The organism is Pseudomonas khavaziana (assembly GCF_036704165.1).
In the GTDB taxonomy this organism is placed as follows: domain Bacteria; phylum Pseudomonadota; class Gammaproteobacteria; order Pseudomonadales; family Pseudomonadaceae; genus Aquipseudomonas; species Aquipseudomonas khavaziana.
This window is the reverse complement of record NZ_CP129946.1, coordinates 284,966-342,636: the sequence shown is the minus strand read 5'-3', so window position 1 is coordinate 342,636 and position 57,671 is coordinate 284,966. Positions and strand designations below refer to the sequence as shown.

The 57,671-nt window shown below is 58.6% G+C and carries 48 protein-coding genes, 2 tRNA genes, 4 rRNA genes and 1 pseudogene; 32 read left to right on the top strand and 23 right to left on the bottom strand.

Going from position 1 to position 57,671, the window contains the following annotated elements:
* Positions 1-231 precede the first annotated feature (231 nt).
* The 8 genes from rrf (QYQ93_RS01550) to QYQ93_RS01515 form a co-directional block, all read right to left on the bottom strand.
* Positions 232-347, bottom strand: a 5S ribosomal RNA gene (gene rrf / locus QYQ93_RS01550).
* 109 nt (positions 348-456) lie between these two features.
* Positions 457-572: ribosomal RNA gene (rrf, locus tag QYQ93_RS01545) — 5S ribosomal RNA — on the bottom strand.
* A gap of 157 nt (positions 573-729) precedes the next feature.
* Positions 730-3,621, bottom strand: a 23S ribosomal RNA gene (locus tag QYQ93_RS01540).
* 247 nt (positions 3,622-3,868) lie between these two features.
* A tRNA-Ala gene (locus QYQ93_RS01535) sits at positions 3,869-3,944 on the bottom strand.
* A gap of 30 nt (positions 3,945-3,974) precedes the next feature.
* Positions 3,975-4,051, bottom strand: a tRNA-Ile gene (locus tag QYQ93_RS01530).
* Positions 4,052-4,134: 83 nt separating this feature from the next.
* Positions 4,135-5,671: ribosomal RNA gene (locus tag QYQ93_RS01525) — 16S ribosomal RNA — on the bottom strand.
* The 16S, 23S and 5S rRNA genes sit together here with 2 tRNA genes alongside, the layout of an rRNA operon.
* 578 nt (positions 5,672-6,249) lie before the next feature.
* Positions 6,250-7,470, bottom strand: a complete 1,221-nt coding sequence (locus QYQ93_RS01520) for a CaiB/BaiF CoA transferase family protein (protein WP_043048376.1) — start codon at positions 7,468-7,470, stop codon at positions 6,250-6,252.
* Between the two features lie 13 nt (positions 7,471-7,483).
* The gene (locus QYQ93_RS01515; RefSeq protein ID WP_003187423.1) at positions 7,484-8,665 is read right to left on the bottom strand and encodes an acyl-CoA dehydrogenase; all 1,182 of its coding nucleotides are present in this window, start codon (positions 8,663-8,665) and stop codon (positions 7,484-7,486) included.
* 157 nt (positions 8,666-8,822) lie between these two features.
* On the opposite strand from QYQ93_RS01515, the gene QYQ93_RS01510 reads away from it, so the two are divergent.
* From QYQ93_RS01510 to QYQ93_RS01420, 19 genes are all read left to right on the top strand, one after another.
* Positions 8,823-9,722, top strand: a complete 900-nt coding sequence (locus tag QYQ93_RS01510; RefSeq protein ID WP_217880612.1) for a LysR family transcriptional regulator — start codon at positions 8,823-8,825, stop codon at positions 9,720-9,722.
* A 453-nt stretch (positions 9,723-10,175) separates the two neighbouring features.
* On the top strand, positions 10,176-11,297 hold the full coding sequence (locus QYQ93_RS01505; protein ID WP_338476130.1) for a Re/Si-specific NAD(P)(+) transhydrogenase subunit alpha: 1,122 nt from the start codon (positions 10,176-10,178) through the stop codon (positions 11,295-11,297).
* A gap of 15 nt (positions 11,298-11,312) precedes the next feature.
* Positions 11,313-11,636: an NAD(P) transhydrogenase subunit alpha gene (locus QYQ93_RS01500; RefSeq protein WP_005783507.1), complete on the top strand. Its 324-nt coding sequence runs from the start codon at positions 11,313-11,315 to the stop codon at positions 11,634-11,636.
* The gene (locus QYQ93_RS01495) at positions 11,636-13,072 is read left to right on the top strand and encodes an NAD(P)(+) transhydrogenase (Re/Si-specific) subunit beta (protein WP_043048371.1); all 1,437 of its coding nucleotides are present in this window, start codon (positions 11,636-11,638) and stop codon (positions 13,070-13,072) included. Before QYQ93_RS01500 ends, QYQ93_RS01495 begins: the two co-directional genes overlap by 1 nt.
* Positions 13,073-13,306: 234 nt before the next feature.
* A complete protein-coding gene (locus QYQ93_RS01490) occupies positions 13,307-14,800 on the top strand; it encodes an acetyl-CoA hydrolase/transferase family protein (protein WP_043048369.1) in 1,494 nt (497 codons plus the stop codon).
* Positions 14,801-15,118: 318 nt separating this feature from the next.
* Positions 15,119-15,334: a DUF1127 domain-containing protein gene (locus QYQ93_RS01485; protein WP_043048367.1), complete on the top strand. Its 216-nt coding sequence runs from the start codon at positions 15,119-15,121 to the stop codon at positions 15,332-15,334.
* Positions 15,335-15,662: 328 nt separating this feature from the next.
* The gene (locus QYQ93_RS01480) at positions 15,663-15,983 is read left to right on the top strand and encodes a DUF2388 domain-containing protein (RefSeq protein ID WP_338476128.1); all 321 of its coding nucleotides are present in this window, start codon (positions 15,663-15,665) and stop codon (positions 15,981-15,983) included.
* 106 nt (positions 15,984-16,089) lie between these two features.
* A complete protein-coding gene (locus QYQ93_RS01475; RefSeq protein ID WP_043048365.1) occupies positions 16,090-16,398 on the top strand; it encodes a DUF2388 domain-containing protein in 309 nt (102 codons plus the stop codon).
* A 26-nt stretch (positions 16,399-16,424) separates the two neighbouring features.
* Positions 16,425-16,745, top strand: a complete 321-nt coding sequence (locus tag QYQ93_RS01470) for a DUF2388 domain-containing protein (RefSeq protein WP_043048363.1) — start codon at positions 16,425-16,427, stop codon at positions 16,743-16,745.
* Positions 16,742-18,703 carry a DUF4105 domain-containing protein gene (locus tag QYQ93_RS01465; protein WP_043048362.1) on the top strand — a complete coding sequence of 654 codons (1,962 nt, stop codon included), beginning with the start codon at positions 16,742-16,744 and terminating at the stop codon, positions 18,701-18,703. Before QYQ93_RS01470 ends, QYQ93_RS01465 begins: the two co-directional genes overlap by 4 nt.
* A gap of 369 nt (positions 18,704-19,072) precedes the next feature.
* On the top strand, positions 19,073-20,380 hold the full coding sequence (locus QYQ93_RS01460) for a CitMHS family transporter (RefSeq protein ID WP_003187405.1): 1,308 nt from the start codon (positions 19,073-19,075) through the stop codon (positions 20,378-20,380).
* Positions 20,381-20,448: 68 nt separating this feature from the next.
* On the top strand, positions 20,449-21,216 hold the full coding sequence (locus QYQ93_RS01455; protein WP_043048361.1) for a TerC family protein: 768 nt from the start codon (positions 20,449-20,451) through the stop codon (positions 21,214-21,216).
* A 241-nt stretch (positions 21,217-21,457) separates the two neighbouring features.
* Complete coding sequence (locus QYQ93_RS01450; protein WP_043048360.1) at positions 21,458-23,116, top strand: Na/Pi cotransporter family protein; 1,659 nt, start codon at positions 21,458-21,460, stop codon at positions 23,114-23,116.
* 58 nt (positions 23,117-23,174) lie between these two features.
* On the top strand, positions 23,175-24,560 hold the full coding sequence (locus QYQ93_RS01445) for a M16 family metallopeptidase (protein WP_043048358.1): 1,386 nt from the start codon (positions 23,175-23,177) through the stop codon (positions 24,558-24,560).
* A gap of 68 nt (positions 24,561-24,628) precedes the next feature.
* The gene (locus tag QYQ93_RS01440; RefSeq protein ID WP_043048357.1) at positions 24,629-25,660 is read left to right on the top strand and encodes a DUF5924 family protein; all 1,032 of its coding nucleotides are present in this window, start codon (positions 24,629-24,631) and stop codon (positions 25,658-25,660) included.
* 54 nt (positions 25,661-25,714) lie between these two features.
* On the top strand, positions 25,715-26,863 hold the full coding sequence (locus QYQ93_RS01435) for an ABC transporter permease (protein WP_338476125.1): 1,149 nt from the start codon (positions 25,715-25,717) through the stop codon (positions 26,861-26,863).
* Positions 26,860-27,663, top strand: a complete 804-nt coding sequence (locus tag QYQ93_RS01430) for an ABC transporter ATP-binding protein (protein ID WP_014716351.1) — start codon at positions 26,860-26,862, stop codon at positions 27,661-27,663. Before QYQ93_RS01435 ends, QYQ93_RS01430 begins: the two co-directional genes overlap by 4 nt.
* 1 nt (position 27,664) lies before the next feature.
* On the top strand, positions 27,665-28,603 hold the full coding sequence (locus tag QYQ93_RS01425) for an MlaD family protein (RefSeq protein ID WP_043048354.1): 939 nt from the start codon (positions 27,665-27,667) through the stop codon (positions 28,601-28,603).
* On the top strand, positions 28,600-29,211 hold the full coding sequence (locus QYQ93_RS01420) for an ABC-type transport auxiliary lipoprotein family protein (protein WP_043048352.1): 612 nt from the start codon (positions 28,600-28,602) through the stop codon (positions 29,209-29,211). The genes QYQ93_RS01425 and QYQ93_RS01420 overlap by 4 nt, the downstream gene beginning before the upstream one ends.
* Positions 29,212-29,303: 92 nt before the next feature.
* On the opposite strand, the gene QYQ93_RS01415 is transcribed toward QYQ93_RS01420, so the two are convergent.
* Together QYQ93_RS01415 and gltP are read right to left on the bottom strand one after the other, a co-directional pair.
* Complete coding sequence (locus tag QYQ93_RS01415) at positions 29,304-30,533, bottom strand: nucleoside recognition domain-containing protein (RefSeq protein ID WP_043048350.1); 1,230 nt, start codon at positions 30,531-30,533, stop codon at positions 29,304-29,306.
* A gap of 98 nt (positions 30,534-30,631) precedes the next feature.
* On the bottom strand, positions 30,632-31,963 hold the full coding sequence (gltP, locus tag QYQ93_RS01410; protein WP_043048349.1) for a glutamate/aspartate:proton symporter GltP: 1,332 nt from the start codon (positions 31,961-31,963) through the stop codon (positions 30,632-30,634).
* Between the two features lie 203 nt (positions 31,964-32,166).
* On the opposite strand from gltP, the gene QYQ93_RS01405 reads away from it, so the two are divergent.
* Complete coding sequence (locus QYQ93_RS01405; RefSeq protein WP_338476124.1) at positions 32,167-32,319, top strand: hypothetical protein; 153 nt, start codon at positions 32,167-32,169, stop codon at positions 32,317-32,319.
* A 360-nt stretch (positions 32,320-32,679) separates the two neighbouring features.
* Here QYQ93_RS01405 and QYQ93_RS01400 read toward each other — a convergent pair whose 3' ends face one another.
* From QYQ93_RS01400 to QYQ93_RS01390, 3 genes are all read right to left on the bottom strand, one after another.
* Positions 32,680-33,147: an inhibitor of vertebrate lysozyme family protein gene (locus QYQ93_RS01400; protein WP_043048347.1), complete on the bottom strand. Its 468-nt coding sequence runs from the start codon at positions 33,145-33,147 to the stop codon at positions 32,680-32,682.
* Between the two features lie 2 nt (positions 33,148-33,149).
* The gene (locus QYQ93_RS01395; protein WP_003187386.1) at positions 33,150-33,314 is read right to left on the bottom strand and encodes a DUF1328 domain-containing protein; all 165 of its coding nucleotides are present in this window, start codon (positions 33,312-33,314) and stop codon (positions 33,150-33,152) included.
* A 78-nt stretch (positions 33,315-33,392) separates the two neighbouring features.
* Complete coding sequence (locus tag QYQ93_RS01390; protein WP_043048346.1) at positions 33,393-33,677, bottom strand: hypothetical protein; 285 nt, start codon at positions 33,675-33,677, stop codon at positions 33,393-33,395.
* Between the two features lie 391 nt (positions 33,678-34,068).
* Between QYQ93_RS01390 and algB the strand changes: the two genes are divergently transcribed.
* Both algB and QYQ93_RS01380 read left to right on the top strand, forming a co-directional pair.
* On the top strand, positions 34,069-35,415 hold the full coding sequence (gene algB, locus QYQ93_RS01385) for a sigma-54-dependent response regulator transcription factor AlgB (protein WP_043048344.1): 1,347 nt from the start codon (positions 34,069-34,071) through the stop codon (positions 35,413-35,415).
* A 10-nt stretch (positions 35,416-35,425) separates the two neighbouring features.
* The gene (locus QYQ93_RS01380) at positions 35,426-37,213 is read left to right on the top strand and encodes a KinB sensor domain-containing domain (protein WP_043048342.1); all 1,788 of its coding nucleotides are present in this window, start codon (positions 35,426-35,428) and stop codon (positions 37,211-37,213) included.
* 94 nt (positions 37,214-37,307) lie between these two features.
* On the opposite strand, the gene QYQ93_RS01375 is transcribed toward QYQ93_RS01380, so the two are convergent.
* The 6 genes and pseudogenes from QYQ93_RS01375 to QYQ93_RS28465 all read right to left on the bottom strand — a co-directional run.
* Positions 37,308-38,084 carry an N-acetylmuramoyl-L-alanine amidase gene (locus QYQ93_RS01375; RefSeq protein WP_338476123.1) on the bottom strand — a complete coding sequence of 259 codons (777 nt, stop codon included), beginning with the start codon at positions 38,082-38,084 and terminating at the stop codon, positions 37,308-37,310.
* An 88-nt stretch (positions 38,085-38,172) separates the two neighbouring features.
* Positions 38,173-40,233, bottom strand: a complete 2,061-nt coding sequence (locus tag QYQ93_RS01370; protein WP_338476122.1) for a diguanylate cyclase — start codon at positions 40,231-40,233, stop codon at positions 38,173-38,175.
* Positions 40,230-41,108 carry an endonuclease/exonuclease/phosphatase family protein gene (locus QYQ93_RS01365; protein WP_043048339.1) on the bottom strand — a complete coding sequence of 293 codons (879 nt, stop codon included), beginning with the start codon at positions 41,106-41,108 and terminating at the stop codon, positions 40,230-40,232. Before QYQ93_RS01365 ends, QYQ93_RS01370 begins: the two co-directional genes overlap by 4 nt.
* Positions 41,109-41,118: 10 nt before the next feature.
* Entirely contained in the window at positions 41,119-41,754 is a 636-nt protein-coding gene (gene dsbA, locus QYQ93_RS01360; RefSeq protein ID WP_043048338.1) for a thiol:disulfide interchange protein DsbA, read from the bottom strand.
* A gap of 168 nt (positions 41,755-41,922) precedes the next feature.
* On the bottom strand, positions 41,923-42,549 hold the full coding sequence (locus QYQ93_RS01355; protein WP_043048337.1) for a c-type cytochrome: 627 nt from the start codon (positions 42,547-42,549) through the stop codon (positions 41,923-41,925).
* Between the two features lie 33 nt (positions 42,550-42,582).
* A pseudogene (locus tag QYQ93_RS28465) lies at positions 42,583-42,690 on the bottom strand (cytochrome c5 family protein); the annotation flags it as partial.
* A 305-nt stretch (positions 42,691-42,995) separates the two neighbouring features.
* Here QYQ93_RS28465 and yihA point away from each other — a divergent pair.
* Positions 42,996-43,637: a ribosome biogenesis GTP-binding protein YihA/YsxC gene (gene yihA / locus QYQ93_RS01345; protein ID WP_043048336.1), complete on the top strand. Its 642-nt coding sequence runs from the start codon at positions 42,996-42,998 to the stop codon at positions 43,635-43,637.
* 268 nt (positions 43,638-43,905) lie between these two features.
* Here the strand turns inward: yihA and polA are convergent, their stop codons facing one another.
* Complete coding sequence (polA, locus tag QYQ93_RS01340) at positions 43,906-46,701, bottom strand: DNA polymerase I (RefSeq protein WP_043048335.1); 2,796 nt, start codon at positions 46,699-46,701, stop codon at positions 43,906-43,908.
* A 74-nt stretch (positions 46,702-46,775) separates the two neighbouring features.
* Between polA and QYQ93_RS01335 the strand changes: the two genes are divergently transcribed.
* Both QYQ93_RS01335 and QYQ93_RS01330 read left to right on the top strand, forming a co-directional pair.
* On the top strand, positions 46,776-47,066 hold the full coding sequence (locus QYQ93_RS01335; RefSeq protein ID WP_016978788.1) for a DUF2782 domain-containing protein: 291 nt from the start codon (positions 46,776-46,778) through the stop codon (positions 47,064-47,066).
* Between the two features lie 55 nt (positions 47,067-47,121).
* Positions 47,122-48,075, top strand: coding sequence for a homoserine kinase (locus QYQ93_RS01330; RefSeq protein ID WP_043048332.1), 954 nt, complete (start codon positions 47,122-47,124; stop codon positions 48,073-48,075).
* Between the two features lie 165 nt (positions 48,076-48,240).
* Here QYQ93_RS01330 and QYQ93_RS01325 read toward each other — a convergent pair whose 3' ends face one another.
* Complete coding sequence (locus QYQ93_RS01325) at positions 48,241-49,170, bottom strand: zinc ABC transporter substrate-binding protein (RefSeq protein ID WP_217880982.1); 930 nt, start codon at positions 49,168-49,170, stop codon at positions 48,241-48,243.
* A 58-nt stretch (positions 49,171-49,228) separates the two neighbouring features.
* Here QYQ93_RS01325 and zur point away from each other — a divergent pair, with 58 nt between their 5' ends.
* Genes zur through QYQ93_RS01305 form a run of 4 tightly spaced genes read left to right on the top strand, consistent with a single transcriptional unit; the run spans position 49,229 to position 52,019 of the window.
* A complete protein-coding gene (zur, locus tag QYQ93_RS01320; protein ID WP_043048330.1) occupies positions 49,229-49,711 on the top strand; it encodes a zinc uptake transcriptional repressor Zur in 483 nt (160 codons plus the stop codon).
* Complete coding sequence (gene znuC / locus QYQ93_RS01315) at positions 49,711-50,481, top strand: zinc ABC transporter ATP-binding protein ZnuC (protein WP_043048328.1); 771 nt, start codon at positions 49,711-49,713, stop codon at positions 50,479-50,481. Before zur ends, znuC begins: the two co-directional genes overlap by 1 nt.
* Positions 50,474-51,262: a zinc ABC transporter permease subunit ZnuB gene (znuB, locus tag QYQ93_RS01310; RefSeq protein ID WP_043048326.1), complete on the top strand. Its 789-nt coding sequence runs from the start codon at positions 50,474-50,476 to the stop codon at positions 51,260-51,262. The genes znuC and znuB overlap by 8 nt, the downstream gene beginning before the upstream one ends.
* A gap of 37 nt (positions 51,263-51,299) precedes the next feature.
* Positions 51,300-52,019, top strand: coding sequence for a PA5502 family lipoprotein (locus QYQ93_RS01305; protein WP_043048324.1), 720 nt, complete (start codon positions 51,300-51,302; stop codon positions 52,017-52,019).
* A gap of 99 nt (positions 52,020-52,118) precedes the next feature.
* On the opposite strand, the gene katE is transcribed toward QYQ93_RS01305, so the two are convergent.
* Entirely contained in the window at positions 52,119-54,260 is a 2,142-nt protein-coding gene (katE, locus tag QYQ93_RS01300) for a catalase HPII (protein WP_043048323.1), read from the bottom strand.
* A 265-nt stretch (positions 54,261-54,525) separates the two neighbouring features.
* Here katE and QYQ93_RS01295 point away from each other — a divergent pair, with 265 nt between their 5' ends.
* From QYQ93_RS01295 to QYQ93_RS01285, 3 genes are read left to right on the top strand one after another with little or no spacing between them, the layout of a single operon-like run.
* On the top strand, positions 54,526-55,533 hold the full coding sequence (locus QYQ93_RS01295) for a methionine ABC transporter ATP-binding protein (protein ID WP_043048321.1): 1,008 nt from the start codon (positions 54,526-54,528) through the stop codon (positions 55,531-55,533).
* A complete protein-coding gene (locus QYQ93_RS01290; RefSeq protein ID WP_003187354.1) occupies positions 55,533-56,207 on the top strand; it encodes a methionine ABC transporter permease in 675 nt (224 codons plus the stop codon). Before QYQ93_RS01295 ends, QYQ93_RS01290 begins: the two co-directional genes overlap by 1 nt.
* 51 nt (positions 56,208-56,258) lie before the next feature.
* Positions 56,259-57,029: a MetQ/NlpA family ABC transporter substrate-binding protein gene (locus QYQ93_RS01285; RefSeq protein ID WP_043048319.1), complete on the top strand. Its 771-nt coding sequence runs from the start codon at positions 56,259-56,261 to the stop codon at positions 57,027-57,029.
* Positions 57,030-57,176: 147 nt separating this feature from the next.
* Here QYQ93_RS01285 and QYQ93_RS01280 read toward each other — a convergent pair whose 3' ends face one another.
* The gene (locus QYQ93_RS01280) at positions 57,177-57,533 is read right to left on the bottom strand and encodes a Bro-N domain-containing protein (protein WP_338476120.1); all 357 of its coding nucleotides are present in this window, start codon (positions 57,531-57,533) and stop codon (positions 57,177-57,179) included.
* Positions 57,534-57,671 lie beyond the last annotated feature (138 nt).

Sequence of the window (57,671 nt, the reverse complement as noted above, 5' to 3'; positions counted from 1 at the left end):
TGGAACATTCCATGTAACGGGATAGGCGGGCTCTACGGTCGCTCTATTTCGGTGCACGCATGGCTCGTCAGGGTTTCGGCCAACCTTCGACAAATCTTAGGAATTTGTGAGAAGCATCTTCTTTTAGCGTAGGAAACCGACAGACGGCTGGTTAGAGGAATTGTTTGTTTTGGGTCGCCCTAAACGACAAAACCCCTGTCTGCGTTAGCAGACAGGGGCTTCGGAATTCAATCTTGACGATGACCTACTCTCACATGGGGAAACCCCACACTACCATCGGCGATGCATCGTTTCACTGCTGAGTTCGGGATGGGATCAGGTGGTTCCAATGCTCTATGGTCGTCAAGAAATTCTGTGTACCAGGTCATTGCGTTAGCAACGTGCCGGTGAAATTCATGAGTTTCTATATAAACAAAACCCCTGTCTGCGTTAGCAAACAGGGGTTCTGGAATTTAATCTTGACGATGACCTACTCTCACATGGGGAAACCCCACACTACCATCGGCGATGCATCGTTTCACTACTGAGTTCGGGATGGGATCAGGTGGTTCCAATGCTCTATGGTCGTCAAGAAATTCGGGTACTGAGTCGTGACCAGTTGGCCTCGCTTCAGCAAATTGGGTATGTGACAGCTGTCGGTGTTTTGTGAGCATCGAACTTTCGGTTCATTGCGTCTTCACACACCGCAATCTGATGCTCGTTAGAGTAGTCAAATTGCTTGGGTGTTATATGGTCAAGCCTCACGGGCAATTAGTATTGGTTAGCTCAACGCCTCACAGCGCTTACACACCCAACCTATCAACGTCGTAGTCTTCGACGGCCCTTCAGGGGACTCAAGGTCCCAGTGAGATCTCATCTTGAGGCTAGTTTCCCGCTTAGATGCTTTCAGCGGTTATCTATTCCGAACATAGCTACCCGGCAATGCCACTGGCGTGACAACCGGAACACCAGAGGTTCGTCCACTCCGGTCCTCTCGTACTAGGAGCAGCCCCTCTCAAATCTCAAACGTCCACGGCAGATAGGGACCGAACTGTCTCACGACGTTCTAAACCCAGCTCGCGTACCACTTTAAATGGCGAACAGCCATACCCTTGGGACCGGCTTCAGCCCCAGGATGTGATGAGCCGACATCGAGGTGCCAAACACCGCCGTCGATATGAACTCTTGGGCGGTATCAGCCTGTTATCCCCGGAGTACCTTTTATCCGTTGAGCGATGGCCCTTCCATACAGAACCACCGGATCACTAAGACCTACTTTCGTACCTGCTCGACGTGTCTGTCTCGCAGTCAAGCGCGCTTTTGCCTTTATACTCTACGACCGATTTCCGACCGGTCTGAGCGCACCTTCGTACTCCTCCGTTACTCTTTAGGAGGAGACCGCCCCAGTCAAACTACCCACCATACACTGTCCTCGATCCGGATAACGGACCTGAGTTAGAACCTCAAAGTTGCCAGGGTGGTATTTCAAGGTTGGCTCCACGCAGACTGGCGTCCACGCTTCAAAGCCTCCCACCTATCCTACACAAGCAAATTCAAAGTCCAGTGCAAAGCTATAGTAAAGGTTCACGGGGTCTTTCCGTCTAGCCGCGGATACACTGCATCTTCACAGCGATTTCAATTTCACTGAGTCTCGGGTGGAGACAGCGCCGCCATCGTTACGCCATTCGTGCAGGTCGGAACTTACCCGACAAGGAATTTCGCTACCTTAGGACCGTTATAGTTACGGCCGCCGTTTACCGGGGCTTCGATCAAGAGCTTCGCGTTAGCTAACCCCATCAATTAACCTTCCGGCACCGGGCAGGCGTCACACCCTATACGTCCACTTTCGTGTTTGCAGAGTGCTGTGTTTTTAATAAACAGTCGCAGCGGCCTGGTATCTTCGACCGGCATGAGCTTACGGAGCAAGTCCTTCACCCTCACCGGCGCACCTTCTCCCGAAGTTACGGTGCCATTTTGCCTAGTTCCTTCACCCGAGTTCTCTCAAGCGCCTTGGTATTCTCTACCCAACCACCTGTGTCGGTTTGGGGTACGGTTCCTGGTTACCTGAAGCTTAGAAGCTTTTCTTGGAAGCATGGCATCAACCACTTCGTCATCTAAAAGATGACTCGTCATCAGCTCTCGGCCTTAGAATCCCGGATTTACCTAAGATTCCAGCCTACCACCTTAAACTTGGACAACCAACGCCAAGCTGGCCTAGCCTTCTCCGTCCCTCCATCGCAATAACCAGAAGTACAGGAATATTAACCTGTTTTCCATCGACTACGCTTTTCAGCCTCGCCTTAGGGACCGACTAACCCTGCGTCGATTAACGTTGCGCAGGAAACCTTGGTCTTTCGGCGTGGGTGTTTTTCACACCCATTGTCGTTACTCATGTCAGCATTCGCACTTCTGATACCTCCAGCAAGCTTCTCAACTCACCTTCACAGGCTTACAGAACGCTCCTCTACCGCATCACTTACGTGATACCCGTAGCTTCGGTGTATGGTTTGAGCCCCGTTACATCTTCCGCGCAGGCCGACTCGACTAGTGAGCTATTACGCTTTCTTTAAAGGGTGGCTGCTTCTAAGCCAACCTCCTAGCTGTCTAAGCCTTCCCACATCGTTTCCCACTTAACCATAACTTTGGGACCTTAGCTGACGGTCTGGGTTGTTTCCCTTTTCACGACGGACGTTAGCACCCGCCGTGTGTCTCCCATGCTCGGCACTTGTAGGTATTCGGAGTTTGCATCGGTTTGGTAAGTCGGGATGACCCCCTAGCCGAAACAGTGCTCTACCCCCTACAGTGATACATGAGGCGCTACCTAAATAGCTTTCGAGGAGAACCAGCTATCTCCGAGCTTGATTAGCCTTTCACTCCGATCCACAGGTCATCCGCTAACTTTTCAACGGTAGTCGGTTCGGTCCTCCAGTTAGTGTTACCCAACCTTCAACCTGCCCATGGATAGATCGCCCGGTTTCGGGTCTATTCCCAGCGACTAGACGCCCTATTAAGACTCGCTTTCGCTACGCCTCCCCTATTCGGTTAAGCTCGCCACTGAAAATAAGTCGCTGACCCATTATACAAAAGGTACGCAGTCACCCAACAAAGTGGGCTCCCACTGCTTGTACGCATACGGTTTCAGGATCTATTTCACTCCCCTCTCCGGGGTTCTTTTCGCCTTTCCCTCACGGTACTAGTTCACTATCGGTCAGTCAGTAGTATTTAGCCTTGGAGGATGGTCCCCCCATATTCAGACAAAGTTTCTCGTGCTCCGTCCTACTCGATTTCATGACTAAGAGATTTTCGCGTACAGGGCTATCACCCACTATGGCCGCACTTTCCAGAGCGTTCCGCTAATCTCAAAGCCACTTAAGGGCTAGTCCCCGTTCGCTCGCCACTACTAAGGGAATCTCGGTTGATTTCTTTTCCTCAGGGTACTTAGATGTTTCAGTTCCCCTGGTTCGCCTCTTGCACCTATGTATTCAGTACAAGATAACCATCTTATGATGGCTGGGTTCCCCCATTCAGACATCTCCGGATCAAAGTCTGTTTGCCGACTCCCCGAAGCTTTTCGCAGGCTACCACGTCTTTCATCGCCTCTGACTGCCAAGGCATCCACCGTATGCGCTTCTTCACTTGACCATATAACCCCAAGCAATCTGGTTATACTGTGAAGACAACATTCGCCGAAAATTCGAATTTCTCAATTAAGAGAACTCACAAATTTTACCTTAGCCTGATCCGTTACCAGTGAAAGTAACGTTCAGTCTATCTTTCTATCACATACCCAAATTTTTAAAGAACGATCTAATCAAAGACTAGAAATCAACATTCACCATCACACTGATGGAATGCTCATTTCTAAGCTTTATACAAACAGAAGCAGTAGTGGTGGAGCCAAACGGGATCGAACCGTTGACCTCCTGCGTGCAAGGCAGGCGCTCTCCCAGCTGAGCTATGGCCCCGTATTTCTACAGGCGTTTCCCACACAAAATTGGTGGGTCTGGGCAGATTCGAACTGCCGACCTCACCCTTATCAGGGGTGCGCTCTAACCAACTGAGCTACAGACCCAATTTCGGGCTGCTTCTTTATCGTCTTCTTCAATGAATCAAGCAATTCGTGTGGGAACTTATGGAGCAGCTGATGTCGTCGATTAAGGAGGTGATCCAGCCGCAGGTTCCCCTACGGCTACCTTGTTACGACTTCACCCCAGTCATGAATCACACCGTGGTAACCGTCCTCCCGAAGGTTAGACTAGCTACTTCTGGTGCAACCCACTCCCATGGTGTGACGGGCGGTGTGTACAAGGCCCGGGAACGTATTCACCGCGACATTCTGATTCGCGATTACTAGCGATTCCGACTTCACGCAGTCGAGTTGCAGACTGCGATCCGGACTACGATCGGTTTTCTGGGATTAGCTCCACCTCGCGGCTTGGCAACCCTCTGTACCGACCATTGTAGCACGTGTGTAGCCCAGGCCGTAAGGGCCATGATGACTTGACGTCATCCCCACCTTCCTCCGGTTTGTCACCGGCAGTCTCCTTAGAGTGCCCACCATAACGTGCTGGTAACTAAGGACAAGGGTTGCGCTCGTTACGGGACTTAACCCAACATCTCACGACACGAGCTGACGACAGCCATGCAGCACCTGTCTCAATGTTCCCGAAGGCACCAATCTATCTCTAGAAAGTTCATTGGATGTCAAGGCCTGGTAAGGTTCTTCGCGTTGCTTCGAATTAAACCACATGCTCCACCGCTTGTGCGGGCCCCCGTCAATTCATTTGAGTTTTAACCTTGCGGCCGTACTCCCCAGGCGGTCAACTTAATGCGTTAGCTGCGCCACTAAGAGCTCAAGGCTCCCAACGGCTAGTTGACATCGTTTACGGCGTGGACTACCAGGGTATCTAATCCTGTTTGCTCCCCACGCTTTCGCACCTCAGTGTCAGTATCAGTCCAGGTGGTCGCCTTCGCCACTGGTGTTCCTTCCTATATCTACGCATTTCACCGCTACACAGGAAATTCCACCACCCTCTACCATACTCTAGTCAGTCAGTTTTGAATGCAGTTCCCAGGTTGAGCCCGGGGATTTCACATCCAACTTAACAAACCACCTACGCGCGCTTTACGCCCAGTAATTCCGATTAACGCTTGCACCCTCTGTATTACCGCGGCTGCTGGCACAGAGTTAGCCGGTGCTTATTCTGTCGGTAACGTCAAAATTGCAGAGTATTAATCTACAACCCTTCCTCCCAACTTAAAGTGCTTTACAATCCGAAGACCTTCTTCACACACGCGGCATGGCTGGATCAGGCTTTCGCCCATTGTCCAATATTCCCCACTGCTGCCTCCCGTAGGAGTCTGGACCGTGTCTCAGTTCCAGTGTGACTGATCATCCTCTCAGACCAGTTACGGATCGTCGCCTTGGTGAGCCATTACCCCACCAACTAGCTAATCCGACCTAGGCTCATCTGATAGCGCAAGGCCCGAAGGTCCCCTGCTTTCTCCCGTAGGACGTATGCGGTATTAGCGTCCGTTTCCGAACGTTATCCCCCACTACCAGGCAGATTCCTAGGCATTACTCACCCGTCCGCCGCTCTCAAGAGAAGCAAGCTTCTCTCTACCGCTCGACTTGCATGTGTTAGGCCTGCCGCCAGCGTTCAATCTGAGCCATGATCAAACTCTTCAGTTCAAACATCTTTGGGTTTTTAAGAAACCCTAAACTTGGCTCAGCAATCGTTGGTTACATCTTTGATTTCTCGCGGAGTAACTTGTGATGCTGATAATCTTGTTGACTATCAGTCTGACCCCACAAGCACCCACACGAATTGCTTGATTCAGTTGTTAAAGAGCGGTTGGTTAAGAGCTTTCGTCTCAACCGAGGCGCGCATTCTACAGCAGCCTCATTTGCTGTCAAGTGATTATTTTCAGAAGCTTTCGAAGATTTCTTCAACAACTTCAACCACTTGCGCTTAAGATCTCTCCGAAGCGGGAGGCGAATTCTACAGCGTTACACGCTGCTGTCAACACCTCTTTTTCAACTTCCTTTTGGCTTCGATGAACTGAAGCAACTTGCTGCCGAAAACTTCATAACTCTTTGTTTACCAAGGAGTTTTCCGTTTCGACTGCGCCGGAAGTGGGGCGAATTATAGGCTCCCAGAATCTGCCGTCAACAGTTAATTTTGCCTTTCTATCAATAAGTTAGGATTGATTAAAAAACGAGCACACTCTAGAAGAACATTCTTTGTACTTCTATATAGAAGGAATCACTCAGATAACACCGGTCGCCTTCAACGCAGCCACGTTAGCTGCACTCAACCCCAGAACCCCCTGTAACACTTGAAGCGTATGCTCCCCCAATAAAGGAGGCGCGCTACGGTACTCCACAGGCGTCTTGGACAACCGTATGGGGCTGGCAACCTGAGGCACCATCCCCGCCAGCGCATGAGGCAGCTCCATTGCCAAGCCCCGCGCCTTGACCTGAGGATCAGCGAATACCTGCGCCAGATCATTGATCGGTCCGCACGGCACGCCCACTCGCTCCAACCCTGCCACCCATTCAGCAGTCGTCTTGAAGACCGTAGCCTGGCGGATCAATGGAATAAGCACCGCTCGATTGGCCACTCGAACCTTGTTGGTGGAGAAACGCGGGTCATCCGCCCACTGTGGCTGCCCAGCGACTTCGGCGAATTTACGGAATTGGCTGTCATTACCCACGGTAAGAATGAAATCCCCATCGGCTGTGGGAAAGTCCTGATAGGGCACTATATTAGGATGGGCGTTCCCCAGGCGCTTCGGCGATGCTCCGGTTGTGAGGTAATTCATCGCCTGGTTAGCGAGGCAAGCCACCTGCACATCCAGCAGCGCCATATCGATATGCTGCCCACCACCATCGTGATCGCGATGCGCCAGCGCCGCCAGGATCGCCACGGTCGAATAAAGCCCTGTCAGGATGTCCGTCAGCGCAACACCAACCTTGACCGGCCCGGCACCCTCATCCCCCTCAGGCCTGCCCGTCAAACTCATGAGTCCACCCAGCCCCTGGATCATGAAGTCGTAGCCGGCACGCGCTGCATAGGGCCCCGTCTGGCCAAACCCCGTGATTGAGCAATAGATCAGCTCCGGGTTGGCCTCCTTGAGCGATTCATAATCCAGGCCATAGGCTGCAAGCCCCCCGACCTTGAAGTTCTCGATCAAGATGTCCGACTTGGCAGCCAGATCGCGCACCAACTTTTGCCCCTCCGGTCGTGTAAAGTCGATAGTCACCGACTCTTTATTGCGGTTAGCCGAAAGGTAATACGCTGCCTCACTGGTGTTCTCGCCATCAGCATCTTTCAGGAAGGGCGGCCCCCAGGCACGCGTGTCATCACCACTGCCCGGCCTTTCGACCTTGATCACCTCGGCCCCAAGGTCTGCAAGGATCTGCCCGGACCAGGGGCCCGCCAGTACTCGCGATAAATCCAGTACCCGCAGATGCGAAAGCGCGCCCATGCCCATGCTCCTATTAATAGAACGCCTGAAGACCGGTTTGCGCACGCCCCAGAATCAAGGCATGCACGTCATGGGTCCCCTCGTAGGTATTGACCACCTCCAGGTTGACCAGGTGGCGCGCCACTCCGAACTCATCGGAAATGCCGTTGCCACCCAGCATGTCCCGGGCCATGCGTGCGATGTCCAGGGACTTGCCACACGAGTTACGCTTCATGATTGAGGTAATTTCAACCGCCGCCGTACCTTCGTCTTTCATTCGGCCCAGACGCAGGCAACCTTGAAGAGCCAGGGTGATCTCGGTCTGCATATCGGCCAGCTTCTTCTGGATCAACTGCGTGGCGGCTAATGGCCGACCAAACTGCTGACGATCAAGGGTGTACTGACGCGCCGTGTGCCAGCAGAATTCCGCAGCCCCCAGCGCCCCCCAGGAAATCCCGTACCGTGCCGAATTAAGACAAGTAAAAGGACCTTTCAACCCACGCACGTCCGGGAAGATGTTCTCTTCTGGCACGAATACGTTATCCATGACGATTTCACCGGTGATGGAGGCGCGTAGGCCGACCTTGCCGTGAATCGCCGGTGCACTCAGGCCTTTCCAACCCTTCTCCAGGACGAAGCCACGGATATCGCCGGCATCATCTTTACCCCACACCACAAACACATCCGCGATCGGACTGTTGGTAATCCACATCTTCGCGCCGGTCAGGCTATAGCCGCCATCCACTTTGCGCGCCCGGGTAATCATCGCGCCCGGATCGGAGCCGTGGTTAGGTTCGGTCAGACCAAAACAGCCGATCCATTCGCCAGAAGCAAGCTTAGGCAGGTACTTCTGTTTCTGCGCCTCAGTGCCAAATTCATTGATCGGCACCATGACCAGTGACGACTGCACGCTCATCATCGAGCGATAGCCAGAGTCGACACGCTCCACTTCACGCGCAATCAACCCATAGCTGACGTAGTTCAAGCCACTGCCGCCGTACTGCTCGGGAATCATCGCGCCCAGCAAACCGGTTTCCCCCATCTCGCGGAAGATCGCCGGGTCAGTCTTTTCATGACGGAAGGCTTCAAGCACACGCGGGGCCAACTTGTCCTGAGCAAATTGCTCAGCGCTGTCGCGCACCATGCGCTCTTCTTCGGTGAGCTGTTGATCCAGCAGCAGTGGATCGATCCAGTTGAAGCTTGCCTTGCCAGCCATGAATAAGTCCTCGCGCAAAACATCAGAAGTCGTGGATGCAGACTAGGCCGGGTCGGCCTACAGGGCAAACGAGGTTTGCGCATAGGCTTGTGCTAATTTGTCACTTCGTAACACTCAACCAGGCCAGAAACGCGCTTTATCTGTGAGGGCAATGTACATGCGCAGAAAGATTCCCAGCACCACCGCGCTGATAAGCTTTGAAGCAGCAGCCCGTCACGAGAGCTTTACCAAGGCGGCGCAGGAGCTTTCGATCACTCAGGGCGCCATTTGCCGGCAGATTGCCAGCCTTGAGGAGTTTTTAAGTGTCGAACTGTTTCGCCGCTCACGGCGCGGTGTGAAATTGACGGAGGCAGGGCTGTCTTATAGCCGCAGAGTGGCAACACAGCTAGACGCCGTAGAGCGAGACACCTTATCCGTCATGGGCCAGCAAGGGGCCAATGTCATCGAACTGGCAGTGGTGCCGACTTTCGGTACGCAATGGCTGATCCCGCGCCTCAAAGACTTTCAACGTCAGCACCCGGAAGTAACGGTCAACCTGACCAATCGCACGCGCCCCTTCCTCTTCGCCGACACAGAGTTCGACGCTGCGATCTACTTCGGCGATGCCGATTGGTCCGGTACAGAGTCCCATAGACTGATGGGCGAAAACCCCTTGCCGGTGTGTAGCCCACGCCTACTCGGCGGCCGTACGCATTTCACTCCCCAAGAGGTCGCCGAACTGCCGCTACTGCAACAGACCACGCGTCCTTATGCCTGGCGCCAATGGTTCAACGCCCAGCAACTGAACATTCCTCGCGACATGACAGGCCCCAGATACGAGCTATTCTCGATGTTGTCCCAAGCAGCCATGCATGACATGGGCATTGCGCTGATTCCTCCCTTTTTCATCCAGCGGGAGCTGAAGGAGCAGCAACTGGTCATCGCCAGTACCGAAGCGCTGAACAGCGAAAAGGCTTATTACCTGATGATTCCCGACAAGAAGGTCGAATCAGCCTCATTACACGCTTTCAGGGATTGGCTGATCGACCAATCACAGCGCTACAGTCCCAGCACTTGAACGAAACAATTCAAATTATTGACCCTGTAGTCAGATTATTTTCAATCCTACAGATATAAATATATGTCGCATTTGAGCAGACTGTACCCATTTGCTTAAAATACGGCTCCAAGCCATGATTTTCATGGCTTTGAGCGACACTAACCAGCCAATAACCGACTATTCACGCCAAAGATGGAAAAATCAGCTAAAAACAGCTACGGCCCTTTAATTACTTGTATTTAATGAGGTTATTCCATGGCATTGCGACAATCAGTCACAGGGTGACTTGTAGTTAATTTTTCGTCACCCGTCATAATCCCTTGAAGGCCGTAAAGTTCGCCTGCAAAATGCCGCGCCCCGCTGTCATTTCAGCGGGATCGTGCTGATCGGCCGCCCCAGATGCGCCACTCGCGGTGCACTGGCCTTTTTACAAAAAGATCAAAAGCAAAAAGATCATGCAGGAGATTTGACGTGCACATTGGTGTTCTTCTCGAAACCCAGACCGGTGAAACGCGGGTGGCTGCCACCCCGGAAACCATCAAGAAGCTGATCGGCCAGGGCCATCAGGTCACTGTGCAAAGCGGCGCCGGCATTAACGCCAGCATCGTCGACAGTGCCTATGAAACGGCAGGCGCAACCATTGGCGGCGCCAACGATGTATTTGGCGCCGAGCTGATACTCAAGGTGGTTGCCCCCAGCGACAGCGAACTGGCGCTGATTAAAAGTGGCACCGTGTTGGTGGGCATGCTCAATCCGTTCAGCAACGAAATCATCGCCAAGCTCGCAGAGCGCGGCATCACCGCCTTCGCCCTCGAAGCCGCGCCGCGCACTTCACGGGCCCAAAGTCTTGACGTGCTGTCGTCGCAAGCCAACATCGCCGGTTACAAGGCCGTGTTGCTGGCCGCTCATCACTACCCGCGCTTCATGCCGATGCTGATGACCGCCGCCGGCACTGTAAAAGCTGCGCGCGTGTTGATCCTCGGCGCCGGTGTTGCGGGGCTGCAGGCCATCGCCACGGCGAAACGCCTGGGTGCGGTGATCGAGGCGTCCGACGTACGCCCGGCGGTTAAAGAGCAGATCGAATCCCTCGGCGCGAAATTTGTCGACGTACCTTACGAAACCGATGAAGAGCGTGAATGCGCTGTCGGTGTCGGTGGTTACGCACGCCCGATGCCGACCAGCTGGATGCAGCGCCAGGCCCTGGCCGTACACGAGCGCGCCAAGCAGGCCGACATCGTTATCACCACAGCGTTGATCCCAGGCCGAAAGGCTCCAACCCTGCTGAGCGCCGATACCGTGGCGCAAATGAAGCCCGGTTCGGTAGTCATCGACCTCGCCGCTGCCCAAGGCGGCAACTGCCCGCTGACAGTCGCCGACCAAGTGGTGGTGGAAAACGGCGTGATCATCTGCGGCCCGACCAACCTGGCGGGCGCTGTCGCCGCCGACGCGTCGGCCTTGTATGCACGCAACCTGCTGGACTTCCTTAAGCTGGTCTTTACCAAGGAAGGGCAGTTTGAAATCAACCTCGAAGACGACATCGTCGCCGCGTGCCTGATGTGCCGCGACGGCCAAGTCATCCGCAAAAACGCCTAAGCAGGGATTCAGACGATGGAAGAGCTTATCTCCCCCGGTATCTACAACCTGATCATCTTTGTGCTGGCGATTTATGTCGGTTATCACGTGGTCTGGAACGTAACACCCGCGCTGCACACGCCTTTGATGGCAGTGACAAACGCAATTTCCGCAATCGTGATTGTGGGCGCCATGCTGGCCGCCGCACTCACCGTGACGCCGCTGGGCAAGACCATGGGCACCCTGGCGGTAGCCTTGGCGGCGGTTAACGTATTCGGTGGTTTCCTTGTTACGCGTAGGATGCTTGAGATGTTCAAGAAGAAAGCGCCCAAAGCTGTGAAAGAAGAGGTGCAGAAGTAATGAGCATGAATCTGGTGACGACGCTCTACCTGATCGCGTCGATCTGTTTCATCCAGGCCCTCAAGGGTCTCTCGCATCCGACCACTTCGCGGCGCGGCAACCTGTTCGGCATGCTCGGCATGGCGCTGGCGGTACTCACCACCGTCGGCCTCATCTATAAGCTGGGGGCTGAACTGGCGACTGCCGGTATCGGCTACGTAATCGTCGGCCTGCTGGTTGGCGGTACCGCCGGCTCGATCATGGCCAAGCGCGTAGAAATGACCAAGATGCCGGAGCTGGTGGCGTTCATGCACAGCATGATCGGCCTGGCCGCGGTGTTTATCGCGATTGCTGCGGTGGTCGAGCCGCAATCCCTGGGCATCGTCAAGCACCTGGGCGACTCGATCCCTGCCGGTAACCGCCTGGAGCTGTTCCTCGGTGCCGCCATCGGTGCTATCACCTTCTCCGGTTCGGTGATCGCGTTCGGTAAGCTGTCGGGCAAGTACAAGTTCCGTCTGTTCCAAGGCGCACCAGTACAGTTCGGCGGGCAACATAAACTCAACCTGGTGCTCGGCCTGGCAACCCTTGGCCTGGGCCTGGCGTTCATGTTCACCGGCAACCTCACCGCCTTCGCGCTGATGCTGGTCCTGGCCTTCGTGCTGGGTGTGCTGATCATCATCCCGATTGGTGGCGCTGATATGCCGGTGGTGGTGTCGATGCTTAACAGCTATTCCGGCTGGGCAGCGGCGGGCATTGGCTTCTCGCTGAACAACTCGATGCTGATCATCGCCGGCTCCTTGGTGGGCTCCAGCGGCGCAATCCTGTCGTACATCATGTGCAAGGCGATGAACCGCTCCTTCTTCAATGTGTTGCTGGGCGGTTTCGGCAATACAGCGGATGCCGGCGCGGCAGCCGGCTCCAAGGAAGCGCGTCCGGTGAAGTCCGGTTCGGCCGACGACGCCACCTTCCTGCTGACCAATGCCGACACGGTGATCATCGTGCCGGGCTATGGCTTGGCAGTCGCACGGGCCCAACACGCGCTAAAAGAGCTGACCGAAAAGCTCACTCACCGCGGGGTCACTGTGAAGTACGCGATTCACCCCGTGGCGGGCCGTATGCCTGGGCATATGAACGTACTGCTGGCCGAGGCAGAAGTGCCTTACGACCAGGTGTTCGAGATGGAAGACATCAACTCCGAGTTCGGCCAGGCCGACGTGGTGCTGGTGCTGGGCGCCAACGATGTGGTCAACCCGGCTGCGAAGAACGATCCGAACTCGCCGATTGCCGGCATGCCGATCCTCGAAGCGTTCAAGGCCAAGACCATCATCGTTAACAAGCGCTCGATGGCCAGCGGTTACGCGGGCCTGGATAACGAGTTGTTCTATCTGGACAAGACCATGATGGTCTTCGGCGATGCCAAGAAGGTCATCGAAGACATGGTCAAGGCCGTCGAATAACACTGCGCCAGCGCAATACTCCAAACCCTGGCCTCACGTAGGCTGGGGTTTTTTCGTTCCCATGCTCAGCGTGGGAATGCAGTCAGGGATGCTCCGCGTCCCGCTTTGCACATTCACCTGAAACCCGACCAAAGGCTCTAAATCGCTATCTGGCATTCGACCATGGTAGCGGGCCGAAACTTTTTGAAATCACTACACTGCCCACCTTGCTTCCGCAGCCTGAGATAACAATTCATGTACCGTGATCGTATCCGCTTGCCTTCGTTGTTGAACAAGGTCATGAGCGCGGCAGAAGCCGCCGCACTGATCGAGGACGGCATGACCGTCGGCATGAGCGGCTTCACCCGCGCGGGTGAAGCCAAGGCCGTCCCCCACGCCCTGGCCGAACGCGCCAAGACTTCGCCTCTGAAAATCACCCTGATGACCGGCGCCAGCCTGGGCAATGACCTGGACAAGCAACTGACCGAAGCCGGCGTGCTGTCGCGACGCATGCCATTCCAGGTCGACAGCACCCTGCGCAAGGCGATCAACGCCGGCGAAGTCATGTTTATCGACCAACACCTGTCGGAAACCGTCGAGCAGCTGCGCAACAACCAGCTCAAACTGCCGGACATTGCGGTGATTGAAGCCGTCGCGATCACTGAGCAAGGGCACATCGTGCCCACCACCTCCGTAGGCAACTCGGCCAGTTTCGCGATTTTTGCCAAGCAGGTAATCGTCGAGATCAACCTGGCGCACAACCCGAACCTGGAAGGGTTGCATGACATCTATATCCCGACCTACCGGCCAACCCGTACGCCGATCCCGTTGGTGAAGGTCGACGACCGCATTGGCAGCACCGCAATTCCGATCCCGCCGGAGAAGATCGTCGCCATCGTGATCACCAACCAGGCCGACTCCGCCTCCACGGTCACGCCGCCTGACAGCGACACTCAAGGCATTGCCAACCATCTGATCAACTTCCTCAAGCAAGAAGTGGACGCCGGGCGCATGACCAACAAGCTCGGCCCGCTGCAGGCGGGGATCGGCAACATTGCCAACGCGGTGATGTGCGGCTTGATCGACTCGCCGTTCGAAGACCTGACCATGTACTCAGAAGTGCTGCAGGATTCCACGTTCGACCTGATCGACGCGGGCAAGCTGAGCTTCGCCTCCGGCAGTTCGATCACCCTGTCAGAGCGACGCAACGCCGACGTGTTCGGCAACCTGGAGCACTACAAGGACAAACTGGTGCTGCGCCCGCAGGAAATCTCCAACCACCCTGAAGTGGTGCGGCGACTGGGCATCATCGGTATCAACACCGCGCTGGAGTTCGATATCTACGGCAACGTCAATTCCACGCATGTGTGCGGCACGCGAATGATGAATGGCATTGGCGGCTCCGGTGACTTCGCACGCAACGCGCACCTGGCGATCTTCGTCACAAAATCGATTGCCAAGGGCGGCGCGATTTCCAGCGTGGTACCAATGGTCAGTCATGTGGACCACACCGAGCATGACGTAGACATTCTCGTCACCGAGGTGGGCCTCGCCGATCTGCGTGGCTTGGCACCACGGGAGCGCGCCCGCGTGATCATCGACAACTGTGTGCATCCGGCCTACCGCGACGCGCTCAATACCTACTTTGAGGCCGCGTGCGCCATCGGCGGGCACACGCCGCACATCCTGCGTGAAGCCCTCAGTTGGCACATCAGCCTTGAAGAGACCGGTCATATGCTCAAGGCTTGATCGATACAGATCCGGGCTGATGCAAATACAGTTTCATCAGCTCGGAGATCCAACCGACGCCCTCGTGAAAAACTGTACTACTGTACTGGTCAATTCCTACTGAAATATCCCACGTCCTTCCTCAAAAACACCCATTTCGCACTCTTAAGGTGCAGACAGGTACAGTTGCCCCATTTTCGTACCGTACAGCCTGATTAAACAGTTAACTGGCCTCTCACAATACAAGTGAACTGTATCTAGAGAGTCTTGCGCCGGAGGAGGATCATTGGCATCAGTTAAACCACTACCTAATCCCGCCACAAGCGGAAGGATGTCATCATGGAACGTACACTCAGTTCCGAACTGTTCTTCGAAGATAAAGCTGTAAACACCAACGCTTCCCTGCCTTTGCGCGTTCTCGCCAACCTGATGTTGTGGCAGCGCCGCATCTCCAGCCGCCACCAGTTGGCTCGCCTGGATTCGCGTCTGCTGGCTGACGCCGGTATCAGCGAAGCTCAACGCTACGAAGAGCTGAGCAAGCCGTTCTGGCGCTAATTGGCGCCCGCTGGCCCTGACCCGCCGGGTCCACTGCCAGCACCCAGATTTATGAAACAAAGCCCGCCCCGGGTAACCGGAGGCGGGCTTTGTTGTTTCTGCGATAGGGGCTTGAAACCGCGGGATTTCCGTTTAACTGTACAGTTTTATAAATACAAAAAATGACAAGTACAGTTAATTGCAGGCTTCCGAATAGACAATCGCGAGACTAATATCCACTCACCACGTGGCGAACCTTGTAGAGCGTGCGTCTGATGCTCAACAGTCCCAGTCCGTTTCGCAGTGGCCGCTTCGCGCCACCTTATTATTCGTCTACAGGAGTTTCCCCATGTCCCGTCTTCGCCTGCTGTGCACTGCCGCTGTGTTGACCCTGGCTGCCAATGCCAACGCGAGCAGCTTTATCATGACCACCGACTCGATCGTGGGCGCACTTAAAGCCACCTCCGACGCCAGTTCCGATGCAACCTCTTCCCTGCGCGACAACAAGGTCGTTCAGGCCGCCCGTGACGATGCTGCGAGCTTTGTCGCCAGCGAAGGCGCCATCCGTGGCGTGAAGCTGGAAAGCGCCCTCGCACAGATTCGCCAACAAGCGCCGCAACTGAACACCGCAACCGATGCACAGCTGGCGCAGGCCATCCTGGCGATCTGATCCACGGCAACCAGAAGGGAGCGCCAGCCGCTCCCGGATGCCTGTGCACTGGCTCTCGCCCGGGCATTGCGCTAGCCTTGGCGCTCGCTTTCAGTTGTCGAGTCCCATGGCTTTTTCATACCGCCTGTTGATTGTCCCTATATTGTTTTGCGCCTGCTGGTCACCCTTGGCTTCGGCCCTTGATGTCTCCACCCAGAGCACCGTTGTCAGTGTGTACGCCACCAGCAAGGTGACCTCTGCACCGTTCGACAACAAGTTGGTCGTGGCTGCCAAGGATGATGCTGCCGCTTTCATTGCCACTGCCGGCCAATGGCGGGGCGCACGCCTGGAGTCCGCACTGGATTATCTGCGCCGCACCCAACCAAAACTTCATGCAAGCGACCTTGAACTGGCGCAAGCAATTCTCGTCCAATAATCATCTTTGTATTTGGAGTCACCGCAATGCGTAGCCCGTTGATCGTCGCCGCCCTCGGCCTGCTGTTTTTGGCCGATGTCGCCCAGGCGCAAACCTTGAAGGCCACCAGTAACATCGTCGTGCGTGCTTCGGCGCGCACTATTGATTTCACCTCGGACACCACCACCTCCATCCGCGATTCCAAAATCGTGCGTGAAGCCCACGATGATGCCGCCAGTTTCGTCGCCACCAATGGCGAGATTCGCGGTGCGCAGCTCGAGGCTGCGTTCGACACCCTACGCACCCGCGTACCGCAAGCCCGTGACGCCAGTGACCAGACCCTCGCCGAAGCTATTCTCGCTCTGTGAGGCGTATCAAAGCCTGGCTCCTGGCCGGGGCTGTGCTGCTGTGTGCAACTACAGCCCAGGCCAGCCTGCAATTGCGGCTCAAGACCGATGGCTTGAGCCCGGCTGAACAGCAGGCCAGCCAGGCATTGCTCGATGATGCAATGCGCGCCTTGCCGCCACGCTTCATCGAGCAGTTGGATCGCCGCATCGATGTCGGCTGGACCGACAAGATGCCAGCAAACGCTTACGGCCAAGCCTCTCTTGTGTCCGAACTGGACTTGAACCAAAACCTGCTCGCCAGCCTGACCGACGGCAGCGCCGCCACCCAGAAAACCAATCGCCCCCACGGCACCGTGCGCCGGGAAATGCTAGCCACAGTGCTGCATGAACTGACCCACATCTATGACCGTGCGCGCCTGTGGCCCAAAGATGAACGCGCCCTGATCCAACGCTGCAGCCGCCAGAACAACATCACCGGCTTGATCGGTTTGCCCGACCAATGCCGTGGCCAGAACGACCGTCGCTTTACCCTAAGTGACGATCCGCGCCTGCTGGACCTCGCCGGCTGGCCGCAATACGTCGGCCGCCGCGGCGAACGCGAACAGCACAATAATCAGGTGGTGCGCAGCCCGGATATCTACGAAACCACCAGCCCGTTGGAGTTCGTGGCGGTCAACATCGAGTATTTCCTCCTCGACCCCAGCTACGCCTGCCGACGCCCCGCGCTGTTCCGCTATTACAAGGAACATTTCGGCTGGGCACCACCCGTGCAGGACGCCTGTGCCACGACCTATCCGTTCCTGAACGCCGGCAACGATTTCGCCAAGACGCCCCTGGGCCAGATTGACCCGGAACGGGTGTATGAAATCGATTACCTGCTCGCCGAGGCCAACCAGAATCTGGTCAGCCGCTGGGGCCATAGCATGCTCCGCCTGGTGATTTGCGCCCCAGGTCGCCCGCGTGGCCCGGATTGTCGGCTGGACCTGGACCGACACCTGGTGTTGTCCTACCGCGCCTTCGTCGGTGACGTGCAGTTGTCGAGCTGGGATGGCCTGGTCGGCAAGTACCCGTCGCGGCTGTTCGTACTGCCGCTGGCCCAGGTCATCGACGAATACACCAAGACCGAACTACGTGGCCTGGCGTCGGTGCCGCTGAAGCTCAACCGCCAGGAAATCAACGACACCGTCGAACATGCCGCTGAAATGCACTGGAGCTATGACGGCAACTACTTCTTCATCTCCAACAACTGTGCGGTGGAGAGCCTGAAGCTGTTACGCAGTGGCAGCGCCAACCCGCAATTGACCGGCCTGGACAACATCACCCCCAACGGCTTGCTCGAAGTCCTCAGCGCGCGCGGCCTGGCCGACACCAGCGTGTTGAATGACAAACGCGAGGCACTGCGTCTGGGCTATCACTTCGACTCGTTCCGCGAGCGTTACCAGGCCATGTTCGATGTGCTGCGCAAGCGCCTGCCGATCAAGCAGACCCAGGTCGAAGACTGGTTGGCCCTGGATGCACAAGCGCGTCGCCAGTGGTTCAGCCAGGCCGACCTGCGCACCAGCGCCGCGCTGCTGCTGCTGGAGCAGGCCAGCTATCGCAGGCAGCTGATGCTCGCCCAGGATGAAGTCAAACAGCGCTACCTCAATGCTCGCGAGCTGAAAAACGGCGGAATGGAAAAAGCCAACAATACGTTGCAACAAATCCTCGCCAATAGTGGCTTCCTGAGTCGCCCGGCCGAGCTGCTGGACAGCGGTGGCTATGGCCTGCCGCAGCCTTCGGAAGCCAAGCGCCTGGAATCGGAAAGCGCCGAGCGCCAGAAGCAACTGCAATCGTTGACCGGCGAGCTGGATAAAGAGGTGAGGGCGCTGCTCGATCCGTCCCGCGCTGCCGAGATTGCCGCCAGTGAAGCCAACCTCAAGCAGCTGGGCGAGCATCTGCGTGCGCTGCATAAAGCGGCTGGTGGCCTGGAACTGCCCTAAAGACTTAGCGGTACACACAATCAAATTGTGGGAGGGGGCTTGCTCCCGATAGCCTTGGTTCAGTCAATATCTTCAGTGACTGATACACCGCTATCGGGAGCAAGCCCCCTCCCACATTTTTATCTGCATAAGTCTCATGACCGTGCGTCCCGTCTTTTCCCGGCGAAAGCTGGCTGAAAGCTTCCCCGTCTAGGATCGCCCTCACTGCCGGCAACAGACCGGCTGTTAACAACAACAATGGTGATTCCCGATGTCCGCTCGTACCCGCCTGTTCGCACCCACTCCACCCGTACGCCTCGTGCCTTTCGTTCTGCGCTGACCCTCGATCGGTCTGCCATTCCCTAGCCGCGCTACGCCTGGAGTATCCCTATGCTGACTTTCCTTGGCTTTGCCATGGTCATCACGTTCATGTTCCTGATCATGACCAAGCGCCTGTCCGCGCTGATCGCCCTGATCATCGTGCCCATCCTGTTCGCGTTGTTCGGCGGTTTCGCGCCGAAGATCGGCCCGATGATGCTCGAAGGCATCACCAAGCTCGCGCCGACCGGCGTGATGCTGATGTTCGCCATCCTCTACTTTGCCTTGATGATCGATTCCGGCCTGTTCGACCCGGCCGTGCGCAAGATCCTGAAGATGGTCAAGGGCGACCCGCTGAAGGTCTCGGTCGGCACCGCCGTTCTGGCCTTGGTGGTATCCCTGGACGGTGATGGCGCCACTACCTACATGATCTGCGTCGCCGCCATGCTGCCGCTGTACCAGCGCATCGGCATGAGCCCGCGGATCATGGCCGGCCTGATCATTCTCGCCGGTGGCGTGATGAACATGACCCCTTGGGGTGGCCCGACGGCCCGCGCTGCCAGTGCGTTGCATGTGGACCCTTCGGACATCTTCGTGCCGATGATCCCGGCCATGGCCGCCGGCGTCGTGGCGATCCTGGTGATTGCCTACATGTACGGCAAGCGCGAGCGTGCGCGCCTGGGTGAACTGCACCTGCAAGGCGACGAGATCGACCACAGCGAAATCAGCGTGTCGCAGTTCCCTGACGCTCGCCGCCCGAAGTTGATCTGGTTCAACGGCGCCCTGACCCTGGCGCTGATGTGCACCCTGATCGCCGGCCTGTTGCCGCTGCCAGTGCTGTTCATGGTGGCGTTCAGTATCGCGATGATCGTCAACTACCCGTGCCTGCAACAGCAGAAAGACCGCGTCGCGGCCCACGCGGGCAGCGTATTGGCGGTGGTGGGGCTGATCTTCGCCGCCGGCATTTTCACCGGCATCCTGTCGGGCACCGGCATGGTCGACGCCATGTCCAAGAGTCTGCTGGCGGTCATCCCCGAGGCCATGGGCCCGTACCTGGCGGTGATCACCGCGCTGGTAAGCATGCCGTTCACCTTCTTCATGTCCAACGATGCGTTCTACTACGGCGTGCTGCCGGTACTGGCCGAAGCCGCCAGCCACTACGGTATCACCGCCGTGGAAATGGCCCGTGCGTCGATTGTCGGGCAACCGGTACACTTGCTCAGCCCACTGGTACCCTCGACTTACCTGCTGGTGGCCCTGGCGGGTATAGAGTTCGGCGACCATCAACGCTTCACCCTCAAGTGGGCAGTACTGGTGTGCCTGTGCATAATGTTCGCCGCACTGCTGATGGGGATTTTTCCGCTGTTCAGCACTCTATAATCGTACCGACTCACTCACCGCGCGGCGCTGCAGCTGGCGCGGTATAACATTTGCTCAAAGGAATACACATGGAATGGCTGACCAATCCGGAAATCTGGATTGCCTTCTTCACCCTGACGGCCCTCGAGATCGTCCTGGGCATCGATAACATCATCATGATTTCGATCCTGGTCAGCCGCATGCCCAAGCACATGCAGGCCCGCACCCGGATCTTCGGCCTGGCCCTGGCCATGGTCACCCGCATCCTGTTGCTGCTGTCGATCACCTGGGTCATGCAACTGACCGCCGACCTGTTCGTGGTGTTTGGCCAGGGCATTTCGGGCCGTGACCTGATCCTGTTCTTCGGCGGTCTGTTCCTGCTGTGGAAAAGCTCCCAGGAGATGTACCACGCCCTGGAAGGCGAAGATGAAACCCACGACGAGCCCAAGGGCGCCGGTGGCAAGTTCATCTACACCATCATCCAAATCGCCATCATCGACATCGTGTTCTCCCTGGACTCAGTGATTACCGCAGTCGGTATGGTTTCCCACGTACCGGTCATGGTTGCCGCGATCATCGTTGCGGTATTGGTGATGATGCTGGCCGCCGGCACCATCAGCGAATTCATCGACAAGCACCCGTCGCTGAAAATGCTGGCGCTGTCGTTCCTGCTGGTGGTGGGTACCGTACTGATCGCGGAATCCTTCGATGTGCACGTGCCAAAAGGCTACGTCTACTTCGCCATGGCGTTCTCCCTGGCAGTGGAAGCGGTGAACATCAAGATGCGCACCGCCATGGCCAAAAAGAAAAAACAGCAGGATCCGGTGAAACTGCGCAAGGACATGCCGGGTCAATAAACCCGTACCCGCGATTTCATGCCCCTGTAGGAGCGAGCTTGCTCGCGAAGAACCCAAGGACACCGCGTACATCCAAACAGTCCGCGATTTCGTTGACGTTTTTCGCGAGCAAGCTCGCTCCTACATATGCGATGCTGGCGCAGAGCCCATTCGCCAACTACAGCTTAATTACAAGACGTAGAGCGGCACACGGCAACTTTCCTTCGCTCCTGCTGGAGCGCACCCACACGGGGGGCCGAGCATGCTGACCTTGCTCAATCTGCTTTCCGCCGTGACCCTGCTTATCTGGGGCACGCATATCGTCCGTACCGGCATCCTGCGGGTCTACGGCTCCAATTTGCGCCAAGTCATCGGGCAGAACATGTCCAAGCGCTGGCTGGCCTTTGTCGCCGGTATCGCGGTGACAGCCATGGTGCAAAGCAGTAACGCTACCGCGATGCTGGTGACGTCCTTTGTCGGCCAAGGGCTGATGAGCCTCACGCCGGCCTTGGCCACCATGCTTGGCGCCGACGTCGGTACTGCGTTGATGGCCCGGGTGCTGACTTTCGACTTGTCCTGGCTGTCGCCGCTGCTGATCTTCCTCGGGGTGATTTTCTTCCTGTCGCGCAAACAGACGCGCGCCGGGCAACTGGGCCGGGTCGGCATCGGTTTGGGACTGATCATCCTCGCGCTGCAATTGATCGTCGAAGCCGCCGGGCCGATTACCCATGCCCAGGGTGTCAAAGTCATCTTCGCCTCGCTGACCGGCGATATCTTGCTGGACGCCCTGGTCGGCGCGCTGTTCGCCATGATTTCCTACTCCAGCCTTGCAGCTGTGCTGCTCACGGCAACCCTGGCCGGCGCCGGCGTGATCGGGTTGCATGTGGCTATCGGCCTGGTGATCGGCGCCAACATCGGCAGCGGCGTGCTGGCCTTTCTCAGCACCAGCATGCAGAACACTGCCGGGCGCCAAGTGGCCCTGGGCAGCCTGTTGTACAAATTGATCGGCCTGTTGCTGATCATTCCTGTGCTTGACCCACTCGTCCTCTGGATGGACGGCCTGGACTACAGCGCCCAAGGCATGGTCATCACCTTCCACCTGCTCTACAACGTCACGCGCTGCTTGATTCTGCTGCCCACCATTGGCCCTATGGCGCGGCTGTGTGCCTGGCTGCTGCCCGAGCGCGAAGAAACCAATGGCAAGGCCAAACCACGCCACCTCGACCTGGCCGCGCTCACCACGCCGAGCCTGGCCCTGGCCAACGCCGCGCGAGAAACCCTACGCCTGGGCGACCTGATCGACAATATGCTCACTTCGATGCAAGAGGTCCTGCGCGGCAACCAAACCGCAATTACTCAGGAGATGCGCAGCCTCAGCGATGACGTCGAAGCGCTCTACAGCGCGATCAAACTTTACTTGGCGCAAATGCCCCGTGAAGACCTTAGCGAACACGACAACCGCCGTTGGGCAGAAATCATCGAGCTGTCGATCAACCTGAAACTGGCGGGTGACCTGATCGAGCGCATGCTGCGTAAAGTCCAGCAGCAGAAAACCTCGCAACGCCGGCAATTTTCCGAAGTGGGCCTGGAAGAACTCAGCGGTTTGCACAGCCAGCTGATTTCCAACCTGCGTCTGGGGCTCTCGGTATTCCTCAGTGGCGACCCGGAAAGCGCCCGCCAATTGCTGCGTGAAAAGCGCCGCTTTCGCGCCCAGGAACGTCGCCTCGCCCACGCCCACGTCAGCCGCCTGCAACGCAAGATCGTGCAGAGCCTGGAGACCAGCTCACTGCATCTGGAGCTGATTGCCGACATGAAACGCTTGAATTCGTTATTTTGTAGCAGCGCTTACGTAGTGTTGGAAACATCCGACACTGGCGCACTCTCCACCGAAGATATTGCCGACATCACCCATTCGCCCTGAACGTACGACGGCGTGTGAAGTCAGTTAACAATGGACCTCATTCGCCAGGAAGCTTGTTATGCGTCGCCTGTTACTCGCCTGCCTGCTTATAGGCTCGGCACATACCTTTGCCTTTGACCGCCTGCAAGTCGAGGGCTACACCTTGCCCAACGGCCTGCAACTGCTGCTCAAGCCGGGTACCGAACGCGGGCACGTAGCGATTCGCCTGGTGGTAGGCGTGGGGCTGGATGACTTCGGTTGCGAAGACAAGGAGTTGCCGCACTTGCTTGAACACCTGTTGTTCAGCGGCATTGACGGCGGTGAAGAAGGCGATCTCGAAGACCGCATGCAAGCCCTGGGCGGCGAGTGGAACGCCTACACCAGCAATGCCGATACCACCTTCGTCATCGAGGCCCCCGCGCAAAACCAACGCAAGGTGCTGGACCTGCTGCTGGCCATCCTCACCCGCACGCAACTGACCGACGCCAATATCGATGCGGCCAAGCGGGTGGTCGAACGTGAAGACGGGGGCCATTACTCCCATTTGCAACGCCTGCTGGACCGTCAGGACCTCGGCCACAACGCCAGCAACCAACTGGCCGTCGAACTGGGCCTCAAATGCGCCGAACGCGCCGAGGCCAATCACCTGACTCGCGATCAGTTGGAAGCGGTGCGCAAGAACTGGTACGCGCCGAACAACATGACCCTGATCGTCGTCGGTGACCTCGACAAATTGCTGCCCGCCTACCTGGAGCGCACCTACGGCCAACTCGACCCAGTGGAGCCCAGCGAACATCGGCCGCTTCCGGAAATCCGCCACACCGCCGCCGGCCACCGCGACCTGATCCACGGCTGGGTCGGCGATGGCGCCAAGCTGCACTGGCTGTTCCCCGAGCCGGTACTGGATGACCAGCATGATGAAACCTACGACCTGCTCAAGGATTACCTGGACTGGGCACTGTACCGGCAACTGCGCCTCGAGCACGGCTTGTCCTACGGCCCCTGGACTGAACGCGAAGTGCTCGGCGGCGTCGGCTTCATGAGCCTGAATGCCGACCTCGAACGGGAAAATCTGCCCGAAGCCGAACAGGTGCTGCAAGACCTCAAGGCAAAACTGCTCAAGGACGGTCTGGACCCAATGGTATTTGCCCGCCTGCAACACGCGGCTATCGCACGCCAAGCCTGGGCCGTACAGGGCAACAGCGCACTGGCGGACTATTATTGGAGTGCCTCCGGTGACTACGCCGATGGTCATTTCAGCGACCCGGTCAAACGCATCAAGGCCGTGAGCCTGGCGCAAACCAACCAGGCCATGCGCGAGGTCTTCAAGCAACCGGGTTATTGGCGCATCGAGAAGCCGCTGTTGAGCTATGACGCCCTGACCTGGATCGGCGCGGGCGTACTGGGGCTGATCGCAATAGCGTTGATTGGCGTTCGGCGTTATCGCCAACGGATCGTGGAATGAGGCACCGGACCCAGGGCTAAGACGTTATTCTGTCTGGGATTTTTCATACAAAGACTGCGAACCGCCGAATGCCAAACCTGACCCACTTAATCCAGCGCATCCTCGAGCTGATGAAGCGCTACCCAGGGGTGATTGCACTCGGCGGTTTCATCTCGGGAGTGGGCAGCTTCATCCTGGTGGACCGCCAGCAAGGCATGGCCAGCTGGATTGCGGTCATCATGCTGGTGAGCTGGCTGTGGCTGATGCTGGAAAACAGCTTCACACAGCTTTTCACCAAGCTCTTCAAGCGCGAAATCCCTGAACCACTGCTGCGCTACGCCACCCAGATGATCCACCAGGAAAGTCTGTTTTTCGTACTGCCGTTCTTCTTCATCACCACAGCCTGGAACAGCGGCCAATCGGTGTTTACCGGCCTGCTCGGCGCGGCCGCGCTGGTGTCGATCATCGACCCGCTGTACTACAAATGGCTGGCACCCAAGCGTTCGCTGTTCCTGGCGCTGCATACTCTGACTCTATTCGCCGCATTGCTCACTGCGCTGCCGATCATCCTGCATCTGACCACTGCCGAGAGCTACAAACTGGCGCTGGGCGTGGCGATGGCCCTGTCGATTCCCAGCCTGGCCGTCAGCCTGCCGCTGCGCAGTCTCAAAGGCTGGGCGATGCTGCTGGGCGTCACCGCTGCCATTGGCTGCGCCGGCTGGTTCCTGCGCAGCTGGGTGCCGCCCGCCACCCTGTGGATGACCGAAGTGGCGATCAGCACCCAGCTGCAAGACCGCACACCCGGCGATCACCTCAAGGAAGTCACTGCCGCCCAGTTGCGCAGTGGGGGGCTGTACGCCTACACCGCGATCAATGCACCACGCGGGCTGGATGAGCGGATCTACCATGTGTGGAAATTCAACGGCCAGGAAGTCGACCGTATTGCCCTGGATATCCATGGCGGTCGCAAGGAAGGCTACCGCGCCTGGACCCACAAGCAGAATTTCCCGGGTGACTCAGCAGGGCGCTGGCAGGTCCAGGTGCTGACCGAAGACGGGCAAGTCATCGGTGTATTGCGCTTCAAGGTGATAGACACAGCACAAGCGGACAACCCAAAGTAGGCGAGTGTGTGCTATTACGTAGCCATTGTGGATAGCCATACAAGCTCGGAGCTTATGACCACTCGTACGACGGCCGGCGCGGCCCACCTTGATACGTCCATCACTCCACCTTTGCTCCGGATTACCGGCGACTGGACGCTTGCCCACTACACCACGCTGAAGAAGCTGTCGCACAAGCTCGACGGTCAATATGACGCTGGTGCACATATCGACCTCAATGGCCTCGGCGCATTGGATACCGCCGGCGCCTCGCTGCTGGTGGAGCTGCTGGGGTCAGCGCGTATCGAACACTCCGCCGAGCAGACCGATTGTAGCCTGTCAGCCGCAGACCGCGCATTGCTCAAGACGGTCTACCGCTCCCTGAATGATTTCTGCGTGCCGATCAAAGAGCCGGAAGAGGCTGTCGGCATCCAAGTCCTGGCGCGCATCGGCCGTGCCGTGGACACCGTCTGGCAAGACGCGATGAAGCTGCTGGGCTTTATCGGCCTGATCCTCGAAACCTTCGCCCGTGGCATCTTGCGGCCCAAGCGCTGGCGCCTGACGCCGATGGTCGCGCATATCGAACAGACCGGCCTCGACGCAGCGCCTATCGTGGCTTTGCTGACCTTCCTGGTCGGCGCGGTGGTGGCGTTTCTCGGCGCCACGGTGCTCAAGAGCTTCGGCGCGACGATTTTTACCGTGGATTTGGTGGCGTTCTCCTTCCTGCGGGAGTTCGGCGTATTGCTCACTGCAATCCTGATTGCTGGCCGTACCGCCAGTGCGTTCACCGCGCAAATCGGCTCAATGAAGGCCAACGAAGAAATCGACGCCATCCGTACCTTGGGCCTGGACCCCATGGAGCTGTTGGTATTGCCACGGGTCCTGGCGCTGCTGGTGGCGCTGCCGATGCTGACCTTCCTGGCGATGCTCTCGGGGATCGTCGGCGGTGGCGTGGTGTGTGCGGTGGCCCTGGATATTTCACCGGCGATGTTCCTCTCGCTGCTGCAATCGGACATTGGCGTTCAACATTTTCTGGTAGGCATGGTGAAGGCGCCTATTTTCGCCTTCCTGATCGCGGCCATTGGCTGCCTGGAAGGCTTCAAGGTCAGCGGCAGCGCCGAATCCGTCGGCGCGCACACCACTTCCAGCGTGGTGCAATCGATCTTTGTGGTGATCGTGCTGGATGCGGTCGCCGCGATGTTCTTCATGGAGATGGGCTGGTGAGTCGTCTACACCGTGCGCCCACTGAGGCGGTGATTGAAGTGCGCGGCTTGTGCAACCGCTTTGGCAGTCAGAGTGTGCATGAGAACCTCGACCTGGATTTGTACAAGGGCGAAATCCTGGCGGTGGTCGGCGGCTCCGGCAGCGGCAAGTCCGTGCTGTTGCGCAGCATCGTCGGCCTGCGGCGCCCCAGTGAAGGTGAAGTGCGGGTGTTCGGCAAGAACCTGCCGAGCCTGCCTGAGCATGAACGCTCGCTGGTGGAGCGGCGCTTTGGCGTGCTGTTCCAGAAGGGTGCGCTGTTTTCCTCGCTGACTGTCACCGAGAACGTCGCCCTGCCGTTGATTGAACACGCCGGCCTCAGCCGCGCCGACGCCGAGCACTTGGCGGCGGTCAAGCTGGCGCTGGCCGGGTTGCCACTGTCGGCGGCCGACAAATACCCGGCCTCATTGTCCGGCGGCATGATCAAGCGCGCGGCCCTGGCCCGTGCGCTGGCATTGGACCCGGACATCCTGTTCCTCGATGAACCCACCGCTGGTCTCGATCCGATTGGCGCCGCGCAGTTCGACCAACTGATCCTGACCCTGCGCGATGCGTTGGGCTTGAGTGTTTTCCTGGTCACCCATGACTTGGACACGCTGTACACCATCACCGACCGCGTGGCGGTGCTGGCGCAGAAGAAAGTGCTGGTGGCCGACGCCATCGATGTCGTTTCGGAAACCGACGACGCCTGGATTCACGAATATTTCCACGGCCCCCGGGGCCGCGCGGCATTGGATGCCGCTCAATCGCTCAACGAGGTATGACATGGAAACCCGAGCCCATCATGTGATGATCGGACTGTTCAGCGTAATAGTGGTGGTCGGCGCGATGCTGTTTGGCCTGTGGCTGGCCAAGTCCAGCGTCGACAGCGCCTTTCAGGATTACGAAGTGATCTTCAACGAAGCGGTCAGCGGCCTGTCCCAGGGCAGCGCGGTGCAGTACAGCGGGATCAAGGTGGGCGACGTCACCAGCCTGCGCCTGGACCCCAAAGACCCGCGCCGTGTGCTCGCACGCATCCGCCTGGCCGGGCAGACGCCGATCAAGGAAGACACCCAGGCCAAGCTGGCGCTGACCGGCATCACCGGCACCTCGATCATCCAGCTCAGCGGCGGCACCCCGCAGAGCCCGGAGCTCAAAGGCAAGGACGGCAAGCTGCCGGAAATCATCGCGTCGCCATCGCCCATCGCGCGCCTGCTCAATAACAGCAACGACCTGATGACCAGCGTCAACCTGCTGCTGCACAACGCCAACCACATGTTCTCCCGGGAAAACGTCGAACGCCTGAGCAACACCCTGGATAACCTGCAACAAACCACGGGTGCCATCGCCGAGCAACGCGGCGACATCAAGGTGGTGATGCAGCAATTGATGCAGGTGAGCAAACAGGCGGGTGCCGCGCTGGAGCAAACCACCGTGTTGATGCGCAGCGCCAATGGCCTGCTCAACGAGCAAGGCAAACAGGCCTTTGGCAGCGCCGAGCAGGCGATGAAATCCCTGGAGCAAAGCACTGCCACCATCAACAGCTTGCTGACCAACAACCAGGATTCAGTGAACAGCGGCATGCAGGGTCTTAACGAACTGGCGCCGGCGGTGCGCGAATTGCGTGAAACCCTTGGCTCGTTGCGCGCCATCTCCCGCCGACTGGAAGCCAACCCCAGCGGCTACCTGCTGGGCAGCGACAAGAACAAGGAGTTCACGCCATGAAGCGTGTTTACCCAATGATCGCCCCTATCGTCCTGGCCCTGGTCAGTGGATGTTCGATCCTGCCCAAGCCGGATCCATCAGACGTGTACCGCCTGGTGTCCACTCAACCCACCACCCAAGGCGCGCCGGTGAGTTGGTCACTGCGCGTAGCCAAACCCCAGACCAGCGAGTTTCTCGACAGTCCACGCATTGCCGTGGTGCCTGACGGCAACCTGATCAGCAGCTATGCGAACTCACGCTGGAGCGATCCGGCGCCGGTGCTCTTACGCAACCGCCTGGTGGACGGCTTCCAACGCGATGGGCGAGTGACGTTGTTGAGTACCGACGAGACAAACCTGCAAGCCGACTATGAGCTGGGCGGGCAGTTGCAGGCATTTCAGAGTGAGTACAGTGGCAAAACGGTAGACGTCGTGATTCGCCTCGACGCACGGTTGGTGCGCGGCAGCGACCAGCGGATTATCGCCAGCCGGCGGTTTGAGGTAAGGCAGCCGGTGGGTGACACCAAGGTGCCCGCGGTGGTAGCAGCCTTTGGCAAGGCGGGGGATCAGTTGAATGGGCAGGTGGTGAATTGGGTGGTGCAGCAGGGCAAGGTTTCCTCTAAACGCTGACGGCCTCATCGGGAGCAAGCCCCCTCCCACATTTTGAATGCATTCGCAGATCAAGTGTAGGAGGGGGCTTGCCCCCGATAGCAATCTAAGGCTTAACCGAAGAACCAGTAGCACACCGAGATAGCCGCCACGACACCGGCAAACTCCGCCAGCAATGCACAGCCCACCGCATGCCGCGCCCGCTGGATGCCCACCGAGCCGAAATAAACCGCCAACACATAAAACGTGGTTTCAGTACTGCCCTGAATCGTCGCCGCCACCAACGCCGGGAAGCTATCCACCCCCTGGGTCTGCATGGTCTCGATCAGCATCGCCCGCGCAGCACTGCCGGAGAATGGCTTGACCATCGCCGTTGGCAGCGCGTCGACAAAGCGCGTATCCATGCCGGTCCAGGCCACTACATGGCGAATCCCCTCCAGGCCGAAATCCAAGGCCCCCGAAGCACGCAGCACGCCAACGGCACACAGCATCGCCACCAGGTAGGGCAGCAGGTTCTTGGCAACGTCAAAGCCTTCTTTGGCACCTTCGACAAAAGCCTCGTACACCTTGACCTTGCGCAGGGCGCCGATCACCAGGAACAACATGATCAAGCCAAACAGCGTGAGGTTGCCCAGGATCGACGACAAACCGGCCAGCGCCGTGGCCGACAGAGTCGCCAGCAGCGCCATGAAGCCGCCCAGTATCAATGCTCCGGGAATCAGGTAGGCCAGCACCACCGGGTCCCACAGCCGCAGGCGCTGCATCACCGCCACCGACAGCAGGCCCACCAGGCTCGACGCGCTGGTGGCCAGCAGGATCGGCAGGAACACCAGGGTCGGGTCTGCGGCGCCTTGCTGGGCGCGGTACATGAAGATGGTCACCGGTAACAGCGTCAGCGAGGACGCGTTTAGCACCAAGAACAGGATCTGCGCGTTACTCGCCGTGTTGGGGATCGGATTGAGTTCCTGCAGCGCCTTCATGGCCTTCAAGCCGATGGGCGTGGCGGCGTTGTCCAGACCCAGGCCGTTGGCAGCGAAGTTGAGGGTGATCAAGCCGATGGCGGGGTGGCCGGCGGGCACCTCCGGCATCAGGCGGCGAAACAGCGGGCCAAGGGCCTTGGCCAGCCAATCGACGATCCCGGCTTTTTCGGCGATGCGCAAAAAGCCCAGCCACAGGGTCAGGGTGCCGAACAGCAGCACCATGACTTCCACCGACAATTTGGCCATGGCGAAAATGCTTTCCACCATTGCGGCGAAAATCCCGGCGTTACCGCCCACCAGCCATTGCGCCAGTGCTGACACCATTGCCACGACAAAGAAGCCAAGCCACAGGCCATTGAGCATCAGTTAAATCCCCCGAAAGATGGGGCGAATGATAACGGGGCTGGCAGAAACGACAAACCCCGGAATTATCCGGGGTTTGTGTCAGCGCAATCGAGCGATCAGCCGCGAGTGATCTCGCCGGCCGGCAGCGCTTCCTTGCTGCGCCAGTGCGGCAGGGAATTCCAGTAGCGCTCGCCCTTGGCATCGTCGTACATGCCTTCCCAGCGGGAGATAACCAGTACGGCCAAGGCATTACCGATCACGTTCAGTGCGGTACGCGCCATGTCCATCACGCGGTCCACACCGGCGATGAACGCCAAACCTTCCAGCGGGATGCCCACGCTGCCCAGGGTAGCCAGCAACACTACAAAGGACACACCCGGCACGCCGGCGATACCTTTGGAGGTCACCATCAGGGTCAGGACCAGCATCAGTTGCTGGCCGATCGACAGGTCGATGCCATATAGCTGTGCAATAAAGATCGCGGCGATGCTTTGGTACAGGGTTGAACCGTCGAGGTTGAACGAGTAACCGGTCGGCACCACGAAGCTGCAGATCGCCTTCGGCGCGCCGTAGGCTTCCATCTTCTCGATCACACGTGGCAATACGGTTTCGGAACTGGCAGTGGAGTACGCCAGCACCAGCTCATCCTTGAAGATGCGCATCACTTTCAGGATCGAGAAGCCAAACAGGCGGGCGATCAAGCCCAGTACCGCAAAGGCAAAGAACAGGATGGCCACATAAACCAGGATCACCAGCTTGGCCAGCGGCAGCAGGGAGGCAAAGCCGAAGTTGGCGACGGTCACCGCGATCAGCGCAAACACGCCGATAGGCGCGTACTTCATGATCATGTGGGTAACTTTGAACATGCTCTCGGAAACGCCCTGGAACATGGTCACCAACGGCTCGCGCAGCTCAGGCTTGAGGCTCGACAAGCCCAGGCCGAACAGCACGGAGAAGAAGATGATCGGCAGCATCTCGCCACGGGCCACCGCTGCAAAGATATTCGATGGGATCAGGTTGAGGATGGTTTCGATAAACGCGTGTTCATGCTGCACCTCGGCGGCGGTCGCCTGGTACTTGGAGATATCGACGGTACCCAAGGTACTCATATCGATGCCGGCGCCGGGGTGGAACAGGTTGGCCAGCAACAGGCCGACCACGATGGCGATGGTGGTGACCACTTCGAAGTAAAGGATGGTTTTGACGCCGATACGTCCGAGCTTTTTCGCATCGCCTACACCGGCAATGCCGACGATCAGCGAGGAAATCACAATCGGGATCACGATCATCTTGATCAGGCGGATAAAGATATCGCCTGCCGGCTGCAACACATTGCTGATCCACCAGGCCTTTTCGGCACTGAAATGGTTGAGCACTGCACCGATTGCGATCCCCAGTACCAAACCGATGAGGATCTGCCAGGCGAGGCTTAGCTTTGCCTTCTTCATGTCATTACCCTTACTTCAAGTGGACTTAAGGCGAATGCGCCAGCTGGAACGCCCGAAAGCGAAAAAGTGTGAGCATCAGCCTCCATGGAAGGTCACCGCAGCGTGGCCGAAATGGCTTACTGGCAGGCGAAAAAAGGCGCAACTATTCCCATGCAAGGGAGCGACGTCTAATGCCGTAAACGCCTACCCTATGCCGAATCGGCATGGCTTTTTTTGAAAATAACTGTCCGAACGGTCAGTTCGAATACGCCATTGAGACGGGTGAATATGCCGTGAAGCTGCCAAATCAGGCTCGCTCAGCGAAGCAGGACGACTTGAAGTCATTGGCAGAAATGCTTGAGAAATCCACCACCTAGCGCCAGAAAAGTCCTATGGCGCGACCGAAAATTTCTCGATAGATGGTCACGCGGACATACCCAGTAATGGTTGGCGTGAAGCAAAAAGTAAAATCGCGGCTATGGAAGGCATGACAGGCGGGCATGAGAGTCATAAGCCCGCCGCAAGTTCAGCAAGCTTGAGGACTTGTGAACTTGCGTCGCAGCTTTTCGCCTGACCCGGCCCTTGCGCAGGCACTCCCTGTGCCCGTAGGTCACGCCGATCTCGATTGATCAGAGCAACCCGGCCCCCTGGTCATGCATCACTCTTGGCGAGCGATGCAGACAGAAAGAAGCGCAGGGGCTTCTTTCTATGGACGCAGGCTCCGTCTCAGACGGAACCTAGTACCAATTCGGATCTTTCTTCAGTTGTTCCATCAACAGCTTTTGCATGCCTTCATCCGGCTTACCGAGAAAACGGTAATCGGCATGCCGTGTCGGGGATTTGTCGGCCGGCAGACCAGCTGGGACTTCCACCAACATCGCGTAGGCATCTTCCTTATCGAAACTGAATGCCACGATGAGGCGCTTGTTCAAGCAGGTATCGGCAGTTTCGCAAAGCGGCCCCACCAGATACTTGTCACCGTCCTCTTCAACAGCATTCATTTGTTCGGCGGTACCCGACAGGTTCATCACCCATTCCGGCAGGCGCTGTTCTTTCTTCACCACGCCTTGCCAAGTCTCACGGTACTGCGGGTCCGCGCTGAGCAATTCGTTAGCCCGGGACTGACCGTCATTGGCAGCCATCGCCAGGCTGCTGCCGCCCAACAGCAGGGCGGCAGCAATGGCTTTAAAAGGCAGAGTGGTCATATTCAGCCTCGGCCTTTACGACCAAAGAAAAACGAAGCGATAAACATCACCAGGAAGACGACAAAGAGAATCTTGGCGATACCCGTGGCGGTGCCCGCGATACCACCAAAGCCCAGGACTGCAGCCACAATGGCGATGATCAGAAATGTGATTGCCCAACTCAACATGGTGATTCTCCTTATGCTTCTATAGAGGTAACAGCGGTAGTGCCGTACAGCCGCTCAATTCAAGCGACCTTGTCTTGCCTAGAACACCCAGCGCTCTTGGGTTGGCAGTTCTTCCAGAGTGGAATCCTGGTCGACCAAGCTCAAGTGCGGGGCAGTTACATTAGCGCTGGCGCTGCCAATGGAACGGAAATGGGTCTGAGTCATGACCGGACGTTCAAATTGCGGGGCTGGCTGCGCACTCTGCTGCCAATGCTGCATCTGCTGGCCGACAATCAGCGTGACCATCAATGCCAGACTGGCAAACAGGCCCTGCTGCATACGAAGCCGGGATACACGCAATTGGCTGAGGCTTTGGCGAGTCATTCTGCTGTTCTCCCGCATTCTGATTATTCGGTCATGACACTCTTGGGAGAGATATTGCAGAGTACATGCCAGCTTTATTGCAAAATAAAACTCAATAAAATCAAGAAGTTAAATACACGACATAGATCTATCGCCTCGCATCCTGCACGATGCCCCGACGCGGCCCGTGCGAAATGCACGATGGCCAATGGTCGGGTCGAGGGATCTAACCCACCCACCTCGTTGCCGGAGTAGCAGGAAGGCATGAAAACGCCATCAGCCGGAGCCTGTGCTGGAGGCGTGCAGATACCTGCACGGACAGGTCTTTTATGAATCAGAATAAACCATGCAACTTGCCCGATTATTCCGGGACTAAACATCATCACATTTATAGTTAAGGAGCGCGGGACAGATGGGATCAGCCAAGGAACTTCAAGGCCGCATTCTTTTAGTGGACGACGAATCCGCGATCCTGCGCACGTTCCGTTATTGCCTGGAAGATGAGGGCTACACCGTAGCCACCGCCAATAGCGCGGCCCAGGCCGATGCCCTGATGCAGCGCCAGGTGTTCGATCTGTGCTTCCTCGATTTGCGTCTTGGCGAGGACAATGGCCTGGATGTATTGGCCCAAATGCGTATACAGGCGCCGTGGATGCGCGTAGTGATTGTCACCGCCCATTCCGCCGTGGATACCGCAGTGGATGCGATCCAGGCAGGCGCCGCCGACTATCTGGTCAAGCCTTGTAGCCCGGACCAGTTGCGCCTGGCGACCGCCAAGCAATTGGAAGTGCGCCAACTTTCTGCACGACTGGAAGCCCTGGAAGGCGAAGTGCGCCAGCCCAAGGATGGCCTGGACTCCCATAGCCCATCCATGATGGTGGTATTGGAAACCGCACGGCAGGTGGCCGGGACTGACGCCAACATCTTGATCCTCGGTGAATCCGGCACCGGCAAAGGCGAACTGGCACGAGCCATCCATGGCTGGAGCAAACGCTCCAAGAAATCTTGCGTGACCATCAACTGCCCATCGCTGACCGCCGAGCTGATGGAGAGCGAACTGTTCGGTCACAGCCGCGGTGCATTCACTGGCGCCAGTGAAAGCACGCTGGGCCGGGTTAACCAGGCGGACGGTGGCACGCTATTTCTCGACGAGATCGGCGATTTTCCCCTCACCTTGCAGCCAAAACTGCTGCGTTTCATTCAAGATAAAGAATATGAGCGTGTGGGCGACCCGGTCACCCGTCGCGCCGATGTACGCATCCTCGCGGCTACCAACCTCAATCTGGAAGACATGGTGCGCGATGGCCGTTTCCGTGAAGACCTGCTGTACCGTCTCAATGTGATCACCTTGCACCTGCCGCCGCTGCGCGAACGCAGTGAAGATATTTTGACCCTGGCCGACCGCTTCCTGGCGCGTTTCGTCAAGGAGTACGCCCGTCCCGCTCGCGGCTTCAGTGATGACGCCCGGGAAGCGCTGCTCAACTATCGCTGGCCCGGCAATATCCGCGAGTTGCGTAACGTGGTGGAACGCGCCAGCATCATCTGCCCTCAGGAGAAGGTCGAGATCAGCCACTTGGGGATGGCCGAGCAACCGACCAACAATGCACCGCGTATCGGCGCCGCACTGAGCCTGGACGAGCTGGAAAAAGCCCACATCGGCGCGGTACTCGCTACCAGTGACACCTTGGACCAGGCAGCCCGCACCCTTGGCATCGATGCATCGACCCTGTACCGCAAACGCAAACAGTACAACCTGTGAGCAGGACCTTATGAAGCTCGCGATGAAACTGCGCACTCGGTTATTCCTGAGCATCTCAGCGCTGATCACCGTGGCCTTGCTGGGATTGATCCTGGGCTTGGTCAGCGTCATGCAGATGGCCAAGACCCAGGAATCGTTGATCCGCAGCAACTTCATCACCCTGGACCTTGGGCTCAAGTTACGCCAGAGCCTGGGCGACCAGTTGATCATGATGCTGGAAAAACAACCCGATTCCGAGGCGCTGCGGGCCTCCAAGCGACACTATTTCGAGCTGCTGGATGAAGGTATCGCCCATGAGCAACTCGATGGTAGAGGCCATGGTTTCAGCCAAGCACGTGCCGATTACCAAAACCTGCTAGAGGCGTTTGATCAATCCCAACAGGCCTCGCCGCCTGCAGGCAGCAAGGAAAAGCTGACTGAAACCTTCAACGTGCTACGCAATGGGCTGATCGCCGATCACAAGCAGGCGCTGGAAAACATCAGCACCAGCGAGCATAAATCCCGCGAGCGTGCGTTATTGATCGCCGGCCTACTTGGGCTGGTGGGGCTTGCGGTGCTGATCATCGGCTTCGTCACGGCCCATGGCATCGCCCGGCGTTTCGGTGGCCCCATCGAGGCGCTCGCCAAGGCCGCCGACAAGATCGGTCAGGGCGATTTCGAGGTTACGCTGCCTATCTCGTCAGCGGCAGAAATGAATCAGTTGACCCGCCGTTTCGGCATCATGGCCGAAGCACTGCGCCAACATCAGGCCACCAATGTTGATGAGTTGCTGGCCGGCCAGCAGCGCCTGCAAGCGGTACTGGACAGCATTGATGACGGCTTGCTGATGATTGATCGCCAAGGCTGCCTGGAACACCTCAACCCTGTCGCGCAGCGCCAACTGGGTTGGGACGAGGAGCGACTTGGCCAAGGCCTGGGCGAGGCCCTGGGTCGTGAGGAGATGGATGAACAACTGCAGCTGGTGCTGCGCGGCGGCAACCTGGAGCGGGCACCGGATGACCTGGAGGTAGAAGTCGAGGGTGAGCTGCGCCTGCTGACTTACAGCCTGACGCCTGTCAGCCATACTCAGGGGCATATTCTCGGCGCGGTGATGGTGCTGCATGACGTCACCGAACAACGCGCCTTCGAGCGAGTGCGCAGCGAGTTCGTGTTACGCGCCTCCCATGAGCTGCGCACGCCGGTGACCGGTATGCACATGGCCTTCGGTCTGTTCCGCGAACGGGCCAAATTCCCGGCGGACTCCCGTGAAGCGGACCTGCTGGATACGGTCAATGAAGAAATGCAGCGCCTGATGCAGCTGATCAACGACCTGCTCAATTTCTCGCGCTACCAGAACGGCCTGCAAAAACTCACCCTGGGGGCGTGCGATGTGACTGACCTGCTGGAGCACGCACGGGCCCGGTTCGTCGAGCCTGCCAATGCGCAAAGCATTGAGTTGCTGGTGGAGACCCAGCCTGAATTACCGCGCCTGTACGCCGACAAGGTGCAACTGGAGCGGGTGCTCGACAATTTGCTGGGCAACGCCCTGCGCCATACCGCTGAAGGTGGGCAGATTCGCCTGCAGGCGCGACGTCATGGCGAGCGGGTGATTATCAGCGTTGAAGATAACGGCGAAGGCATTGCCTATGGCCAGCAAGGGCGCATCTTCGAGCCCTTTGTGCAGGTTGGCCGCAAGAAAGGCGGGGCGGGCCTGGGGTTGGCACTGTGCAAAGAAATCGTGCAACTGCACGGCGGCCGCATGGGTGTGTATTCACGGCCGGGGCAGGGCACACAGTTCTATATGGCGCTGCCGTTGTAGCAGCGAGCTTGCTCGCGAAAAATGCATGAACAACGCGAGCTGCCTGACAGCACAACGTTATCGTCGAGGTTCTTCGCGAGCAGCATGTACACAATCAGCGCTGGTTCAGGGCCCGCAGGATCGCGGCGCTTTCAGCATCCGGGGTGCCATCGAACAATGATGGACGGAAGCGCATCTGGAACGCTGCGATCACATGGCGCGTGGCTACATCCAGCTCCCCGGTCTGCGGCGTCTGGTAGCCCAGGCGAGCCAGTTCTTCCTGGAACCAGGTGATGCTAGGCAGTTGCGCGGCGTACTGCACTTGGAATCGGGCGACTGCCTGGGCATCCGGCCAAACGGCCAGGCCTTCTGCAGCCAAGCGCTTCCAAGGAAACAAAGGCCCCGGGTCCAGCTTGCGCAGCGGGGCAATGTCGCTATGCCCAATAATGTTTTTGGGGTCGATGCCATTACGCTTGCTGATGTCCTTGAGCAGCACGATCAGTGATTTTACCTGCGCCTCGGAGTACGGATACCACACGCGCCCCGTCGGCGTATCGCTGAACCCTGGGTTGACGATCTCAATACCGATGGAGCTGGAGTTGAGCCAGGTGCGTCCCATCCACTCGCTCTCACCGGCATGCCAGGCGCGCTGGCTTTCATCCACCAGCTTGTAGATGGTGCCAGAGGCGTCGTCGCCGATCAGGTAATGGCTGCTGACCTGGCCATGGGTCAACAAAGCCAGGGAGCGTTCAAGGTTGGTGGAAGTGTAATGCACGACAACGAACTGTATGCGGTTGTCGTGGTTCACCGAAGGATGGCTGGTGTTCAGGCGCGGGCCGCTGGCGCAGCCGGTGAGCAGCAGCAACGCAAAAGCGATATACAAAGATTTCATGGCAGAAGCATTACACTGAAAGTCGATAATGCAACAGTGTAACGTAACGTGTATGCCCAGGCGGTCAAATTACAAAATGGAACATCTTTTATGCCGCCTGTACCTGGTTCCGTCCCGCCGCCTTCGCCTTATACAGCGCTCCGTCGGCGCGCTTGAGTGCCAGGTCGCTGCGCTCGCCGGGCTGAAACTGCGCCACGCCCATGGACACCGTGATCGTCACCGGTTCGCCCTTGAAGTGGAACGGGCAGGCGGCGATGGCCCCGCGCAACACCTCACCCACGGCCAAGGCATCCGCCAAGGTTGAATCGGGCATCAGCAGCACGAACTCTTCGCCGCCGAAGCGTGCGATGAAGTCGGTGGGCCGCAGGCGCTTGCTCAGCACATTGGCAATGATCTTCAAGACCTTGTCGCCCGCCAGGTGACCGTAGCCGTCGTTGATACGCTTGAAGTGATCCAGGTCGAGCATGGCCAGCGACAGACTGTTGCCGCGCTGATGCCAGGCGTTGACTTCATAATCGAGACGCTCGCTCCAGGCTGCACGATTGGGCAGGCCGGTGAGCGGATCGATCAAGGCTTTCTGGCGCTGTACTTCCAAGTGCTCGCGGTAACCCAGGGCTTCCTGTTCCATGTTGGCCACCCGCTCCGCCAGGCCTTTGAGGCGTGCGGCCACTTCCTGTTCGCGCTGGTCGCGCTGCTGCTGATGGGCGTCCATGGTGCCTAGCAAGCCTTCGAGGTGGCTTTCGAGCACTTGCTTGAGGCTGTCCAGATCGGCGGCGTCCTGCACGCTGCTTTGCAGCCCGTCGACCTGTTCACGGATCTGCGTATCCAGTTCCCGCGCAGCCAGGCTGCTATCGGCATGGTCTGCGCTGGCGACCTGCAGATGACCCTGGAATGCCTCGAGGCGCTCGTTGAGTTGCTTGAGGTAAGCCTCGAACTCATGCTGGCCGCTGTCAGTGATCGCCAGCATCAGCACCGCCAAGTCATCGAGGATCGGCAGCAGTTCGTACCAGTTCAGGCCATGGGCAAGACGCTCACGCATGGCCTCGGCCTGGGGCCGGTGGCGCTCGGGCAACGACAGGTCTTCCAGCAAGCCGAGTAAAGTGTCTTCAATGTGCTTGGCCACCGAGCTGTAGGACGGTTCGGGCGAATCAGGCAGGGCGTATATCCCGCCTGATTGCAGGTCGTCTGGCTCGGGGCTTTCCAGCACAGGCGGCAGAGACAGGCTGCCGATGGTGGTTTCATCGGGTATGTCTACTTGAACCTGCGGTGCTTCGATAAAGGCAGCGAGTGCACTTTCATGCGCAGGCTCCGCAATCGGTGGCTCCTGCCTATCCGGTTCAGATGCTTGCGTAGACGCAACTGCTGGCGACTCAAGAGCGGGCGCCTCGACTACAGGTGCGTCGCTGACGTGTTCCACTTTGGCCGGTGAAACAGCCTCAGGCTTCAAGGCCGCAGGTGTTTGCGGCAGCGGCGCAAAGGCACGCAAGGCTTGTGTCAATTCGTCCGATTGCGTGGGCTCTTGCGACTCGGGCGCTGGTTGTGGCGCAGCGGTCTTCGGCGGCGCCACGTGCGCTGGAGACAGTGGCTCAGCGTCGGCCACCGGGGCTTCACTCGATGCATCCTTACTACCAAACAGACGTTGCAGCAGACCCGGACCCGGACGTACGGTTTCGCTCTCAGGCTCCAGGTTATTCAGTGCCTGCCCTTGCAGGCTGCTCAGCTCACTGAGCAGCAGCGGTATCTCCCGCGCCTGCCCGACGCGGCCATCGAGCTGCTTGGCGAAGGTTTTCAGCGGCCGCGCCACCTCGCGGGGCAGCGGGAGCTTTTGCAACTGGGCAACCAATGCGGTGAGCGCGGTGCTGATCTGGTCGATCCGGGTTTCGCGGCGCTGCTCGGAATCGAGCACGGCCTTTTCCAAGCGCGGCAGCAAGGCGGCGAGGGCTGCGTCCATATCGTCGGTACGCACGACATCACGCATTTCCTTCATGCATTGATCGACGGCGCGATCGGTCCCCTCAGCGGCCAGCGTGCTGCGTACCAGCCCGCGGCGCAGCAGGTCGAGGCGGGCAGCCCAGCGGCGTTCGAGCTTGTCTTGCTGCTCAATGCTCTTGAGGTATTTCTCTTTCCAACGCTGGGCGTCGTCGCTCATGCAAGGGGTCCGCTGGTGCCTGGGCTCAACACGGGGAATGCATCAGCCGTGAGCGAACCCGGCAAACGAATCTCTACCGCAACCGGCAGGTGGTCAGAAATGGGCTGAGCCAGTACCTGCACGCTTTCCAGCGTAAGGGTCGGGCTGAGCAAAATATGATCAAGGCAACGCTGCGGGCGCCAGCTCGGGAACGTGGCCTCGACTTGCGGCGCCAATAGTCCGAGGTCGCGCAGCGGAGAATTCTGCAACAGGTCATTGGCATGGGTGTTCATGTCACCCATCAGCACCTGATGCTTGTAGTTGCCAATCATGTCACGCACGTAGGCCAGTTGCAGGTTGCGCGTGCGCCCGCCGAGCGCCAGATGCATCATCACCACCACCAAGGCTTCCGGGCCTTCGCCGAAACGCACAAGGATCGCTCCGCGCCCCTTTGGGCCCGGCAATGGGTGATCTTCGATGGCGGTGGGTTTCAGGCGGCTGAGCACGCCATTGCTGTGCTGCGCCAGGCGCCCGAGGTTGCGGTTGAGTTGCTGGTACCAATAAGGGAAAGCACCGAGCTGGGCAAGGTGTTCCACCTGATTGATGTAGCCGGAGCGCATGCTGCCGCCGTCGGCCTCCTGCAAGGCGACCAGGTCGAAGTCGTTGAGCAGCGTGCCGATTTTCTGCAGGTTACCGGCCCGACCATTGTGGGGCAGCAGGTGTTGCCAGCCACGGGTAAGGTAGTGCCGGTACTTCTCGGTACTGATACCGACCTGGATATTGAAGCTGAGCAGGCGCAGACGGCTGTCCGGCGGCAGCCCCGTGGACTCCAGGTGGTGCTCGTTGACCTGCGGGTCATGCAGGCCAACAGCGCGTTCGGTACGCCAGCGGCGCATAACGAGCCCCTTACTTGGCTGCCCGCTCTTTGGCGATCAGCTGGTCGGCGACATTGAGGGTCTGCTCAGGACCACCGGTAGAGCCCAGGTCGAAACGGTACTTGCCGTTGACGATCAGGGTCGGAACGCCTTGCACGCCGTACTTCTGTGCAAGTTCCTTGGCCTGCTTGATCTGGCCCTGGATGGCGAAGGAGTTGAAGGTGGCCAGGAACTTGTCCTTGTCGACACCCTGGGTGGCGACGAAGTCAGCCATTTCGTCCGGCTTGGTCAGGCGCTTGCCCTGTTTCTGGATCGCTTCGAAGACGGCGTTGTGGACCTTGTGCTCCACGCCCATGGCTTCCAAGGTCAGGAACAGTTGACCGTGAGCGTCCCACGGGCCACCAAACATGGCAGGGATACGACGGAAGTTAACGTCCTGGGGCAGCTTTTCAGCCCATGGGTTGATGGTCGGTTCAAAGGCATAGCAATGCGGGCAGCCGTACCAGAACAGCTCCACCACTTCGATCTTGCCTGGCACCGAAACCGGAACCGGGTTGCTCAGTTCGACATAGGTTTTACCGGCTTCAAGCGGCACGTCGGCAGCTTGTGCGGTCATGCCGAAGAGGCTGGCAGTGACGAGAGCGGCGCTGAGGATCAGATTACGCATGCTTTACTCCTGGACAAATAAAGTCGCCTCACGCGACCTTTGTTGTGACAGGTCTACGCGGGCATGAGTTCGTTAGTGTAACGGCAGCGGCCACAAAAAAGGGCGGCCTGGGCCACCCTTTTTATGCTTGCATCGCGGGATTAATCGAGTGTTAACGTCGCGTGCAACTTAATGCAGGCCTTGGATATAACTGGAGACGGCTGCAATGTCTTCGTCACTCAGCTTGCGGGCGATGGTACGCATGATTGCCGCGTCGCCGTCGTTAGCTCGTCCAGCCTCTTCCTTACGGAAGTCGGTCAACTGTTTAGCGATATAGGTAGCGTGCTGACCACTCAGATGCGGGAAGCCGGCAGAGGCTATGCCAGCGCCGTTCGGCGAGTGGCAACCTGTGCAGGCCGGCAGGCCCTTTTCCAGATCGCCGCCACGGAACAGCTTCTCTCCGCGGGCAACCAGTTTAGGATCAGCAGCTCCCACACTGCCTTTCTGGCTGGCAAAATACGCCGCGAGGTCCGCCAGGTCCTGATCGTTGAGGTTGGTCAGCAAACCGGTCATTTCCAGCACCGTGCGCTTGCCATCCTTGATGTCGTGCATCTGTTTGCTCAGGTAGCGTTCACCCTGGCCTGCCAGTTTGGGAAAGTTCGGCGCCGGGCTGTTGCCATCCGGCCCGTGGCAGGCACCACACACGGCGGCCTTCGCTTGACCGGCAGTGGCATCACCTTTGACGGGGCCCTCTGCAGCGACGGCAGCGCCTGTGATGCCCAAGGTCAACAGCAGACTCACGATCAGTTTGTTCATCAGCTAATCCAACTACGGCTAAGGGTTTAAGAGTTATCTACCGGGTTTACTCACCATCAACTCAATGACGGCCTGGTAATCCTCAGTACTGCAGTCCATGCACAAACCACGCGGCGGCATTGCCTTGAAACCCTGGGTCATGCGTGGCAAAAACGTGACCACGCAAACTCGGTTGTACAGCGCTTCCGGATCCTGTGTAGCCTGAGCGCCATAAGCGGGTCCAGGACGCCAGAAGCGGCAACCATTGAGGCCATACATCGACCTTTTCAGGGTTTGAGAGCGTTTTGCGTTCTAATGCGCAATAAAGGTCTTTCGCTCCCGTGAACTTCATCCTTCGCTGGGACAAAGCACACACAAAATCTGCGGCATTATATACTGGCGCTACTGAAACGGAAACGACACCGCTTGCCGCACCCTTTTTCGGCACCGCCCACATCGGAAATCTCATGCAACTCAAGAATCCCATCCTCGGCCTGTGCCAACAGTCCACGTTTATGCTCAGCGCCGCCAAAGTGGACCAATGCCCCGATGACGAGGGCTTTGAAGTCGCCTTTGCCGGCCGTTCCAACGCCGGTAAGTCCAGCGCACTGAACACCCTGACCCACGCCAGCCTGGCACGCACCTCAAAAACCCCGGGCCGCACGCAACTGCTCAATTTCTTCAAGCTAGACGATGATCGGCGTCTGGTCGACCTGCCTGGCTACGGTTATGCAAAAGTGCCTATCCCGTTGAAGCTGCACTGGCAGCGTCACCTCGAGGCTTACCTGGGTGGCCGCGAGAGTTTGAAGGGCTTGATCCTGATGATGGACATCCGTCATCCAATGACCGATTTCGACCTGCTGATGCTCGACTGGGCTGTCGCCAGCGGCATGCCGATGCATATTCTGCTGACCAAGGCCGACAAGCTCACCTACGGCGCGGCCAAGAACACCTTGCTCAAAGTGCAGTCCGAAATCCGTAAGGGCTGGGGCGACGCGATCAGTATTCAACTGTTCTCAGCGCCAAAACGTATGGGCCTGGAAGAGGCTTACACCGTACTGGCCGACTGGATGGAATTGGCGGACAAGGGCGCAGAAGTTACCGAGTAACTTTCCTGCGGGCAAAAAAAACCCCGGACTTCGTATGGGGAGGGAAGTTCGGGGTCCAAGTTCCGGACCGCTAGGGCGGGGTCCAGATATCTGCCAACACTTAACACAACATAGGAGCATTGAAGGGCTTCACCACCCATTCAGTAACTCTGAGTCGCAATTCACAGGTTAAGTTCCGGCAGGCCCGAAAAACTATTGGAAATAACTGACGGCGATTTCCGATCTGAAGCGCTGCACCACCCCACGCAGGGGTGGCGCAGCCGCAGGATCAGTGCGCTTGGTCCCAGTTGTCGCCCACGCCCACATCCACCACCAACGGCACATCCAGCTGTGCTGCGCGACTCATATGTTCGCGAATCTTCTCGCCGACCTGCGCCACCAAGTCTTCGCGCACCTCAAGTACCAGTTCATCGTGCACCTGCAGGATCACCTTGGCATCCAGGCCCGACTCGGTCAGCCAATCATCCACCAACACCATGGCTTTCTTGATGATATCCGCCGCCGTTCCCTGCATCGGCGCGTTGATCGCTGTGCGTTCTGCCGCCGCGCGCTCCTGAGGCTTGTTGGAGTTGATATCCGGTAAGTACAGCCGGCGCCCGAAGAACGTTTCTACATAACCCTGGTCGGCAGCCTGGGCACGAGTGCGCTCCATGTACTCGCGAACTCCGGGATAACGGGCAAAGTAGACATCGATATAAGCCTTGGCGGTCTTGGTATCGACGCCAATGTCCTTGCCGAGCTTCTGGGCGCCCATGCCATAGATCAGGCCAAAGTTAATGGCCTTGGCGCTACGGCGCTGATCAGATGTGACTTGGCCCAGCTCGACCTTGAACACCTCGGCCGCCGTGGCCGTATGCACATCCAGATTATTGCGAAAGGCATTCATCAAGCCTTCGTCCTTGGACAGGTGCGCCATGATCCGCAGTTCGATCTGCGAATAGTCCGCCGCCAGCAGTTTGTAGCCCTTGGGCGCGACGAACGCCTGGCGAATCCGCCGTCCTTCGGCAGTGCGCACCGGGATGTTCTGCAAGTTCGGGTCACTGGAGGACAGCCGCCCGGTCGCCGCCACGGCCTGATGATAAGAGGTGTGGATGCGCCCGGTACGCGGGTTGATCTGCTCAGGCAGGCGGTCGGTGTAGGTGCTCTTGAGCTTGCTCATGCTGCGGTACTGCATCAGCACCTTGGGCAACAGGAAATCATCTTCGGCCAGCTTGGCCAGCACCTCCTCGGCGGTGGATGCCTGGCCCTTGCCGGTCTTCTTCAACACCGGCAAGCCCAGTTTTTCATAAAGGATCGCCCCAAGCTGCTTGGGTGAACCCAGGTTGAACGCTTCGCCGGCGATCTCGAACGCCTGGCGCTCCAGTTCAACCATCTTGTTACCCAGCTCGATGCTCTGGATACCCAGCAACGCCTTGTCCACCAATGCGCCCTGGCGCTCGATACGCGCCAGTACCGGCACCAACGGTATCTCGATATTCGTCAGTACACTGGCCAGGCTCGGGATCGCGGCCAGCTTCGCGTGCAGTTCCTGATGCAGGCGCAAGGTCACATCGGCATCTTCGGCGGCGTAAGGGCCGGCCTGCTCGAGGGCAATCTGGTCGAAGGTCAGCTGCTTGGCACCCTTGCCGGCGATGTCCTGGAAGCTGACCGTGTCGTGGTCCAGATACTTCTTCGCCAGGCTGTCCATGTCGTGGCGGGTCGCCGTGGAGTTCAGCACGTAGGATTCGAGCATGGTGTCGAAGGCGATACCACGCACAGTGATGCCCTGTGCAGGGTCGCCACCGATGGCGCAGTTGGCGAGGATGTTCATATCGAACTTGGCGTGCTGGCCAACCTTGAGTTTGGTCGGGTCTTCCAGCAGCGGTTTCAGGGCCAGCAGCACGGTGTCCCGGTCCAATTGATCCGGCGCGCCGATATAGGAATGGGTCAGCGGGATGTAGGCGGCTTCGTGGGGCCGCACAGCGAACGAGAGCCCGACCAATTGCGCCTGCTGGGCATCGATACCGGTGGTTTCGGTGTCGAAGGCAAACAACGGCGCATCGTGGAGTTTCTTCAGCCATACGTCGAACGTGGCCTGGTCCAGGATGGTGGTGTAAACCGCCTCTACCGGTACCGATATAACAGCCTCAACCAGCGTTTCGGCGACAGGCACAACCTCGCTCGCCGACTTAAGCTCCACGCGCTTGGCATCGCGCAGGATCTCTTCGTACCAGCTCTTGAACTCAAGCAGCGTGTACAGCTCCAGCAGCTTCTCGCGGTCTGGCTCGATCAGGTGCAGATCATCCAGGCCCACCTCCAGCGGCACATCGATCTTGATCGTCGCCAGCTGATAGGACAGGAACGCCATTTCCTTGTGCTCTTGCAGCTTGGCCGGCAGGGTCTTGGCCCCGCGGATAGGCAGGGTCGGCACAATATCCAACTGCTCATAAAGCTCTTTGAGGCCGCCATTGACCCCCACCAGCAAGCCGGAAGCCGTCTTCGGACCAATGCCCGGAACGCCTGGGATGTTGTCGGACGAATCTCCCATCAGCGCCAGATAGTCGATGATCTGCTCCGGAGCGACGCCGAATTTCTCCTTTACGCCCTCAACATCCATCGAACTACCCGTCATGGTGTTGACCAAGGTAATGTGCCCGTCGACCAACTGCGCCATGTCCTTGTCGCCGGTAGAAATCACCACCGGGCGGTCAGCGGCCGCGCTGCTGCGGGCCAGGGTGCCGATCACGTCATCGGCCTCGACGCCTTCGACGCACAGCAAAGGGAAGCCCAGGGCGATCACGCTCTGGTGCAGCGGCTCGATCTGCAGGCGCATGTCATCGGGCATGCTCGGGCGGTTGGCCTTGTATTCGGCGAACATTTCATCGCGAAAGGTCCCGCCCTTGGCGTCAAAGACCACCGCGAAGGGGCTGTCCGGGTACTGCTTGCGCAGGCTTTTGAGCATGTTCAACACGCCCTTGACCGCACCGGTCGGCAGGCCTTTGGAGGTGGTCAGCGGTGGCAGCGCATGGAAGGCGCGGTACAGATAAGAAGAACCGTCCACCAGGACGAGGGGCGATTGGCTCATGAGCAGGATCAACCTTTTCGGCGGGTCAGGCGCTAGAATAGCCGGACCAATGAAAACAAAGGGACAAGGTTATCATGCGTACATTCAATCGCCTGCTGTTGACCGGCTTGATTGCACTCGCTCCGATGGCTGCCATGGCGGCAGACAGTGCGCCTGGGGGTGATCCGGAAGTTACCATTCGCACGGAAGGCGACAAGACGATCCAGGAATACCGCCAGAACGGTTTCCTGTATGCGATCAAGGTCACGCCCAAAGGTGCACCGCCGTACTTCCTGGTGCGCGCTGACGGAACCGATGCGAACTTCATCCGTTCTGACCAGCCGGATATGCTGATCCCGTCATGGAAGATCTTCGAATGGAAATGATTTCTTAATTTTAACCGGCGCCGCCCACGGCCGCGCCCGTAACGGCAGTTTAACCATGTCTGTGTTTACACCCCTGGCTCGGCCCGAGCTGGAAACATTTCTCGCACCCTACGGGCTCGGCCGCCTGCTTGATTTCCAGGGGATTGCCGCCGGCAGCGAAAACACCAATTTCTTCATCAGCCTGGAACAGGGCGAGTTTGTCCTGACCCTGGTTGAACGCGGCCCGGTGGCGGAAATGCCGTTCTTCATCGAACTGCTTGACGTGCTCCACGATGCTGACCTGCCGGTGCCTTACGCTCTGCGCACCACCGATGGCATCGCTTTGCGCGAGCTCAAGGGCAAACCGGCCTTGCTGCAACCGCGCCTGGCTGGCAAGCACATCAAGGATGCCAACGCCCAGCATTGCGTCCAGGTCGGCGAGCTGCTCGGCCACCTGCACCTGGCCACTCAGGGCGCAAAGGTGCTGGAGCGCAAGACCGACCGTGGGTTGGATTGGATGCTCAGTGAGGGCGCGCAGCTGATTTCGCACCTCAACGACGCACAACAGCGCTTGCTGCAGGACGCGTTGAGCGAGATCGAAGCTCACAAAGCCGACATCCTCGCCCTGCCACGGGCCAACGTGCACGCCGACCTGTTTCGCGACAATGCGATGTTTGAAGGCACGCACCTGACCGGGCTGATCGACTTCTATAACGCTTGCTCGGGGCCGATGCTCTACGACGTCGCCATCGCCTTGAACGACTGGTGTTCGGATGCCGATGGCGTGCTTGACGGGCAACGTGCCCGGGCACTGTTGGGGGCCTACGCAGGGCTGCGACCGTTCACCGCGAAGGAGGCCGAGCTATGGCCGACCCTGCTGCGCGTGGCGTGCGTGCGCTTCTGGCTGTCACGACTGATCGCCGCCGAATCGTTTGCCGGGCAGGATGTTCTCATTCACGATCCCGCGGAGTTCGAACACCGCCTGGCGCAACGCCAGCAGGTCAGTGTCCACCTGCCGTTCGCGCTCTAAAGACCTGCTCGGGCAAAAATGTGGGAGGGGCGGTGCGACGATTCGACTTGCCCCCGATTGTGGTGGGTCAGCAACGGATATGTACTCGGTCTGATCCAACATCCTGGTTGGCTGTCAGGCCGCCATCGGGAGCAAGCCCCCTCCCACATTTGGCCCCATTGAGGCTTATAACGACTCCAGGCACCCTGCCAAGTCGTTGCCTAGCTTCTCCAGCACCTGCTCATAACCCTGGGCGGTAGCCGGGGTATAGCCACCCAACGCATCCAGCTCCGCCAACTTCACTGGCAACCCGGCCACCAGCGTCTCGGCCAATCGCGGCCGCAACGGCGGCTCGCTGAACACGCAGGTCTTGCCCACCTCCTGCAAGCGCGTGCGCATCGCCGCTACATGCTGGGCGCCTGGCTGCACTTCGGCGGCCACGCTGAACACACCGGCGTGCTTGAGGCCGTAAGCCTCTTCGAAGTAGTCAAACGCCTCATGAAATACGAAGTAAGGCTTGCCATCGACGCCCGCCAGTCGCTTTTTCAAGCGCGTATCCAACGCATCCAGGCGCTCACCGAAGGCTTTTGCGTTGCCCTGATAGCGCTCGGCATTCGCTGGATCAGCCGCACTGAGATCGGCAGCCATGCGCGTGGCGATTACCCGCGCGTTCACCGTTGACAACCATAAATGCGCATCGACGCTGCCAGGACGATGATCATGGTCATGTTCGTCGGCATCGTCGGCGTGGGAGTGGCTATCTTCGCCGAAAATACGTAATTTCATCCCAGGCAGGTCCTGGACGGCTACGGTAGCGGTCGTACGGCCTTTCAGCACGCGGGGCAGAAAGGTCTCCATATCCGGCCCGATCCAATACAACAGGTCCACCGACTGCACACGCCGTACATCGGATGGGCGCAATGCGAAGTTATGCGGCGATGCCCCCGGCGGCAGCAATACCTCCGGAACAGCCACCCCGTCCTGCACAGCAGCGGCAATCAGTTGCAACGGTTTGATGCTCGTCAGCACCTTGACCTCGGCCTGGGCGGCACTGGCAACGAACAAACTGGTGACAAATACGACAAAAACGGCAAAAAGTCGGGACACGATGACCACTCGATGGCGTAGGAACGGGTAACATAATAACGTCTCTATCAAATATCTGTCGCCGCTCATGCCTAAAACACCGCTTGCAAGCCGTCCCCACGACCACTCTCACTGCGTGCACACTGCATTGTCGGAGGCCGATACCCTGTGCGCGCAGAAAGGCTTGCGCCTGACCGCCTTGCGTCGCCGGGTGCTTGAGCTGGTATGGCAGAGCCACAAGCCGCTGGGCGCATACGACATTCTCGGCGTACTCAGCGAGCAGGACGGCCGTCGCGCCGCGCCGCCTACCGTATACCGCGCGTTGGATTTCCTGCTGGAAAACGGCCTGGTGCATCGTATCGCTTCGCTCAACGCCTTTGTCGGCTGCAACCACCCGGAGCACGCGCATCAGGGTCAGTTCCTGATCTGCCGCGAGTGCCACGCCGCCATCGAGCTTGAACAAAAAAGCATCAGTGACGCCATTATCAAGAGTTCTGCCGAGGTCGGCTTCAAGGTCGAAGGGCAAACGGTCGAAGTGGTCGGCCTGTGCGCGGGCTGCCAGGGGGCTTGATGAGCAACGCCTTAATCCGCCTGGAACAGGTCGGCGTCACATTCGCCGGGCAAAAGGTGCTGGATAACATCGCGCTGAGCGTGGAGCCTGGGCAAATCGTCACCTTGATCGGGCCCAATGGCGCCGGCAAGACCACCCTGGTGCGCGCCGTACTCGGCTTGCTCAAGCCCGACAGCGGCAGCGTGTGGCGCAAGCCCAAGCTGCGCGTGGGCTATATGCCGCAAAAGCTGCATGTGGACCCGACGTTGCCGCTGTCCGTATTGCGCTTCCTGCGTCTGGTGCCCGGCGTCGACCGCGCCCGCGCGCAGGCCGCACTCAAGGAAGTCGGCGCCGAGCAGGTGATCGACAGCCCGGTACAAAGTATCTCCGGCGGCGAAATGCAGCGTGTGCTGCTGGCCCGTGCTCTGCTGCGCGAGCCGCAGCTACTGGTACTCGATGAGCCCGTACAGGGCGTCGACGTCGCCGGCCAGGCCGAGCTTTACAGCCTGATCACCCGCTTGCGCGACCGCCATGGCTGCGGCGTGCTGATGGTCTCCCACGACCTGCACCTGGTGATGAGCACTACCGACCAGGTTGTCTGCCTCAACCGCCACGTATGCTGCTCCGGCCATCCGGAGCAGGTCAGTAGCGACCCGGCTTTCGTCGAGCTGTTCGGCAAAAATGCCCAGAGCCTGGCGATCTACCACCACCATCACGACCACGCTCATGACCTGCATGGTGCCGTCGTCGATACTCCCCACGTCCATGGAGATAGCTGCAAGCATGGCTGATTTTCTGCTCTACGCCCTGCTGGCAGGCTTGGCTCTGGCACTGGTGGCGGGCCCATTAGGCTCGTTCGTGGTCTGGCGGCGCATGGCCTATTTCGGCGACACCTTGTCCCATGCCGCGCTGCTGGGCGTGGCCATGGGCTTCTTGCTGGATGTTAGCCCGGCCATCGCCGTGACCGTGGGCTGCCTGTTACTGGCGGTGCTGCTGGTGACCCTGCAACAGCGCCAGCCGCTGGCCTCCGACACGTTACTGGGCATCCTCGCGCCGAGCACCCTGTCCCTGGGCCTGGTGGTGCTGAGCTTCATGCATGAAGTGCGCATCGACCTGATGGCTTATCTATTCGGGGATTTGCTGGCGATCAGCCCGACCGACCTGGCCTGGATCCTCGGCGGCAGCGTGGCCGTGCTGACGCTGCTGGTGACCCTGTGGCGGCCGTTGCTGGCGATCACGGTGCATGAAGAGCTGGCCACGGTGGAAGGCTTGCCGGTGCCCGCCCTGCGCATGGCGTTGATGTTGTTGATCGCGGTGGTGATTGCTGTCGCGATGAAGATAGTCGGCGTATTGTTGATCACGTCGCTGCTGATCATTCCCGCCGCCGCCGCCCAGCGCCATGCTCGCTCTCCGGAGCAGATGGCAATCGGCGCCAGCTTCCTGGGGATGCTGGCAGTGTGCGGGGGCCTGGCGCTGTCCTGGTTCAAGGACACCCCGGCCGGACCGTCGATTGTGGTTACGGCGGCCGCCCTGTTTCTGCTGAGTTTTGTCCTGCCCCGTCGAGGGGTGTAGACTTGCTCGCTTTTTGCGCAAATAGAGAGTCGCAGGAATGAAGCCGTTCACCTCCCGTTATCTGCTCCTTGCCGCATTTTCCCTGCTGCTGGGCGCCTGTCAAAGCACGCCGCCCGCTGCCCCGGAGGCCCCGGACGCACGCGCTGTGACCATCGCGCAGCTGGAGCAAAACCTGGCCAGCAGCGAGCTGGCAACCGCCGAAGACCAACTTGCGGCGTTGCAGGCCCAGTCGCCTAACGATCCCGCACTTGAGGCCTATCAGCGTCAATTGGCCGAAGCCTACCTGCAGCGCAGCCAGATCGTCCTGCAAAAAGGCGACGTCAATGCCGCCGCCACAGCCCTGAGCCGTGCCCGCGCACTGATGCCCAAGGCGCCCGCACTGACCGGTGGCGTCAACAGCGCCATCAGCCATGCGCGCAAGGCCGAACTGGATCAGGCAGAAGCCGCACTGAAAGCCGCCGAAGCCAAGCCGGCGGCCAAGGTCATCGACCCGGCGGCGCCCAGCACCACGGTGGCGCTGAACCTCGCGGATATCGACGACATGCGTCATCAGTTGGATGCCATCGCTACCGACGTGGTGAATTACCAGTGCGACGTCAGCATTCAAGTGCCGCGCACCCAGGACTACCCGTGGCTGGCCACATTGCTGACCAAACGGGTGAAGCGGATTGATTCGGGGTACGACCTGAAGATTCACCGGCAGATTCTGAAACATATTCCGGCGCAGGTTGTGCTGATTCCGCGCAAGGCGGACTAAAGAGCATCGGGAACAAGCCCCTCCCACACTTGAATGTCTTAACAATTCAAGTGTGGGAGGGGCTTGTTCCCGATGACGATCTAACTAACAACCCTGAGTTTAGGCCGGAATCGCCTTGGATTTCGGCTCCCGCTCCCACACCCGATGCTGAGCAATCGCAGCAAAGAACGCCTTGAACGCCTTGGCATCAGCGCCCACGATCAACCCCGCATCCGCTTCCAGCTTCAGCAGGTCCAGCAACGGCTTCACATCACTGGCCACCGCAATCGCCTTGAGGTGCTTGTAAGCTTCCAGCACGTAATGCAACGCCACACCATCACCGCTCAGTGCTTTGACAGACTCTGCACCGCCTGGGATAAACACCGCGTCAAAGGCAATGGACGGCATGCCTTCCATCGAAGCGTCTACCGGGAGCGTCTTGCCATCTGCGGTAGTCACAGGCGCCGACGTCGGCCCCAGCAATTTGGCATGGGCGCCTTCAGCCTCCAGCGCGGCCTTAAGCGCATCGATCGCCGCACCATCCACGCCGTTAGCCGCCAGAATCGCCACTTTGCGCGTCTTGATATCACCCGACAGCAAGTTCACCTGGCTCAACGCTGGCGATTCTTTCAGCGATGTCTCACGCGCTGGGACTGTGCCTTTGGTCGGCGCCGGCACGCCCAGGTTTTGCGCAACGCGCTTGGCCAATTCCAGATCGATATTGGCCAGAATCTCATTCACCTGGCGCGCACGGATAAACTCACGTTCCACCTTGCCCAACTCGAAGCTATAGGCCGCGATGATGTGCTCTTTCTCGTGATGGCTCATGCTGTTGTAAAACAGCGTAGCCTGGGAGAAGTGATCACCGAAAGACTCACTGCGCTCGCGCACTTTGTTGGCGTCGACACGCTCGTAATAGGTTTCGAAGCCACCATCCTGCGGCGCAGGCGGGGTTTCTTTCGGCCAACCGCCATCAATCGAGTTTGGTTCGTACGAAGCACGGCCTTTGTCGATGACCGTACGATGCTGGGCATCGCGCTGGCCGTTATGGAACGGCACCACAGGTCGGTTGATCGGGATCTCGTGGAAGTTCGGCCCGCCCAGACGGCTGATCTGAGTATCCGTATAGGAAAACAGACGGCCTTGCAGCAGCGGGTCGTTGGTAAAGTCGATACCCGGCACGATATGGCCTGGGCAGAAAGCGACCTGCTCTACCTCAGCGAAGAAGTTATCCGGGTTGCGGTTGAGTACCATCTTGCCCAGCGGCGTAATCGGTACCAGCTCCTCGGGGATAATCTTGGTGGGGTCGAGCAAGTCGAAATCGAACTTGTGTTCGTCTTCTTCCGCCACGATCTGCACACCCAGTTCCCACTCAGGATAGTCGCCACTTTCAATCGATTCCCACAGGTCACGACGGTGGTAATCGGTATCTTTACCGGCAAGTTTCTGCGCTTCGTCCCACACCAGCGAGCAAGTGCCTACCTTCGGCCGCCAGTGGAATTTGACGAAGCTGGATTTGCCCTCGGTATTGATCAGGCGGAAGGTGTGCACACCAAATCCCTGCATGGCTCGCAGGCTTTTCGGAATGGCCCGGTCAGACATGGCCCAGATCACCATGTGCGCCGACTCTGGCTGCAGCGAAACGAAATCCCAGAACGTATCGTGGGCCGAGCCACCGGTAGGAATTTCGTTGTGGGGCTCAGGTTTTACCGCATGCACAAAGTCAGGAAACTTGATCGCATCCTGGATGAAGAACACCGGCATGTTATTGCCCACCAGGTCAAAGTTGCCTTCCTCGGTGAAGAACTTCACGGCAAAACCACGTACGTCACGTACGGTATCGCCCGAGCCACGCGGGCCCTGCACCGTGGAAAATCGTGCGAACACTGGGGTTTTATGCTCAGGAGTACGCAGGAAACCAGCCTTGGTCAGCGCCGAATGGTCTTCATAAGATTGGAAATAGCCGTGGGCGCCAGTACCGCGGGCATGCACGATGCGCTCCGGGATACGTTCATGGTCAAAATGCGTGATTTTTTCACGCATGATGAAGTCTTCCAGCAACGAAGGGCCACGGGCGCCGACTTTGAGGGTGTTCTGGTTATCGGCAATCTTTACGCCTTGGTTGGTGCGCAGGGCCTGGCCGGTCGCATCGGAACGGAATTCTTCCAGAGCCTGCAGCTTGGCGTTGGTGTTGCCACGGTCCAGGGTATCAGTACCCGCGACTTCACTCTTGGCCGGGGTGGCTGGCTTCTTGATACTCATCAGTCAAAACTCCTTATTCAAAGTGGCCAGAGCGGTCCCCGGCTCGTTTGAGCAAAACCCCAGGCACGGCACCTGGGAAATCGAGTTGCTTAAGTAATGACTGACGCGGTATTGCACCGTTCCTTTTTTATGACCTTTGATCGCGTTATTGCCAAATGACTGGATGAATGCGAAATAAATGCTAAGAAACGCTATACGGACAGGCTAAAATGCGCGCCCGGCTAACCGCTGATCCCTTTTCAATGCGCCCCACAAGGTTCGCTACGTGATCGAGTTTCAAAACGTTCATAAAACCTACCGCGTCGCCGGTAAGGATATCCCCGCACTGCACCCCACCAGCCTGCGCGTCGAGAACGGCCAGGTGTTTGGCCTGATTGGCCATTCGGGTGCAGGTAAAAGCACCCTGCTGCGCCTGATCAACCGCCTGGAAGAGCCCAGCGGTGGTCAGATCAGCGTGGATGGCGAAGAAGTCACCGCCCTGGACGCCAACGGCCTGCGCCGGTTCCGCCAGCAGGTCGGCATGATCTTCCAGCACTTCAACCTGCTGGCGTCCAAGACCGTCGCCGACAACGTGGCGCTGCCGCTGACCCTGGCCGGTGAGCTGTCGCGCAAGGCCATCGACCAACGCGTCGCCGAACTGCTCGCGCGCGTCGGCCTGTCGGACCACGCCAAGAAGTACCCGGCGCAGTTATCCGGCGGCCAGAAGCAACGTGTCGGCATCGCCCGTGCCTTGGCGACCAAACCAAAAATCTTGCTGTGCGACGAAGCCACCAGCGCCCTCGATCCGCAAACCACCGCGTCTGTCCTGCAACTGCTGGCCGAGATCAACCGCGAGCTGAACCTGACCATCGTGCTGATCACCCATGAAATGGATGTGATCCGCCGCGTGTGCGACCAGGTCGCCGTGATGGACGCCGGAGTGATTGTCGAGCAAGGCTCGGTGGCCGACGTGTTCCTGCATCCCCAGCACCCAACCACCAAGCGCTTTGTACAGGAAGCCGAACAGGTCGACGAAGGCGAGCAGCGCGACGACTTCGCCCATGTACCAGGCCGTATCGTGCGCCTGACATTCCAGGGTGAAGCGACCTACGCGCCACTGCTGGGTACCGTCGCCCGGGAAACGGGTGTGGACTACAGCATCCTTGCCGGTCGTATCGACCGCATCAAAGACATCCCTTACGGGCAACTGACCCTTGCCGTCACCGGCGGTGACATGGAAGCCGCGTTTGCGCGCTTCACCGCCGCAGACGTTCACATGGAGGTCCTGCGCTGATGGACGTTTTCCTGAGTTTCTTTGCCAACATCGACTGGTCGGAAATCTGGCTCGCCACCGGCGACACCATGACCATGCTGTTCGGCTCGCTGTTCTTCACCGTGCTATTGGGCCTGCCCCTGGGCGTGCTGCTGTTCCTGACCAGCCCGCGCCAACTGTTCGAACAAAAAGGCCTGTATGCGCTGTTGTCGCTGATCGTAAACATCCTGCGGTCGCTGCCGTTCATCATTCTGCTGATCGTGATGATTCCGTTCACGGTACTGATCACCGGCACGTCGCTGGGTGTCGCCGGTGCGATCCCACCGCTGGTCGTCGGCGCTACGCCATTCTTTGCGCGCCTGGTGGAAACCGCACTGCGCGAAGTGGACCGTGGCATCATCGAAGCCACTCAAGCCATGGGGGCTACCACCCGCCAGATCATCACCAACGCCCTGTTGCCCGAAGCCCGCCCTGGCATTTTCGCGGCGATTACAGTGACGGCGATTACATTGGTTTCCTACACCGCAATGGCCGGTGTGGTCGGTGCTGGCGGCCTGGGCGACCTGGCAATCCGCTTTGGCTACCAACGCTTCCAGACCGATGTGATGGTGGTCACTGTGGTGATGCTGTTGATCCTGGTGCAAATTCTGCAAACCGTCGGCGACAGGCTGGTGGTGCACTTTTCTCGAAAATAACGGCCATTGCCGGCCCAGAGCCGGCAGATGCCCGAACAAGGAGCTTGCTGGATGAAAAAACTACTGGTTGCCTTCGCTGCCGTTGCCGCGTTTTCCGCCCATGCCGAGACTATCAAGGTCGCTGCCTCACCGGTGCCTCACGCGGAAATTCTCGAATTCGTGAAGCCTGCCCTTGCCAAAGAAGGCGTGGACTTGCAGGTCAAAGTCTTCACCGACTACGTGCAGCCCAACGTGCAAGTCGCCGAAAAGCGTCTGGACGCCAACTTCTTCCAGCACCAGCCGTACCTGGATGAATTCAACAAAGCCAAGGGCACTCACCTGGTGAGCGTTGGCGGCGTGCACTTGGAACCCCTGGGCGCCTACTCCAGCAAGTACAAGAAACTGGACGAACTGCCAAGCGGCGCCAACGTGGTAATCCCGAACGACGCCACCAATGGCGGTCGCGCGCTGTTGCTGCTGGCCAAGAACGGCCTGATCACCCTGAAGGACCCGACCGACATCCTGTCGACCATCAAGGACATCACCGCGAACCCGAAAAACCTGAAATTCCGCGAACTGGAAGCCGCCACTTTGCCGCGCGTGCTGACCCAGGTCGACCTGGCGCTGATCAACACCAACTACGCCCTGGAAGCCAAGCTGGACCCATCCAAGGATGCTCTGGTAATCGAAGGCAGCGACTCGCCTTACGTGAACATCCTGGTGACCCGCGAAGACAACAAGGATTCGGACGCAGTGAAGAAACTGATTGCAGCACTGCACACGCCCGAGGTGAAAAAATTCATCGAAGAGAAGTACAAAGGCGCGATCAAGCCAGCATTCTGATCCGCCTCGATCTCCAAAACACTGGAGATCAAAATGTGGGAGGGGGCTTGCCCCCGATAGCAGAGTGTCAGTCGATGCATGAGCTGACTGGTCCACCGCTATCGGGAGCAAGCCCCCTCCCACATTTGTTTTGCGTCGCTTGTGAGATCAAACCAACGCACAGGCCCGCTGTTTACCGCGCAAGGTCGGCACAACCTCATGGGTGAGCCACTGACGCAGGCAACGATTTTCCGGATAGTAGTGATAAATTAGCATCGCATAGACGCCAGACTCGCTGAGCATCAAGGTCGAGTCGGTGCGGCCATGGGTGATCAGCGATAACGTTTGCTGCTGATCAACATCGAGCTTGCGCAGTAACGCCGCATTGAGGTGCAGACCCATCAGGCGGCCGATGTCACCGGCACTGAACCAAGGTTGAGCGTCGATCAGCACGACGTGCAATTGGTGATGATGGCGGGTGAATACTTCTGGGGTGATGGGTGGATCAGGGGTCAGCATGTTCATTGGGACAACTCCGGGTATGAAGAGGAGCTGCCAACGGCCTTCCTACGGGCTTGGGTGGCAGCCATACGCGGGGTAGGAACCGAGTACCCAGGGATCTCAGCCACGTCGAAACGTGCCCGCGCATAGCCGCCGCGGCTG

Excerpts from the sequence above, each read along its gene's own strand:
- QYQ93_RS01280 (WP_338476120.1), bottom strand. The coding sequence starts at position 57,533 with ATGAACATGCTGACCCCTGATCCACCCATCACCCCAGAAGTATTCACC.
- katE (WP_043048323.1), bottom strand. The coding sequence starts at position 54,260 with ATGAGTATCAAGAAGCCAGCCACCCCGGCCAAGAGTGAAGTCGCGGGT.
- QYQ93_RS01515 (WP_003187423.1), bottom strand. The coding sequence starts at position 8,665 with ATGGCTGGCAAGGCAAGCTTCAACTGGATCGATCCACTGCTGCTGGAT.
- QYQ93_RS01485 (WP_043048367.1), top strand. The coding sequence starts at position 15,119 with ATGGAACGTACACTCAGTTCCGAACTGTTCTTCGAAGATAAAGCTGTA.
- QYQ93_RS01450 (WP_043048360.1), top strand. The coding sequence starts at position 21,458 with ATGCTGACCTTGCTCAATCTGCTTTCCGCCGTGACCCTGCTTATCTGG.
- QYQ93_RS01440 (WP_043048357.1), top strand. The coding sequence starts at position 24,629 with ATGCCAAACCTGACCCACTTAATCCAGCGCATCCTCGAGCTGATGAAG.
- QYQ93_RS01355 (WP_043048337.1), bottom strand. The coding sequence starts at position 42,549 with ATGAACAAACTGATCGTGAGTCTGCTGTTGACCTTGGGCATCACAGGC.
- QYQ93_RS01470 (WP_043048363.1), top strand. The coding sequence starts at position 16,425 with ATGCGTAGCCCGTTGATCGTCGCCGCCCTCGGCCTGCTGTTTTTGGCC.
- yihA (WP_043048336.1), top strand. The coding sequence starts at position 42,996 with ATGCAACTCAAGAATCCCATCCTCGGCCTGTGCCAACAGTCCACGTTT.
- znuB (WP_043048326.1), top strand. The coding sequence starts at position 50,474 with ATGGCTGATTTTCTGCTCTACGCCCTGCTGGCAGGCTTGGCTCTGGCA.
- QYQ93_RS01455 (WP_043048361.1), top strand. The coding sequence starts at position 20,449 with ATGGAATGGCTGACCAATCCGGAAATCTGGATTGCCTTCTTCACCCTG.
- QYQ93_RS01420 (WP_043048352.1), top strand. The coding sequence starts at position 28,600 with ATGAAGCGTGTTTACCCAATGATCGCCCCTATCGTCCTGGCCCTGGTC.
- QYQ93_RS01330 (WP_043048332.1), top strand. The coding sequence starts at position 47,122 with ATGTCTGTGTTTACACCCCTGGCTCGGCCCGAGCTGGAAACATTTCTC.
- QYQ93_RS01425 (WP_043048354.1), top strand. The coding sequence starts at position 27,665 with ATGGAAACCCGAGCCCATCATGTGATGATCGGACTGTTCAGCGTAATA.
- algB (WP_043048344.1), top strand. The coding sequence starts at position 34,069 with ATGGGATCAGCCAAGGAACTTCAAGGCCGCATTCTTTTAGTGGACGAC.
- zur (WP_043048330.1), top strand. The coding sequence starts at position 49,229 with ATGCCTAAAACACCGCTTGCAAGCCGTCCCCACGACCACTCTCACTGC.
- QYQ93_RS01490 (WP_043048369.1), top strand. The coding sequence starts at position 13,307 with ATGTACCGTGATCGTATCCGCTTGCCTTCGTTGTTGAACAAGGTCATG.
- QYQ93_RS01510 (WP_217880612.1), top strand. The coding sequence starts at position 8,823 with ATGCGCAGAAAGATTCCCAGCACCACCGCGCTGATAAGCTTTGAAGCA.
- QYQ93_RS01290 (WP_003187354.1), top strand. The coding sequence starts at position 55,533 with ATGGACGTTTTCCTGAGTTTCTTTGCCAACATCGACTGGTCGGAAATC.
- QYQ93_RS01390 (WP_043048346.1), bottom strand. The coding sequence starts at position 33,677 with ATGACTCGCCAAAGCCTCAGCCAATTGCGTGTATCCCGGCTTCGTATG.
- QYQ93_RS01405 (WP_338476124.1), top strand. The coding sequence starts at position 32,167 with ATGGCTTTTTTTGAAAATAACTGTCCGAACGGTCAGTTCGAATACGCC.
- dsbA (WP_043048338.1), bottom strand. The coding sequence starts at position 41,754 with ATGCGTAATCTGATCCTCAGCGCCGCTCTCGTCACTGCCAGCCTCTTC.
- QYQ93_RS01415 (WP_043048350.1), bottom strand. The coding sequence starts at position 30,533 with ATGCTCAATGGCCTGTGGCTTGGCTTCTTTGTCGTGGCAATGGTGTCA.
- QYQ93_RS01435 (WP_338476125.1), top strand. The coding sequence starts at position 25,715 with ATGACCACTCGTACGACGGCCGGCGCGGCCCACCTTGATACGTCCATC.
- QYQ93_RS01335 (WP_016978788.1), top strand. The coding sequence starts at position 46,776 with ATGCGTACATTCAATCGCCTGCTGTTGACCGGCTTGATTGCACTCGCT.
- QYQ93_RS01365 (WP_043048339.1), bottom strand. The coding sequence starts at position 41,108 with ATGCGCCGCTGGCGTACCGAACGCGCTGTTGGCCTGCATGACCCGCAG.
- QYQ93_RS01370 (WP_338476122.1), bottom strand. The coding sequence starts at position 40,233 with ATGAGCGACGACGCCCAGCGTTGGAAAGAGAAATACCTCAAGAGCATT.
- QYQ93_RS01520 (WP_043048376.1), bottom strand. The coding sequence starts at position 7,470 with ATGGGCGCGCTTTCGCATCTGCGGGTACTGGATTTATCGCGAGTACTG.
- QYQ93_RS01395 (WP_003187386.1), bottom strand. The coding sequence starts at position 33,314 with ATGTTGAGTTGGGCAATCACATTTCTGATCATCGCCATTGTGGCTGCA.
- QYQ93_RS01400 (WP_043048347.1), bottom strand. The coding sequence starts at position 33,147 with ATGACCACTCTGCCTTTTAAAGCCATTGCTGCCGCCCTGCTGTTGGGC.
- polA (WP_043048335.1), bottom strand. The coding sequence starts at position 46,701 with ATGAGCCAATCGCCCCTCGTCCTGGTGGACGGTTCTTCTTATCTGTAC.
- QYQ93_RS01285 (WP_043048319.1), top strand. The coding sequence starts at position 56,259 with ATGAAAAAACTACTGGTTGCCTTCGCTGCCGTTGCCGCGTTTTCCGCC.
- QYQ93_RS01495 (WP_043048371.1), top strand. The coding sequence starts at position 11,636 with ATGAGCATGAATCTGGTGACGACGCTCTACCTGATCGCGTCGATCTGT.
- QYQ93_RS01480 (WP_338476128.1), top strand. The coding sequence starts at position 15,663 with ATGTCCCGTCTTCGCCTGCTGTGCACTGCCGCTGTGTTGACCCTGGCT.
- QYQ93_RS01460 (WP_003187405.1), top strand. The coding sequence starts at position 19,073 with ATGCTGACTTTCCTTGGCTTTGCCATGGTCATCACGTTCATGTTCCTG.
- QYQ93_RS01375 (WP_338476123.1), bottom strand. The coding sequence starts at position 38,084 with ATGAAATCTTTGTATATCGCTTTTGCGTTGCTGCTGCTCACCGGCTGC.
- QYQ93_RS01475 (WP_043048365.1), top strand. The coding sequence starts at position 16,090 with ATGGCTTTTTCATACCGCCTGTTGATTGTCCCTATATTGTTTTGCGCC.
- znuC (WP_043048328.1), top strand. The coding sequence starts at position 49,711 with ATGAGCAACGCCTTAATCCGCCTGGAACAGGTCGGCGTCACATTCGCC.
- gltP (WP_043048349.1), bottom strand. The coding sequence starts at position 31,963 with ATGAAGAAGGCAAAGCTAAGCCTCGCCTGGCAGATCCTCATCGGTTTG.
- QYQ93_RS01380 (WP_043048342.1), top strand. The coding sequence starts at position 35,426 with ATGAAGCTCGCGATGAAACTGCGCACTCGGTTATTCCTGAGCATCTCA.
- QYQ93_RS01500 (WP_005783507.1), top strand. The coding sequence starts at position 11,313 with ATGGAAGAGCTTATCTCCCCCGGTATCTACAACCTGATCATCTTTGTG.
- QYQ93_RS01305 (WP_043048324.1), top strand. The coding sequence starts at position 51,300 with ATGAAGCCGTTCACCTCCCGTTATCTGCTCCTTGCCGCATTTTCCCTG.
- QYQ93_RS01445 (WP_043048358.1), top strand. The coding sequence starts at position 23,175 with ATGCGTCGCCTGTTACTCGCCTGCCTGCTTATAGGCTCGGCACATACC.